General features: G+C 72.1%; 53 protein-coding genes (1 of these 53 cut by a window edge). 34 read left to right on the top strand and 19 right to left on the bottom strand.

Translation table 11 applies throughout. The features are described from left to right. Together KC207_RS06880 and KC207_RS06875 are read right to left on the bottom strand one after the other, a co-directional pair. On the bottom strand, positions 1-1,044 hold the 5' portion of the coding sequence (locus tag KC207_RS06880) for an aromatic ring-hydroxylating oxygenase subunit alpha (RefSeq protein ID WP_211602272.1). It extends 240 nt beyond the left edge of the window; 1,044 of the gene's 1,284 nt are visible here — the first part of the coding sequence; it begins with the start codon at positions 1,042-1,044; its stop codon lies beyond the left edge, outside the window. Between the two features lie 33 nt (positions 1,045-1,077). Further along, positions 1,078-3,138, bottom strand: a complete 2,061-nt coding sequence (locus KC207_RS06875) for an oxidoreductase (protein WP_211602270.1) — start codon at positions 3,136-3,138, stop codon at positions 1,078-1,080. 57 nt (positions 3,139-3,195) lie between these two features. Between KC207_RS06875 and KC207_RS06870 the strand changes: the two genes are divergently transcribed. Then, positions 3,196-4,125, top strand: a complete 930-nt coding sequence (locus tag KC207_RS06870) for a LysR family transcriptional regulator (protein WP_249138609.1) — start codon at positions 3,196-3,198, stop codon at positions 4,123-4,125. 26 nt (positions 4,126-4,151) lie between these two features. Here the strand turns inward: KC207_RS06870 and KC207_RS06865 are convergent, their stop codons facing one another. Continuing rightward, on the bottom strand, positions 4,152-4,388 hold the full coding sequence (locus tag KC207_RS06865) for an exodeoxyribonuclease VII small subunit (RefSeq protein WP_211602268.1): 237 nt from the start codon (positions 4,386-4,388) through the stop codon (positions 4,152-4,154). 10 nt (positions 4,389-4,398) lie between these two features. Continuing rightward, the gene (gene xseA / locus KC207_RS06860) at positions 4,399-5,649 is read right to left on the bottom strand and encodes an exodeoxyribonuclease VII large subunit (RefSeq protein WP_211602266.1); all 1,251 of its coding nucleotides are present in this window, start codon (positions 5,647-5,649) and stop codon (positions 4,399-4,401) included. A 68-nt stretch (positions 5,650-5,717) separates the two neighbouring features. Between xseA and KC207_RS06855 the strand changes: the two genes are divergently transcribed. After that, positions 5,718-6,731, top strand: a complete 1,014-nt coding sequence (locus tag KC207_RS06855; protein ID WP_211602261.1) for a 4-hydroxy-3-methylbut-2-enyl diphosphate reductase — start codon at positions 5,718-5,720, stop codon at positions 6,729-6,731. A 34-nt stretch (positions 6,732-6,765) separates the two neighbouring features. After that, positions 6,766-7,221 (top strand): GNAT family N-acetyltransferase, encoded by a 456-nt coding sequence (locus KC207_RS06850; protein WP_211602259.1) that lies wholly within the window; start codon positions 6,766-6,768, stop codon positions 7,219-7,221. Here KC207_RS06850 and KC207_RS06845 read toward each other — a convergent pair. After that, the gene (locus KC207_RS06845; protein ID WP_211602257.1) at positions 7,203-8,399 is read right to left on the bottom strand and encodes a DNA recombination protein RmuC; all 1,197 of its coding nucleotides are present in this window, start codon (positions 8,397-8,399) and stop codon (positions 7,203-7,205) included. The genes KC207_RS06850 and KC207_RS06845 overlap by 19 nt on opposite strands. Positions 8,400-8,523: 124 nt before the next feature. Here KC207_RS06845 and KC207_RS06840 point away from each other — a divergent pair, with 124 nt between their 5' ends. The 10 genes from KC207_RS06840 (at position 8,524) to KC207_RS06795 (ending at position 21,846) form a co-directional block, all read left to right on the top strand. Continuing rightward, positions 8,524-9,012 carry a glutathione peroxidase gene (locus KC207_RS06840; protein WP_249138608.1) on the top strand — a complete coding sequence of 163 codons (489 nt, stop codon included), beginning with the start codon at positions 8,524-8,526 and terminating at the stop codon, positions 9,010-9,012. A gap of 68 nt (positions 9,013-9,080) precedes the next feature. After that, positions 9,081-9,719, top strand: coding sequence for a hypothetical protein (locus tag KC207_RS06835; protein ID WP_211602254.1), 639 nt, complete (start codon positions 9,081-9,083; stop codon positions 9,717-9,719). 27 nt (positions 9,720-9,746) lie between these two features. After that, positions 9,747-10,256, top strand: a complete 510-nt coding sequence (locus KC207_RS06830; RefSeq protein ID WP_211602252.1) for an NUDIX domain-containing protein — start codon at positions 9,747-9,749, stop codon at positions 10,254-10,256. A gap of 114 nt (positions 10,257-10,370) precedes the next feature. Beyond that, on the top strand, positions 10,371-11,456 hold the full coding sequence (gene ychF / locus KC207_RS06825) for a redox-regulated ATPase YchF (protein WP_211602250.1): 1,086 nt from the start codon (positions 10,371-10,373) through the stop codon (positions 11,454-11,456). A gap of 322 nt (positions 11,457-11,778) precedes the next feature. Then, complete coding sequence (locus KC207_RS06820) at positions 11,779-12,540, top strand: hypothetical protein (RefSeq protein ID WP_211602248.1); 762 nt, start codon at positions 11,779-11,781, stop codon at positions 12,538-12,540. Then, positions 12,537-13,634 carry an XRE family transcriptional regulator gene (locus KC207_RS06815; RefSeq protein ID WP_211602246.1) on the top strand — a complete coding sequence of 366 codons (1,098 nt, stop codon included), beginning with the start codon at positions 12,537-12,539 and terminating at the stop codon, positions 13,632-13,634. The genes KC207_RS06820 and KC207_RS06815 overlap by 4 nt, the downstream gene beginning before the upstream one ends. 32 nt (positions 13,635-13,666) lie before the next feature. Next, positions 13,667-14,590: a hypothetical protein gene (locus tag KC207_RS06810; RefSeq protein WP_211602244.1), complete on the top strand. Its 924-nt coding sequence runs from the start codon at positions 13,667-13,669 to the stop codon at positions 14,588-14,590. Beyond that, entirely contained in the window at positions 14,575-18,081 is a 3,507-nt protein-coding gene (locus tag KC207_RS06805) for a DEAD/DEAH box helicase (protein WP_211602242.1), read from the top strand. The genes KC207_RS06810 and KC207_RS06805 overlap by 16 nt, the downstream gene beginning before the upstream one ends. 238 nt (positions 18,082-18,319) lie before the next feature. Beyond that, the gene (locus KC207_RS06800) at positions 18,320-20,653 is read left to right on the top strand and encodes a hypothetical protein (protein ID WP_211602240.1); all 2,334 of its coding nucleotides are present in this window, start codon (positions 18,320-18,322) and stop codon (positions 20,651-20,653) included. A 728-nt stretch (positions 20,654-21,381) separates the two neighbouring features. Then, positions 21,382-21,846, top strand: coding sequence for a P-loop nucleotide/nucleoside kinase family protein (locus tag KC207_RS06795; RefSeq protein WP_249138613.1), 465 nt, complete (start codon positions 21,382-21,384; stop codon positions 21,844-21,846). A 49-nt stretch (positions 21,847-21,895) separates the two neighbouring features. Here the strand turns inward: KC207_RS06795 and KC207_RS06790 are convergent, their stop codons facing one another. Beyond that, positions 21,896-22,588 carry a DnaJ domain-containing protein gene (locus tag KC207_RS06790; RefSeq protein WP_211602236.1) on the bottom strand — a complete coding sequence of 231 codons (693 nt, stop codon included), beginning with the start codon at positions 22,586-22,588 and terminating at the stop codon, positions 21,896-21,898. 138 nt (positions 22,589-22,726) lie between these two features. Between KC207_RS06790 and KC207_RS06785 the strand changes: the two genes are divergently transcribed. Next, complete coding sequence (locus tag KC207_RS06785) at positions 22,727-22,939, top strand: DUF2905 domain-containing protein (protein ID WP_211602235.1); 213 nt, start codon at positions 22,727-22,729, stop codon at positions 22,937-22,939. Positions 22,940-22,962: 23 nt separating this feature from the next. Here the strand turns inward: KC207_RS06785 and KC207_RS06780 are convergent, their stop codons facing one another. Continuing rightward, a complete protein-coding gene (locus KC207_RS06780; RefSeq protein WP_211602232.1) occupies positions 22,963-23,772 on the bottom strand; it encodes an SGNH/GDSL hydrolase family protein in 810 nt (269 codons plus the stop codon). A gap of 226 nt (positions 23,773-23,998) precedes the next feature. Between KC207_RS06780 and KC207_RS16880 the strand changes: the two genes are divergently transcribed. The 3 genes from KC207_RS16880 to KC207_RS06770 are packed head-to-tail and all read left to right on the top strand — an operon-like array spanning position 23,999 to position 25,277. Then, the gene (locus KC207_RS16880) at positions 23,999-24,235 is read left to right on the top strand and encodes a hypothetical protein (RefSeq protein WP_249138607.1); all 237 of its coding nucleotides are present in this window, start codon (positions 23,999-24,001) and stop codon (positions 24,233-24,235) included. Beyond that, positions 24,232-24,711, top strand: a complete 480-nt coding sequence (locus KC207_RS16875; protein ID WP_249138606.1) for a MarR family winged helix-turn-helix transcriptional regulator — start codon at positions 24,232-24,234, stop codon at positions 24,709-24,711. The genes KC207_RS16880 and KC207_RS16875 overlap by 4 nt, the downstream gene beginning before the upstream one ends. After that, entirely contained in the window at positions 24,708-25,277 is a 570-nt protein-coding gene (locus tag KC207_RS06770; RefSeq protein ID WP_211602229.1) for a hypothetical protein, read from the top strand. The genes KC207_RS16875 and KC207_RS06770 overlap by 4 nt, the downstream gene beginning before the upstream one ends. 46 nt (positions 25,278-25,323) lie before the next feature. Here the strand turns inward: KC207_RS06770 and KC207_RS06765 are convergent, their stop codons facing one another. Next, entirely contained in the window at positions 25,324-26,118 is a 795-nt protein-coding gene (locus KC207_RS06765) for a PIG-L family deacetylase (RefSeq protein WP_211602227.1), read from the bottom strand. A gap of 89 nt (positions 26,119-26,207) precedes the next feature. On the opposite strand from KC207_RS06765, the gene malQ reads away from it, so the two are divergent. Continuing rightward, a complete protein-coding gene (gene malQ, locus KC207_RS06760; RefSeq protein WP_211602225.1) occupies positions 26,208-28,340 on the top strand; it encodes a 4-alpha-glucanotransferase in 2,133 nt (710 codons plus the stop codon). 79 nt (positions 28,341-28,419) lie between these two features. Here the strand turns inward: malQ and KC207_RS06755 are convergent, their stop codons facing one another. The 8 genes from KC207_RS06755 to KC207_RS06720 form a co-directional block, all read right to left on the bottom strand. After that, positions 28,420-29,391: a hypothetical protein gene (locus tag KC207_RS06755; RefSeq protein ID WP_211602223.1), complete on the bottom strand. Its 972-nt coding sequence runs from the start codon at positions 29,389-29,391 to the stop codon at positions 28,420-28,422. A 199-nt stretch (positions 29,392-29,590) separates the two neighbouring features. Then, positions 29,591-30,328, bottom strand: a complete 738-nt coding sequence (locus tag KC207_RS06750) for a VIT1/CCC1 transporter family protein (protein ID WP_211602221.1) — start codon at positions 30,326-30,328, stop codon at positions 29,591-29,593. Beyond that, positions 30,321-30,629: a 4a-hydroxytetrahydrobiopterin dehydratase gene (locus KC207_RS06745; protein ID WP_211602219.1), complete on the bottom strand. Its 309-nt coding sequence runs from the start codon at positions 30,627-30,629 to the stop codon at positions 30,321-30,323. The genes KC207_RS06750 and KC207_RS06745 overlap by 8 nt, the downstream gene beginning before the upstream one ends. Positions 30,630-30,692: 63 nt before the next feature. Next, positions 30,693-31,832 carry an ABC transporter ATP-binding protein gene (locus KC207_RS06740; RefSeq protein WP_211602217.1) on the bottom strand — a complete coding sequence of 380 codons (1,140 nt, stop codon included), beginning with the start codon at positions 31,830-31,832 and terminating at the stop codon, positions 30,693-30,695. 4 nt (positions 31,833-31,836) lie between these two features. Next, the gene (locus tag KC207_RS06735) at positions 31,837-32,847 is read right to left on the bottom strand and encodes an ABC transporter ATP-binding protein (protein WP_211602215.1); all 1,011 of its coding nucleotides are present in this window, start codon (positions 32,845-32,847) and stop codon (positions 31,837-31,839) included. A gap of 7 nt (positions 32,848-32,854) precedes the next feature. Further along, the gene (locus KC207_RS06730; RefSeq protein ID WP_211602214.1) at positions 32,855-33,838 is read right to left on the bottom strand and encodes an ABC transporter permease; all 984 of its coding nucleotides are present in this window, start codon (positions 33,836-33,838) and stop codon (positions 32,855-32,857) included. Further along, positions 33,835-34,842, bottom strand: a complete 1,008-nt coding sequence (locus tag KC207_RS06725; protein ID WP_211602212.1) for an ABC transporter permease — start codon at positions 34,840-34,842, stop codon at positions 33,835-33,837. Before KC207_RS06725 ends, KC207_RS06730 begins: the two co-directional genes overlap by 4 nt. Positions 34,843-34,955: 113 nt before the next feature. Next, positions 34,956-36,629 carry an ABC transporter substrate-binding protein gene (locus KC207_RS06720; protein ID WP_211602210.1) on the bottom strand — a complete coding sequence of 558 codons (1,674 nt, stop codon included), beginning with the start codon at positions 36,627-36,629 and terminating at the stop codon, positions 34,956-34,958. Between the two features lie 242 nt (positions 36,630-36,871). Here KC207_RS06720 and typA point away from each other — a divergent pair, with 242 nt between their 5' ends. From typA to KC207_RS06695, 5 genes are read left to right on the top strand one after another with little or no spacing between them, the layout of a single operon-like run. After that, positions 36,872-38,767 carry a translational GTPase TypA gene (gene typA, locus KC207_RS06715; protein ID WP_211602208.1) on the top strand — a complete coding sequence of 632 codons (1,896 nt, stop codon included), beginning with the start codon at positions 36,872-36,874 and terminating at the stop codon, positions 38,765-38,767. A 4-nt stretch (positions 38,768-38,771) separates the two neighbouring features. Then, positions 38,772-40,616 carry an ABC transporter substrate-binding protein gene (locus tag KC207_RS06710; protein ID WP_249138605.1) on the top strand — a complete coding sequence of 615 codons (1,845 nt, stop codon included), beginning with the start codon at positions 38,772-38,774 and terminating at the stop codon, positions 40,614-40,616. After that, complete coding sequence (mshB, locus tag KC207_RS06705; protein WP_249138604.1) at positions 40,613-41,491, top strand: N-acetyl-1-D-myo-inositol-2-amino-2-deoxy-alpha-D-glucopyranoside deacetylase; 879 nt, start codon at positions 40,613-40,615, stop codon at positions 41,489-41,491. The genes KC207_RS06710 and mshB overlap by 4 nt, the downstream gene beginning before the upstream one ends. Beyond that, positions 41,488-41,979 (top strand): flavin reductase family protein, encoded by a 492-nt coding sequence (locus KC207_RS06700; RefSeq protein WP_249138603.1) that lies wholly within the window; start codon positions 41,488-41,490, stop codon positions 41,977-41,979. The genes mshB and KC207_RS06700 overlap by 4 nt, the downstream gene beginning before the upstream one ends. Then, on the top strand, positions 41,976-43,703 hold the full coding sequence (locus tag KC207_RS06695) for a VanW family protein (protein ID WP_211602206.1): 1,728 nt from the start codon (positions 41,976-41,978) through the stop codon (positions 43,701-43,703). The genes KC207_RS06700 and KC207_RS06695 overlap by 4 nt, the downstream gene beginning before the upstream one ends. Here KC207_RS06695 and KC207_RS06690 read toward each other — a convergent pair. Next, positions 43,691-44,695 carry a GNAT family N-acetyltransferase gene (locus KC207_RS06690; RefSeq protein ID WP_211602203.1) on the bottom strand — a complete coding sequence of 335 codons (1,005 nt, stop codon included), beginning with the start codon at positions 44,693-44,695 and terminating at the stop codon, positions 43,691-43,693. The two genes, KC207_RS06695 and KC207_RS06690, sit on opposite strands and share 13 nt — an antisense overlap. 21 nt (positions 44,696-44,716) lie before the next feature. On the opposite strand from KC207_RS06690, the gene fdxA reads away from it, so the two are divergent. From fdxA to KC207_RS06670, 4 genes are all read left to right on the top strand, one after another. Then, the gene (gene fdxA / locus KC207_RS06685) at positions 44,717-45,043 is read left to right on the top strand and encodes a ferredoxin (protein ID WP_211602201.1); all 327 of its coding nucleotides are present in this window, start codon (positions 44,717-44,719) and stop codon (positions 45,041-45,043) included. A 4-nt stretch (positions 45,044-45,047) separates the two neighbouring features. Beyond that, positions 45,048-46,196 (top strand): succinyldiaminopimelate transaminase, encoded by a 1,149-nt coding sequence (dapC, locus tag KC207_RS06680; RefSeq protein WP_211602200.1) that lies wholly within the window; start codon positions 45,048-45,050, stop codon positions 46,194-46,196. A 101-nt stretch (positions 46,197-46,297) separates the two neighbouring features. After that, a complete protein-coding gene (locus KC207_RS06675; protein ID WP_211602198.1) occupies positions 46,298-47,584 on the top strand; it encodes a citrate synthase in 1,287 nt (428 codons plus the stop codon). Between the two features lie 167 nt (positions 47,585-47,751). Continuing rightward, positions 47,752-48,270, top strand: a complete 519-nt coding sequence (locus KC207_RS06670) for a MarR family winged helix-turn-helix transcriptional regulator (RefSeq protein WP_211602193.1) — start codon at positions 47,752-47,754, stop codon at positions 48,268-48,270. A gap of 45 nt (positions 48,271-48,315) precedes the next feature. Here the strand turns inward: KC207_RS06670 and KC207_RS06665 are convergent, their stop codons facing one another. Together KC207_RS06665 and dapD are read right to left on the bottom strand one after the other, a co-directional pair. Next, positions 48,316-49,200, bottom strand: coding sequence for a hypothetical protein (locus KC207_RS06665; protein WP_211602191.1), 885 nt, complete (start codon positions 49,198-49,200; stop codon positions 48,316-48,318). A gap of 16 nt (positions 49,201-49,216) precedes the next feature. Continuing rightward, on the bottom strand, positions 49,217-50,146 hold the full coding sequence (gene dapD / locus KC207_RS06660; protein ID WP_211602189.1) for a 2,3,4,5-tetrahydropyridine-2,6-dicarboxylate N-succinyltransferase: 930 nt from the start codon (positions 50,144-50,146) through the stop codon (positions 49,217-49,219). A gap of 67 nt (positions 50,147-50,213) precedes the next feature. Between dapD and dapE the strand changes: the two genes are divergently transcribed. The 7 genes from dapE to KC207_RS06625 all read left to right on the top strand — a co-directional run bounded on the left by dapE (position 50,214) and on the right by KC207_RS06625 (position 56,546). Further along, positions 50,214-51,308, top strand: a complete 1,095-nt coding sequence (dapE, locus tag KC207_RS06655) for a succinyl-diaminopimelate desuccinylase (RefSeq protein ID WP_211602187.1) — start codon at positions 50,214-50,216, stop codon at positions 51,306-51,308. A gap of 89 nt (positions 51,309-51,397) precedes the next feature. Then, entirely contained in the window at positions 51,398-52,099 is a 702-nt protein-coding gene (locus tag KC207_RS06650; protein ID WP_211602347.1) for an LOG family protein, read from the top strand. 28 nt (positions 52,100-52,127) lie between these two features. Continuing rightward, positions 52,128-52,415: a DivIVA domain-containing protein gene (locus KC207_RS06645; protein WP_211602185.1), complete on the top strand. Its 288-nt coding sequence runs from the start codon at positions 52,128-52,130 to the stop codon at positions 52,413-52,415. Further along, complete coding sequence (locus tag KC207_RS06640; protein WP_211602183.1) at positions 52,415-52,846, top strand: SRPBCC family protein; 432 nt, start codon at positions 52,415-52,417, stop codon at positions 52,844-52,846. The genes KC207_RS06645 and KC207_RS06640 overlap by 1 nt, the downstream gene beginning before the upstream one ends. Further along, positions 52,843-54,939, top strand: coding sequence for a hypothetical protein (locus KC207_RS06635; RefSeq protein WP_211602182.1), 2,097 nt, complete (start codon positions 52,843-52,845; stop codon positions 54,937-54,939). The genes KC207_RS06640 and KC207_RS06635 overlap by 4 nt, the downstream gene beginning before the upstream one ends. Continuing rightward, entirely contained in the window at positions 54,926-56,245 is a 1,320-nt protein-coding gene (locus KC207_RS06630; RefSeq protein ID WP_211602180.1) for a putative hexosyltransferase, read from the top strand. Before KC207_RS06635 ends, KC207_RS06630 begins: the two co-directional genes overlap by 14 nt. A 130-nt stretch (positions 56,246-56,375) precedes the next feature. Further along, positions 56,376-56,546, top strand: coding sequence for a DUF3117 domain-containing protein (locus tag KC207_RS06625; protein WP_128366409.1), 171 nt, complete (start codon positions 56,376-56,378; stop codon positions 56,544-56,546). The last annotated feature ends 113 nt before the right edge of the window (positions 56,547-56,659 follow it).

The following is a 56,659-nucleotide window of genomic DNA, read 5'->3' as shown; positions in this document are numbered from 1 at the left end:
GGTGCGGTCGACGGCGACCGGCAGGACCGCGAAGGTCACGACGTGGTCGGCGAGGAAGTGCGCCCACACGTTGGGCTGGGCGTGGAAGGTGGCCCGGCCGAGCCGGGGCTCGTCGAGGTCGCCGAGCAGCCGCCCGACGAGGCGCGAGCCGTCCCGGCTGAAGGACTCGCCGGCGCCGTCGAGCGCCTCGCGCTGGACCCGGAAGCCGACGGGCCGGTCGACGAGGTCCTCGACGGCCCGGAACGGGATGCCCCGCTGCTCGCACGCGAGCTCGAGGTCGGTCTCGGCGAGGAGGTAGCGGTCGTGCGCCGGACGGAGCCGCGCCGGTACCTGGTGCTCCTCGAGGCCCCACGTGGGGAAGAAGGTGCACAGCAGCTCCGGGTGGCCGTCGCAGTGGTAGCACTCCCGGTTGTTCTCCATCGTGAGCTTCCAGTTGCCGTCCTCGACGAGGTCGACCTGGGCCGCGACCTTCGTCCGCTCGAGGGCGTGCGGCGCGAGGTACGGCTCGACGAGGGCGGCGACGTCGTCGATGTCGCCGGGCGGGTCGGCTGCGAGGCAGACGAAGACGAGACCGCCGACGACCCGCAGCGCGACCTTCCGCAGCCCGAGGCAGGACAGGTCCGTTCCGGGCGCGAGCTGCGGGGCGTGGAGCAGCCGGCCGTCGGTGCCGTAGGTCCAGCGGTGGTAGCCGCAGACGATGTTGCCGACCGACCCGTGGGTCTCGTCGACGAGCCGCGCGCCGCGGTGCCGGCACACGTTGCGGAAGGCCGCGACCTGCTCGTCGTCGTCGCGCAGCACCATGACCGAGACGCTGCCGATGTCGACGGTGAGGTAGTCGCCGGCCTCCGGCACCTCGGCGACGGACCCGACGAAGACCCACTGGCGAGACCACAGGAGGTCGAGGTCGAGCCGGTGCAGGGCCTCGTCGGTGTAGCACTCGCCGGGCAGCGAGCGACCCGGCTGCCGGCGGGCGAGCACGTCGAGCAGCCGCGAGCGGTCCGGGGAGCCGGTCAGTCCGGTGGGAGCCGGTCCGGTCAGGGTCATGCGCGCGACCTCCTGGGGGTCAGGGGCTGGTGGTCACAGGGCCATGCACAGACGCAGGGCGTCGTACACGGCGGCGTGGATGTTGCGGCTCGCCACGGCATCACCGACGCGGAAGAGCTGGTACCGACCGGCGGGGTCGGTGACGACGGCTTGGGGACGACCGGCGAGCAGGTCGTCGTGGTCGACCTCCCCGCGGTTGGAGGAGCCCGGGACGAGCTCGTGGTAGAGGTCGTCGTTCGGGAGGGTGCCGTGCTCGACGACGACGTGGTCGACGAGTCGCTCGAGCGGGGCGTCGGCGTAGTCGCTCGCGAGGGTCGCGACGAGGCGGGCGCCGGACCCGGCCTCGGCGCGGCGGACGTCGGTGAGCCGCCGGGCGGGGGTGAGCGTGACGTCGTGCTCCGCGAACGCCTTGAGGTAGGCGGGGCTGTTCATGCTCCCGACCGAGATGCCGACCATCCGCTCGGGCGTCGCGAGCTCGACCCGGGCACCGGACCGCGCGAGGTGCTCGGCGGCGTCGAGGGCCGGCTCGCCGCCGTGGTCGTCGACGACGAGGACGCGCTCGCCGGCCTTGAGGGTGCCGCTGCCGCCGAGGACGTCCCACGTGTCGAGGACGAGGTTCTGGGCCGCCCGGGGCAGGAAGGTGCGGTTCGGCATCCCGCCCGTCGCGACGACGACGAGGTCCGGCTCCTCCGCGAGGACGGTGTCGGCCTCGGCGAAGACGCCGTAGCGGAACTCGACCCCGCTGTGCTTGGCCTCCTGGACCCGCCAGTCGACGATGCCGACGAGGTCGCGTCGGCGGGCGGTCGAGGCCGCGAGGAGCACCTGGCCCCCGGGCCGGTCGGCCGCCTCCATGAGGACGACGTGGTGGCCGCGCTCGCCGAGGACCCGGGCTGCCTCGAGCCCGGCGGGCCCGGCGCCGACGACGACCGCGCGACGGCGGCGCCCCACGGTCGAGGCGATGACGTGGGGGACGGTCGCCTCGCGGCCGGTGGCCGGGTTGTGGATGCACTTGGCGTCGCCGGACTCGTAGATCGCGTCGAGGCAGTAGCTCGCGCCGACGCAGGGACGCACCCGGTCCTCCTCGCCCCGGGCGACCTTGGCGACGAGGTGCGGGTCGGCGAGCTGTGGGCGGGTCATCCCGACGAGGTCGAGCAGCCCCTCGCGCAGGGCGTAGCGGGCTGTCGCGACGTCGCCGATCCGGGCGGCGTGCATGACCGGGATGTCGAGGGCCCTGCGCACCTCCCCGGCGAAGGCGAGGAAGGGGGCGGACGGGGTGCCCATCGACGGGATGGCGGCGGCGAGGCGGGCGTCGCTGTCGAGCCCGCCCTTGATGACGGAGAGGAAGTCGACGCCGTGCGCCCGGTAGCGCCCGAGGACGTCGAGGGCGTCGGTGAGGCCGAGCCCGTCCGGCAGGTCCTCGTCCATCGCCATCCGAAGGCCGACGACGAAGTCGGGGCCCACGGCAGCCCGGACGGCCTCGAGGATCCGCAGCGGGACGGTGAGCCGGTTCTCGAGGCTGCCGCCGAGGTCGTCCTGGCGCCGGTTCGTGGCCGGGGACGCCCAGGCGTCGAACAGGTGGGAGTAGGACTCGATCTCGATGCCGTCGAGCCCCGCCTCCTGGCAGCGGGCCGCGGCCTCGGCGTAGTGCCGGACGATCCGGTCGACGTCCCAGGCCTCGGCGGCCTTGGGGAAGGAGCGGTGCTGCGGCTCGCGTAGCGGCGAGGGGTAGACGAGGGGCAGCCAGTCGCCGGTGAAGTTGCTCGTCCGGCGGCCGAGGTGGGTCACCTGGATCATCACGGCAGCACCCGCCTCGTGGACGTCGTCGGTGAGCCGGCGCAGCCACGGCACGACCTCGTCCTTGTAGAGCAGCATGTTGCCGAAGGCGGGCGGGCTGTCCGGGGAGACCACCGCGGAGCCGCCGATCATCGTCAGGCCGACCCCGCCGCGGGCCTTCTCCAGGTGGTAGAGGCGGTACCTGTCCTTCGGCATCCCGTCCTCGGTGTAGGCGGGCTCGTGGGACGTCGAGACGACGCGGTTGCGGAGCGCGACGTGCTTGAGCGTGAAGGGGTCGAGCAGGGGGTCGAGGTGAGCCACGCCGCCAGGGTGACAGGGCGGACCGATGAGCAAAAGCGAACGTTCTCGGATGGAACCGTGCAATCATTCCTCATGATCGACGCGCGGTTGCAGTCCCTGAGGGTCGTCGCCCGGTGTGGGACCATCACCGCCGCCGCGGAGGACCTGGGGTACACCCCGTCGGCCCTGTCGCACCAGCTGCGCTCGCTCTCGAAGGACCTCGGCGTCCCGCTCCTGGAGCCCGACGGGAGGAGGGTGCGGCTCACGTCCGCCGCGTGGACGCTGCTGGAGCGCTCGCACGCGCTCTACGCCCACTGGGAGGGGATCCGGGCCGAGCTGCACCGTGCTGCGGGGGTCGGGCTCGGCCGGCTGCGGCTCGCCGGGTTCTCGACGGCGGCGTCCGCGATGCTGCCGAGCGTCGCCGTCGCGGTGATGCGCGACTTCCCCGACTCACAGGTGCGGATCATCGAGGCCGACCCGTCGGCCTGCTTCGACATGCTGCTCGCCGAGACGGTCGACGTCGCGGTCGTCGTCGGCACGAGCGACCTGCCGCCCACCGACGACCCGCGCTTCGACCAGCGGCCCCTCTTCGCGGACCCCCTCGACCTCCTCGTGCCGGTCACCCACCCGCTGGCGAGGGTGACCTCGGTCCGTCTGACGGACGTCGCGGAGGAGCGGTGGATCATGGACCGACCGGGCTCGACCCACCACCACCTCGTCTCGACCGCCTGCGCCGCGGCCGGGTTCAACCCGCGCCAGGCGCACACCGTCGTCGAGTGGGACACCGGGGCCGCCCTCGTCGCGGCCGGGTTCGGCGTCGCGCTCGTGCCGCGGCTGGCCCGTGTCCCGGGGGCGGAGGAGACCGTGCGGGTGCCGCTCACCGGGGACCCGTCACCCGCGCGGCACGTCCGCACGAGCGTGCGGGCGGGGACGGCGGAGCAGCCCGAGATCGCGCTGGCTCTCCAGGAGCTCGGCGAGGTCGCGGCGCGGGTGGCGACGACCGTCTGAGCCTTCCCGAGGCTGCGGCCGTCCGGTCAGTCCTCGGACGCGGCGATGCGCTCCTCGGCCCGGTCGAGCCACTGCGTGCAGTGCGCGGCGAGGGCCTCGGCCCGCTGCCACAGCGTCATGGACTCCTCGAGTCCGACCTGGCCGGACTCGAGGCGCGCCACGATGTCGACGAGCTGGTCGCGCGCGTCCTCGTAGCCGAGCGAGGACACGTCGGTGTCGGCGGTGGCCGGGGCGTCGGCGGGAGCGGCGTCGTCGGTCGGCATGACGGCGACCCTACGCGCCGCCACCGACGACGCGGGCCCCGAAGTCGCCGCGGTCGACCCGCACCCGCAGCAGCTCCTGCGCGGTGAGGTCGCCGGGGTCGGTGACGACCTCGCCGTTCTGCCGGCTCACGACGGCGTACCCGCGGTCCAGCGTCGACTGGGGCGAGAGCGTGCGGGCCTGCACGCGCATATGGCCGACGTGGTCGCGTGCGCGGTGGACCTGCGCCTCGACGCGGTGCCGGGCCCGGCCGCGAAGCGCCTCGACAAGGTCCCGCTGGACCCGGACGAAGGCGCTCTTGTCGGCGAGGACGGGACGGCTGGACAGCTCGGTGAGCCGGCGCCGCTCGTGGTGCAGCCGGCCCTCGAGCGCCCGACGCATCCGGTCCCGAGCCGCGTCGACCCCTCGTTGCTCCGCCTCGGCGTCGGGGACGACGGCCTTCGCCGCGTCGGTCGGGGTCGAGGCCCGGTGGTCGGCGACGAGGTCGAGGAGGGGGGTGTCGACGTCGTGACCGATGGCGCTGACGACCGGCGTGCGGGCCTGCGCGACGGCCCGGACGAGAGCCTCGTTGCTGAACGGCAGGAGGTCCTCGACCCCGCCGCCACCGCGGGCGACCACGATGACGTCGACCTCCGGGTGGGCGTCGAGCTCGGCGAGGGCGGCGGTGACCTCCGGGACGGCGTTGACGCCCTGGACGGCGACCTGGCGGATCTCGAAGACCGTCGCGGGCCAGCGCCGGCGGGCGTTCTCGACGACGTCCTTCTCCGCCGCGCTCGCCCGGCCGCAGACGAGCCCGACCCGTCGGGGCAGGAACGGCAGCGGCTGCTTGCGGTCACGGTCGAACAGGCCCTCCTGCGCCAGGTTGCGCTTGAGGTACTCGAGCCGGGCGAGCAGCTCGCCGACGCCGACCGGGCGGATCTGCCGGGTGTCGAGGACGAGCGAGCCGCGCTGGGTCCAGAACGACGGCTTCGCCTGCACGACGACGCGCGCGCCCTCGGCGAGCGGACCGGGCATCGCGTCGAGGGCGTTGACGTGGACGCTGCACGACAGGCTCATGTCGACGTCCGGGTCGCGCAGCGTGAGGTAGGCGGTGCGCGCGCCCGGCCGGCGGTTCAGCTGGACGACCTGTCCCTCGACCCAGACGACCGACATCTTCTCGACGTACTCGGCGATCTTCATCGACAGCAGCCGGACCGGCCACGGCTCCTCGGCCGTCGTGTCCGCCGCCCGCTCGGGCAGCGCGGGGCGGGGCGTCGCGGTCATGGGAGGACTCTAGGAGGGACCCCCGACGGGGATTCGGGTGCGACGCCGACCGCACCTAGAATGGGGGCATGGCTGAGACCACGAAGCGCGTGCTCCTCGCGGCCCCCCGCGGCTACTGCGCCGGGGTGGACCGGGCCGTCGTCACCGTCGAGAAGGCCCTCGAGCTCTACGGCGCTCCGGTGTACGTCCGCAAGCAGATCGTCCACAACAAGCACGTCGTGACCACGCTCGAGAAGCGCGGCGCGATCTTCGTCGAGGAGACCGACGAGGTGCCCGAGGGCGCCACCGTCGTCCTGTCCGCCCACGGCGTCGCCCCGGTCGTCCACGACGAGGCGAAGGCGCTGAACCTCCGCACGATCGACGCGACGTGCCCGCTCGTCACCAAGGTGCACCGCGAGGCTGTCCGCTTCGCCGACAGCGACCACGACATCCTCCTCATCGGCCACGACGGGCACGAGGAGGTCATCGGCACTGCGGGCGAGGCGCCGGACCACGTGACCCTCGTCGACGGCCCCGACGACGTCGCCAACGTCGAGGTGCGCGACCCGGACAAGGTCGTGTGGCTCTCGCAGACGACGCTGTCGGTCGACGAGACGATGGAGACCGTGCGGCTGCTGCGCGAGCGGTTCCCCAAGCTGCAGGACCCGCCGAGCGACGACATCTGCTACGCGACGCAGAACCGCCAGCTCGCCGTGAAGCAGATGGCGCCGGACTGCGACCTCATGATCGTCGTCGGCTCCCGGAACTCGTCGAACTCGGTGCGCCTCGTCGAGGTCGCGCTCGAGCACGGGGCCAAGGACGGCCACCTCGTCGACTACGCCGAGGAGATCGACGACGCGTGGCTCGAGGGGGTCCGCACCGTCGGGGTCACTTCTGGGGCGTCCGTGCCCGAGATCCTCGTCCGCGGCGTGCTCGACCACCTCGCGGCGCACGGTTACGAGGACGTCTCGGCCGTCACGGCGGCGGAGGAGTCGATCGTCTTCGCCCTGCCCAGCGACATCCGCCGCGACCTCAAGGCCGCCGGGATGTCGGACACGATGAAGCACGACGCCGCGGACACCGAGGTCGGCGCGCTGCGCTGAGCGGCGACGTGACGACGACGCGGCGGGTGACCTGATGGACTCCAGCGTCTCGCCCGCGACGACCCCGGAGGCGCTGGTGGTCGCCGCCCGGCTGCTGCACGAGTTCAACACCGCGTACGACGACCCGTCGCCCGGGCCGGAGGCGCTCGCGGCCCGCTTGTCCGCACTCGTCGCGGCCGGCGACACGGACGTCCTGGTCGGGGGGACGCAGGCCGTCGCCGTCGTCCGGTACCGGTCGTCGCTGTGGAGCGAGGCCGACGAGGCGTACCTCGCCGAGCTGTGGGTCGACCCGTCGGCACGCCGACTCGGCCTCGGCCGGGCCCTGCTCCGTGCGGCCCTGGAGCGGGCTCGGGACCGGGGGTGCGACCTGTTCGACCTCGCGACGAGCGAGGACGACCACGAAGCGCGTGCCCTCTACGAGAGTGAAGGTCTGCACGCCACCGAGGGGCCGGGCGGCCCGACGGCCTACCACTACGAGATCGACCTCTGATCTCCCCGGCCCTCGCGGCCGTTCGCGTCGGGGTCGAGCAGCTCGGGCCGGTCGTCCGCCGCCGTCACCGCGTCGATGAGCTCCTGGGCGGTCAGGGGCCGTGGCCCGGTCCGTACCGGCTCGAGGACGTCGAGCCCGTCGGTGACGACCTCGAGGTCCTGCATCCGCCGCGCGGTGACGAGTACCCGGGACTCGAGCGTGCCGACCATCGCGTTGTAGGCCTCGACGCTGCTCTGCAGGCTGCGCCCGACCTTCGCCGTGTGCGCCCCGAGCGTCCCGAGCCGCGTGTAGAGCTGGCGGCCGAGGTCGAGCAGCTCCGCCGCGCTGCGGGACAGCGCGTCCTGCTGCCACGTGAAGGCGACGGTGCGGAGCAGGGCCATGAGCGCGCCCGGTCCGACGAGGACGACCCGACGCGCGAGGGCCTGCTCGTGCAGCGACGGCCTCGCCGCGAGCGCCGCCCCGAGCATGGCTTCGCTCGGCACGAAGCACACGACCATCTCGGGGGACTCCCGGAAGGCCGACCAGTACTCCTTCGCCGCGAGCGCGTCGACGTGCCGGGCGAGCCCGTCGGCGTGGCGGGCGAGGAGGGCGTCCCGTTCGTCCGCGGGCAGGTCCTCGGCTTGGGCGTCGAGGAAGTGGGCCATCGGGGCCTTGGCGTCGACGACGAGGCAGCGGCCGCCGGGCAGCCGGACGACGACGTCGGGGCGCACGGTCCGCTCGTGGGTGCTCACGGCGCTCACCTGCTCCTCGAAGTCGCAGCGCGCCAGCATCCCCGACGCCTCGAGGACCCGCCGCAGCTGCACCTCGCCCCAGGCGCCGCGCACGGACGAGGAGCGCAGCGACCCCGCGAGCGACGCCGTGGCCCGGCCGAGGTCCTGGGTCTCGGTCTCGACCCGGGCCAGCACCGAGCGGAGCGAACCGAACTGCTGCACCCGGTCGCGCTCGAGGACCCCGACGTGCTGCTCCACCCGGACGAGGGCGTCCTTGAGCGGAGCGAGCAGGGCCGCGGTCTCCATGTCCTCGGCGAGCGAGGTCTCGAGGTCGACGACGCGGTCGCGCAGCAGGTCACGCTCGGTCGCCAGTGCCGCCGTCCGCGCGGCGAGCACGAGCCGCGCCACGACCACGCTCGCGACGACACCGACGACGAGACCCACCGACGCCCACACCCATCCGTCCATGCCGCAGGATGGTGCCAGGACCCACCGACGGGCCCGTCGAGGCTGGCAATCCGCGACGGTGTGTCGGAACGAACCGGGACCGACGTCGTCGCCGCCATCGCGACGCGAACCGAAAGGATCCACCGTGACCGTGCTCCAGGACTTCTCCGCGACGACCCTCCAGGGGGCCCCGAAGAACCTCGACGACTACGCCGGCAAGGTCGTGCTCGTCGTCAACACCGCCTCCCAGTGCGGCTTCACCCCCCAGTACGAGGGTCTCGAGAAGCTCTACCAGGAGTTCAAGGACGAGGGCCTCGTCGTCCTGGGCTTCCCGTGCAACCAGTTCGGCGGTCAGGAGCCCGGCAGCGCCGAGGACATCGGCGAGTTCTGCCAGATGAACTACGGCGTGAGCTTCCCGATGTTCGAGAAGGTCGAGGTCAACGGCGACGACGCGCACCCGCTCTTCCGGTGGCTGCGCACCGAGGCCAAGGGTGCACTCGGCAGCGAGAAGATCAAGTGGAACTTCACGAAGTTCCTCGTCGGCCGCGACGGCCGGGTCATCAAGCGGTTCGGGTCGAACACGAAGCCCGAGAAGCTGCACGCGCCGGTGCAGAAGGCGCTCGCCGCCGGCTGACGGACGCCCCGCGGGGCCCCGATCCTCGGCGGGCTCCGCCTGTCGGGCCTTCGCCCTAGGCTCGCGCCATGCCGGAGCCGATCGAGGAGTACGCCGCCCGGGTCGCCGCCGCGACCGACGCCGGGGGACGCCTGCCGCTCGACCCCGACGGGGTCGTCGGCTGGGACGTCTTCCCGTTCGAGGTCGAGGGGCTGCGGCTCAAGCCCGCGCCGACGCTCGTGGACGGTCCGGAGCCGCCGCGGGAGGGTGAGAACCCGGCCGACTGCCGGTGCGCCCGACCGGCCGGTCCCGAGGACCCGGCCGGCTTCGTCACCGTCTGGCAGGACGAGGACTGGGTCCTGCGGGCGGCGCCGCCGTCGGGTGCCCCCGTCGTGCTGTCGCTCGGAACGCAGGCCCATCTCGACGTGCCGGACCTGTCCGACGCGATGGCGGCCCGGTTCGGCCTGCTCCACGTGGCGCTCGTGGCGGCCGTCGAGGCCCTCCCGAGCGTCGGGCGCTGCCACCACTTCCGGCTCGGCGACGGCGGCGCCCACGCGCACTGGTGGTTCATCGCCCGGCCGGCCCGGATGCCGCGGCTGCGCGGGTCGTTCATGGTCGACTGGGACGACTTCCTGCCGCCGGTGCCGCTCGCGGTCCGCGACGAGAACGCGGCGTTCGTCGTCGAGCACCTCACCGCTCGGGCCGGCGGGACGGCCGTCCGGTCCTGACCGGGCTCGCGGGGTAGCGTGACGGACATGGCTCGACGCGAGGAGACCGAGGCCGAGCGGCTGAGGCGGATCGCCATCCTCAACGCGCGGCTGCCGAAGAAGCGCAACATCGCCCAGGGCCTGCTGCGCAATTCCGCGGGGGAGATGCTCCTCTGCGAGCTGTCGTACAAGCAGGAGTGGGATCTGCCGGGCGGGGTCGTCGACCCGGGGGAGCCGCCGGCCGCCACCGTCGCCCGCGAGATCGAGGAGGAGCTCGGCATCGTCGTCGAGGTCGGCGGGCTCGTCGCCGTCAACTGGCTGCCGCCGTGGCGGGGCTGGGACGACGCCCACCTCTTCCTCTTCGACTGCGGCGTCTTCGGCGGCGAGCTCGACCCCTCGCGCTTCCTCGCCCGCGAGATCGCCGACGCCCACTGGGTCACGGCGACGAGCGCGGCGGACCACGTCGCGCCGTACACCGCCCGAATGCTCGATGCGGTCGAGGGCTGGACGGCCGGGTCGACGCTCTACCTCGAGAACAGCGAGCCGACCGGGCGCTGACGCCCGCCCGCGATTTCGCCGCCCGCCCGCGGGTGCGGCACGATGGGTGGTCGTCCGGGACCGCCACCAGCGCCGCCCCGTCACCCATCGAGAAGTCGCAGAGAGGACGCCGCAGTGGCGCTCACGATCGGAATCGTCGGTCTCCCCAACGTCGGGAAGTCGACGATGTTCAACGCCCTGACGAAGAACAACGTCCTCGCGGCGAACTACCCGTTCGCGACCATCGACCCCAACGTCGGCGTCGTCCCGCTGCCGGACGCGCGGCTCGACCGGCTCGCCGAGATCCACGGCTCGGCCAAGGTGCTGCCCGCGACCGTGTCCTTCGTCGACATCGCCGGCATCGTCCGCGGCGCGTCCGAGGGGGAGGGCCTCGGCAACAAGTTCCTCGCGAACATCCGCGAGGCCGACGCCATCTGCCAGGTCGTGCGCGCCTTCGAGGACAGCGACGTCACGCACGTCGACGGCAAGGTCTCGCCGTCCGACGACATCGAGACGATCCACACCGAGCTGATCCTCGCCGACCTGCAGACCCTCGAGCGCGCCGTGCCGCGGCTCGAGAAGGAGGTCAAGGGCAAGAAGACCGACAAGGCCGTCCTCGACACGGCGCTCGCCGCGCAGGCCGTCCTCGAGGAGGGCCGGACGCTGTACGCCGCGGGGGAGGCCGCCGGGGTCGACCCAGCGCACGCCCGCGAGCTCGGGCTGCTCACGACGAAGCCGTTCATCTACGTCTTCAACCTCGATGAGGACCAGCTCGCCGACGCCGACCTGCACGCCCGGCTGCGCGAGATCGTCGCGCCGGCCGACGCGGTCTTCCTCAACGCCAAGCTCGAGATGGACCTCATCGAGATGTCCGGGGAGGACGCGCTCGAGATGCTCCAGGGCTTCGGCGCCGAGGAGTCCGGCCTCGACCAGCTGGCCCGAACCGGGTTCCACACCCTCGGGCTGCAGACCTACCTCACGGCGGGCCCCAAGGAGTCGCGAGCCTGGACGATCCGGCAGGGCTGGACCGCACCGCAGGCCGCCGGGGTCATCCACACCGACTTCGAGCGCGGCTTCATCAAGGCCGAGATCGTGAGCTTCGAGGACCTCGACGAGCTCGGGACGATGGCCGCCGCCAAGGCCGCCGGCAAGGTCCGCATCGAGGGCAAGGACTACGTCATGGCCGACGGCGACGTCGTGGAGTTCCGCTTCAACGTCTGAGTCGTCGCGTTTCCGGAGGTCAGAGGGGGTCCGATCCCTCCCAGTCCGCACACAGTCCGCAAGAGAATCGCGGGATGGCCTGGATCCGGCCGTTCTGGAGTGCATCTCGCCCCCTCGAGGCGGGCGCATGAATCCGCCGATGGGGTAGGCCCTTAGCCGCGAAGTGACGCGGGTGCGGGGCTCTCGGCACCTACGGGGCGTGATCTCGCGGACCGATTGTGAGCGTAGGCGTGCACTGAGTTTCTTCAGTTTTGGGCAGAATCAACGCAGTCTCTGAGCGTGTCGTGGTTCACGAAACGCGCGCCCATGATTCACTTTGAGCATGTTCTCTTCGACAGCGGCTGCCGGGGCGGCCTTAGAGGGAGCCGTCGACGCGGTCACGGCCTGCGACCTGAACGATCGTCTGCACAGTTTGATCACCGAAACGTGGCAGGCGAACCTCGGCCGATATGAGCCCGACGAGCTGGGCGACGACGCCCAGACGCTGGGCCACACCTGCGCTCGGAACATTGCCAATCGGGCCGAGGGGCTAGTCCTAGGCAACCGGGAGCGCGATGTCGACCGGTGGGACATCTCGGGCCTGAGCGTGGCACGCCCACATGGGGCCTTGCGGCTCGACTACGCTGGCAGGCACTTCCACATAATGAAGGCACCCATGCGCCACGGGCGCCGGCCTCAGTGGGAGAAGTTCGATCCCTGGACCCAGTCGAGCGAAGTCCGGGAATACGCCGCCCGCGCCAACACCATGGCGCTGCACGGTTACCGTACGGCGGCACCCGGCCAAGAGGCACTGCCCGTCTCGATGCTGCCGTTCGCCCTCGCCGCCCAGGAGGTCCACCTGCCGCACTTCGTATTCGTGTGGGGCGCTGACATCGCCTCCCCCGGGACGTCCGGCTGGCTGGGTGTCCCTGCGCTCGGCGAGCAGTCATTCGCCGCCGTGCACCCGCTGTGGTCCGACCCGGACGACTACGTTCCCGGTGGTTCGCGTCGGCGAGGGCCGACCGGCCCGAGCTACGACGAGCGCGCCACGAATACACCCGCGCTGACGCTCAAGCCGCGCCCGGCACACGAGGGGCAAGCGTGAACCCCGCCCGCCCCCACAGCGTCAGCGCCTCCGACTTCGACGGCACCCGGCTAACTGTGGCTCGACGCCTGCAGGGCCTCACGAAGGCAGAGCTAGCTCGCTCGGTGCAGGTAACCCCGACCGCGATCGCCCAGTACGAGAAGGGGTCCCGGCCGACACAGTCGGTCTTGGCGCAGATGTGCCTCACGCTCGGGATGCCCCGCGACTTCTTTGGTGCCGGCGCGACCCCCGAGTTGCTGCCCGCCTCGTCCGCGCACTTCCGTTCGCTACGCTCTACGACATCGAAAGCGCGCGAGCAGGTTCTCGCCTACGGCGAACTGTCCCTGCAGCTCGTCGACCTCATTGCCGACTACATCGACTTTCCCCCGGTCGACCTGCCCGAACTCGGCCTGCCTGAGCAGTTGACCGCTGAGGTCATCGAAAACGCCGCCAGTCAACTCCGTACCCACTGGGGTCTCGAGCCAGGGCCCGTGCCGTCCATTGTTCAACTGCTAGAGGCACACGGGGTCATCGTCTTGCGCCTGCCGGGGCGAGCGGACCCGAGGGTCGACGCGCTGTCCACCTGGGCGGGGAAGCGTCCTCTGGTTTTCCTGAGCAGGAGCAAAGAGGACAAGGCCCGGAGCCGGTTCGACGGCGCGCACGAGCTCGGCCACCTACTTCTTCATCCCGACACCGAACCGGGGTCCAAACTGGTGGAGTCGGAGGCGAACGCTTTCGCCTCCGAATTGCTCATGCCGCGAGAGCAGATTCTCGAGCAACTGCCCAGACGCATCGACTGGCAAGCCTTCCACGACCTCAAGAAGCATTGGGGCGTTAGCCTTCGCGCCCTTGTATACCGCGCGCACCGGCTCGGACGCCTGTCCGACGCCTCCTACCGCCGCGCGAACCAGCAGCTCGCCTCATGGGGGCTGCCCGAACCGGGGTCGCTCGGTCCGGCTGAGTCTCCGCAACTGCTGGGGCGAGCCCGACAACTGCTCATCGACAACGGCGTTGACTTCGAGGCCGTCCTCGCGCAGGGACGGCTAGACGTGGAAGTGATCGACGAGGTCATTTCTGCCGGTGCCACAGACCGACCACAGCTGCAATTCGGCTGAGCTGCATTCGGGTACTTACCTCAGGAGGCGCATTGACGAACGCCAAAACACCGACCGCGAGCCAGGCGGCCTCCCCGCTTGCTGCTCTGTCCGCTTCGGAGTCTGAAGAATTCGCCGCTACTCATCATCGGACCAATATCCACGACTACCTACCCCGGACATTTCACGACGGCACGGGCGAACACGGTAAGTGCGAGTGGAGTTCGCACGACGGCGCTAGCCTCACCCCCGAGGAGGCGGGCGCGCTCGCCTGGGTTCTCATCGACACCATAGTGCAGGTCCGATTCGGCCCCGCCACCAGTCTGTACGACACGTGGCGCGAGCACACCCTGGCGGGAACCAAAATCCCGTCGCCGGACAGGGAGACCGTCGCGTCGTTCATCGAGCCTGTCTTTGGGCTACCGGACGAGCCAAAGAGCGAGGACCACCTGCACGGCCACGTCGGGGAGTGGCTCTGGCACCTGCTCACCAAGGACAACGCAGCCGTCCGCGTACAACCCGACCCGAAGGGCGACGTCACCGACGCCGGCGCTGACGGGTTCTCGATCTACGAGAACCCCGAAGGCGCGCTGCGGTTCCGGCTCTGGGAGAGCAAGAAGAACACCGGCTCCGGATCACTTTCGACCAGCCTCAACCAGGCATATACGCAAATCGCGATCTCGGGCCAGCGTTACGTCGCCAAGATCGTCGGCACCTTCACGGCGGGTTCCCAAGACGCCGCGACACTAGCCTTCATGGCCGACGTGCCGGCCGCCTGGACCCAAGGCGACGAGCCGGTCGGCGCAGGCGTGACGCTCGCAACCCACCAGCCGCTGCCCGGCAAGCCGTTCAAGAAGATGAGCAGAAAGCTGCCGCTCCTTAACAAGCCCGGGCAGCTACGCGGTCTCGCCACCAGCATCAGCTGCTACGACGAGCTGGCCAAGACGGTACGGAGGTACGCGTGGACCGCGCTCTAGCCGCCGAGCACCTCAACGCCGCCTTCGGGGAGGATCATCTCACCGAGCTCCCCACCGTCGCCGAGCTAACCGACCTCATCGCCGAGCTGGAGATCGAACTCGTCCGTGGCCTGACCGACACAGGATTCCGCACCGACCTCACATCGTTACGACGCACCGCCTGGTACCTGCACGGTATCGCGTCCACCGCCGAAGGCTTCCGGTACCCGCTCGAGCAGCGCCGCCGCGCGTTCGCCGTCAGCGCCCACGTCCTCGACCTCCTCCTCGAAGACCCAGCCGAAGCAGGCCGCGAGCGAATGGCAACTGCATTCGCCGCTCAAGTTGGCTACCACCGTGCCGACGAAAGCCCTAACGCCGGCGCCATCTACCGCAAGATGCGCGAAGTCGTGAGTGAGCCGGCCGAGTTCACCGACAGCGCAGACGTCGCGCTCCAAGCCGGGATGCTCTTCCTTGGCCTCGAGATGGCCACCCTCAACCGGTGGCTGCGCTCCTGGGCGAGCGCCGCGGCCGCGCTGACCCGCGGAACCGAGCTCGGCAGCCTGGACGGCACCATGTTCGGCCCGACGCAGCGGCTGTTGAGGGGAGTCGCCGACCTCGTTCAGTACCTACGCGAAGGTAGTCCCGACGCGCTCGAAGCCGCCCATGAACATTTGCGTCTCGTCGTCGACAACGAAGTTGGCCTGAGCGACCTCGACACCCGATGGGTAGCTGGACACCTCCTCGCCCTCGCCGATGGGCTCGCCGACAGCAGCATCTGGGCGGTGCTGCCACCCGACCTACCCGCGGCCGTGAAGCAGGCATTCACCCTCGACCAGCAGCCCATTTTGACCTTGTGGCCGCCACAGCGCAGCCTGGTCGCTGACCCGGCCCTCAGTCCCCTCGACCCGGCGACCTCCAGGCTGCTCGTCTCTGTCCCTACCAGCGCCGGCAAGACGCTACTCGCACAGCTCATCATCTGCGCGCACACCGCAAGCGACGAACGTGACGTCTGCTACGTCACCCCGCTGCGCAGTCTCGGCCGGGAAATGCGCCAGGGACTCCGACCCCGTCTCCGCTATCTGGACCGGCGCCTTGGCGCGGACCTCCCCGATGGCTTCGGCGCCCAGGACCTCTTCGGCGACCAAACTACCGACGGAGACGGCACCGGCCAGCTACCCCAGGTCGAGGTGATGACGCCGGAACGCCTCATGAACGCGCTACGGCAGGACCCGCAGGAGGTCCTGAGCCGGTTCAGCCTGTTCATCATCGACGAGGTCCACCTCATCGCCGAGTCCGGCGGCCGCGGACTGTTGCTGGAGGGGCTGTTGTCCCTCCTCGACGCCAGCGGCGCACGACTCATCCTCCTCTCCGGCGTGATGGGCAACGCCGCATCCCTCGCCGCGTGGAGCGCCAACGGCCAGGCAGAGGTGCTGTTCACCGACGAGTGGAGAGCGCCACGACGGCTACACGTCCTTCTGGGCACCGAGAAGATCGAAGAGAGCCGAACCGTCATCCCTGCTCGCCGCCGCGGGGGCAAGGACAAGATCCGGTACGAGCTGCAGGCCCATCTCGCGGTTCGCCCCACAAATGCCACTGAGCGGCACCTGGCCACAAGCAAAGAGACCCCCATCGGTCAGCTCGTCCTCGGCCCGGACAACAAGCGCCTCACCGGGAACGGCAACACCTCCACCGCCTACTCGACAACTGCCAAGACAGCCACGCTGCTGCTCCGCGCCGGCAGTCTGCTCATGGTCGTCTCCCAACGAGCCACCGCACGGGACGCCGCAAGAGTCATGGCCGACGAGCTCGAGGAAGACCCACGCTCCCAAGGCCTTGCCGACGCTCTCGCCGCGCGCCTCGGCGACGACCATCCTCTCGTCGGCACAGTCCGCAAGGGCGTGGCCTACCACCACGCCGGGTTGCCCGTCGAGGTGCAAGAAGCCGTCGAGGACGCCATCCGCAACGAGCAGATCAAGGCCGTGGTCGCAACCAGCACCCTGACCGACGGTGTGAACCTCCCGGTCCGGACCGTGGTCATCGCGACCACCGAGTACGACGGCCAGGACCCCGCGTTCCGGATGACAGCCGCCCAGCTTCTCAACGCGGTCGGGCGAGCCGGCCGAGCCGGGAAGGAGTCGGAAGGCTGGATCGTGCTGGCGTTGCAGAAGAACCTGAGCGGCAGCGACTTCGACCGGCTCACCCCCGGGCCCGACGAACTGGAGGTCCGCTCGACGGTAGCCAAGCCGGCCGCCCTCGACGCTCTCGCCGAAGCCGAGGCGTTGGTGGCGCAGACCCAAGACGCGATTTTGCAGCTAACGCCTGACCAGGAGACCGGAGGGTTCGTCAACTACGTCTGGTTCATCCTCCACGTCCTTGACCACGTGCCCGACCTCGCGATCACCCGAACCTGGCGCGACGTAGTGGAGCGGCTGTTCGCGTTCACACAATTGCGTGACGACCTGAAGGAGCGGTGGTTGGCACTCGCCGAACTCGTCGCGAGGCAGTACGACCAGACACCACCTGCGTCACGTCGACGCTGGGCGCAGGCCGGAACCAGCCTCGCGTCCGCTGCCCTGATCGAGACGATCGCTGGAGAGCTCGCCGACCATGTGCAACAACGAGGCGGTCTCGAAGAACAGACACTCGAGGAAACACTCGACGTCCTTACCAGCCAGGCCGTGTACACGCAGCTTCTGAGGCTGCCAGAATCCAAGAAGTACTGGCGCTTCCGAAAGTCACCCAGAGGCGAGGACATCGAGGTCGACACCGACTCCGTGATTCGCGACTGGATCGCAGGACGAACGCTCACCGAACTGGCCGACGACCACCTCACCGCGGTGCAGGACTCAGCGTTTCGACTCGAGCAAATGGTCGACGGGGTCAGCGAAGGAGTACAGCACTATCTGTCATGGACCGTCGGCCTCGTCATTGCACAAGCCAACGACATCCTCCTGTCGCGTCTCAGCCCCGTCCAGCTGTTCGCCAGCACTGCTGCCCACCTGCGATACGGCGTCGACACGCCCCTCGCCATCGACCTCCTCGTCCGAGACGTGAAGTCCCGGACTCTGGCGCAGCATCTGGGGCGCCTCGCAGAAGAGGCCGACTTAGACGGGGAGGGTCTGCGCGAGTATCTAAGCGAGCGGCACATCCAGGGGTGGCGCGCGGAACTCGATGCAACCCCAACAGATGTTCTCGACCTGCTCCAGTACGTCCAGGGCAGGGACCGCCACAAGCTGGCCGAGATGATGGCAACCGGCGCCGTCACTGCTCAGTCCCGACCCGAGGGCAGCGACGAGCCTGCTGACCCGATGCCGGTGACCGTGGTTATGTCCGACGCAGATGATGAGCTCAGGGTCCTGGCCGACGACCGCTCCCTCCTCGGCGTGATCGTGGCGCGTGACCACGCCGGCGTCGCAGCCGTGCTCGACAGTGGCCTGCTACTCGACTTCACTCTCCAAGGCACCACGGTGACGATCACCCGGGCGGCTAGCGGTCAGCTCAGCTTCGTGTGACCCAACCCTCGCAGCGCGATCTTGAGAGGACATTTCATTTGCGTCATTGGGGAGCCGGAAAGACGCACTTCCCGATCACGTTCCGCGAGGCATGTCCGTGATCCGCGCTGGGCTCATTCGGCCCTGAGGCGATCCGGGCCCTGCCTATGCGCCGCCCTGTTTGATCCCAGCCCGAGCCGAGGGCGCCGTCCTGGTGGCCTGGCCGTGCGCGCTCCCATATGCGTGCACAATCAGCCGCATGAGCAACCTTCGGAAGGGCCAACGCAGGGCGCCGTCGGAGGCCCAGCGACGGGCAGTACAGGACGAGCGGGCGTCCCGTGCCAAAGTGCCGCTTCTAGAGCGGACTGGCCTTGACGTCTGGGCCGACTGGTTCAGACGTCAGGAACACCCCTTCGCGCAGGCATGGGGCGAGTTCTTCCCGGGACCCGACGAAAGAGCCGTCGGTTTCGCGCCCGATGCAGAAGCGGTTGGAGTGCTCACTGAGCTCGCGCCTTCGGCTCGCGAGTTCTTCTTGGGTGAGCAATCGGCAGCTCTGGACGCCGCGACGAAGGCGCTTCGGCGCATCGACTCGTTACCGCTGCTGGCGTTAATGCTCTTCCTACAGCGCTTCAGCAAGTGGGGCGCAAGCGAAGACCCATCCGAAGTGCCCGACGACCTCGATTACGAAATCGCGTGTCAGATCGTCGCAGGTCAAGGCCCCACAGAGAATGTGGGCTTCAACCCGCGCGACGTTATCGGTGCATTGAATCTCCTCGGACAGGTCCGCTACTTGGCCTATGCAGTAAACATCGCTGACGGATTCATGCCCCGAGGCGAACCTTCAGCCGCGATTGCGATGCGTGATGAAGTGGTCCGGAACAGGTTGCTCGCCCGTCGACTCGTCTGGCGTGGCTCGGCCTACCCTTCCCACGACCGTGAACTTGTCCGCTGGCTCGGTGCGGCGCATGGGCCGGCCATGATCGAACGTCTCGGATTTGATGTTGCGGACTATGCCGCTGTGGCCGATGCGCTGGTCTCTCACTTGCGGGACTCCGTCTCCGAGGCTGTTGAGAAGGCTCTCGAGTCCGCGGACGCGGTAGCGGCTGCCGCACCTGAAAGCCGGCGTGTCGACGCTCGACGCTTCGCCTTCATCATTGCGGCCCACGAGTGGATCGTGCCTGCTGTCGCGCCCAGTGTCGCTGACGTGCGAGCGCGACTCGATGAGCCGACTCGGAGCCGCTTGGGAGCGGTACTGATGGCCACCGGTCTGCGTCCAGGCGATGGCGCGCCGCTTAGGAGTGTGCTCGACGAGCCCGCAGCTCGTGATCGGCCGTTCATGCTCTTCCCAAGCCCCACGTCTCCTTCATCGAACGGCGAGCGGCTACTCGTCGCGGACTCGGGCGCTCTCTTAACCGACATGGCCTCCACGGTGGAGTCGCTCATGTCCCGCACCTTTGGCCAACGCTGGCCGGCCGCGCGAGCGAGGGCGGTTGATGGCCTCGCGGTTGACCTCCTCGCCTCGCTGCTGCCCGGCGCTCGCGTTCACACGTCTGTTCACATCGATGCGCCCGACGGATCCGGACGGTTCGAGATGGATGGGCTGGTGCTGTTCGAAGATATGGCTCTCTTCGTGGAAGGCAAGGGGGCACCGTTCAAGCTGGCGGGACGTCGAGGCAGCGTCGACAGTTATCGTGGCCAGGTTCGAGATCTCCTCGGGCATGGAGTGGAACAGCTCGCTCGCGATGCGCGCCTGTTAGACGGTGGTCCGATTCCCCTTCTCACCGCGCAGGGGCAAACCGTAGGGCTACTTGACCCGGCGTCGGTACATCGCTCCTTTCAGGTGCTGCCTTGCTTCGACGACCTCGGCGATATCGGCACGGCGAGAACCCTTTTGGAGGCTTGGGGACTGGTAGACCCTGGACAGCACCCTTGGATCGTCGCCGTCACTGATATGGCCGTCGTGGTCGACGCGCTGCATGGGCCCGCGCAGCTCGTGGGCTATTTGGAGTGGCGCGAGCGTTGGGGCGGCGAGTCCAGGCTGATGCTCGTCGAGGAAATCGAGATGTTCGTGTTGTATCAACGTGCGGTCGACGTGCAAGCCAAGCTACGTGACGCGGGATCCGAAAACCTCGTGATGTTTGCGTCGGGCCAGCCAGCATTCGATGACTACTACTCCGGCCTCGAAGGGACCGGGCCCGTTAGCCCTGCGCCTCGCCTGCGGCTGACGCCTAGGTTCCGCCGCTTCGCAGATGAGTTGACACGGCTTCGGCCGCCAGGATGGCTGGGCGCCGCGTCCGCCGCGGTGCAGGCGCCAGAATCAGTGCAGCTCGCCTGCGACGACCGGTCAGTGCAGCGGTCAGGTGCTTCCGCCGTTGGCTCAAGAGGCGCCGTCGTCAGCGGTGACACCGAGTTCGCCGTCGTGACAGTCGGTCCGGATTTGTCATGGCAGGACGCGTACAAAGAGTACGACTTGGCGAGGCGCTACATGCAATGCCGATTTGTACTCTTCTTCCGGGCGCGGGGGTCCAGGCTCCGCATGGAATGGGCTTGTCGCGGCAGCGACTCAAGCCCGCCTCCGCGTTGGTCGAGTTGAGCCTGCTTCGGCCGAGGCCCGGACGCCTCGGTCACGCCCGACGCTGCTCTGGGAGGAGCGGCGCCAAGTACTCGACGTTCATCACCCCCTGTGGGCTGCTCGGGGAGGGGTGTCGTCCTGCAAACCCTGTGAGCACTGGAGGCACCCACTTGGCAACGGTATCTACCGATGTGGCTCCGCTCGGTGGGCTGTTCCAGTAGTTGCAGGACGTACTAGTACGGAGCGCCCACCGCGAGTGGCGAACGAGAGAGTTCGACCTCGACAAGGGGGACGTAGAGGAACTCCTCTAGGGCGCCGTGCCTGAAGGCATACACGAGCATGCGGGAATGCTGCACCGATAGTCCCGCCATCGAGCAGTCCCAGTAGTCTCTAGGGCTGCGTCGTCGGGAGTCGTGACGTGCCCGGCAGCGCTACAACACCGCCGCGAAGATTGAGCAGCGTGACGTCGTCAGGATCGAAAAGTCACTCACCTCCGGAGGGGCCTCCGGCCATCCGGCGGTCCGCAAACAGTCCGCAAGAAGCCCGGCGAGGGCCGACTCGCGCTGACGACGTTCAACGGTCTGTTGAGCACGTTTCCGCAGGTCAAAGGGTGGTTTCCGGCATCAGTCGACGATGGCCAGCCACCACCGAAGCCCCAGAGGATCGTTCCGCTTCAACGTCTAGACGCGCTCCACCCACGTGAGCGCCCCCGAAGGGAACTCGGTCGTTACGCTCCTGCGGTGACACGGATGAGCCTGATGTGCGGGGTGGCGGGCGCTGGGAAGTCCACCTACGCACGGGGTCTGGAAGCGCGGGGCTGGTCGCGCTTCTCGATCGACCGCGAGGCTTTCGCGGCCGGGCTCACCGACGCCGCCTCGGTCCCACCCGAGGTCGCCGCCGACATCCGGGGTCGTCAGCGAGCTGTGATCGCCGAGGCGATCCGCGCCGGTCGGGACGTCGTGGTGGATTACTCCTTCTGGTCACGGACGGAGCGCGACGACTATCGCGCTCTGGGCCACGCCGAGGGCGCTGATGTCGAGGTCGTCTACTTCAGGGCGCCTGAGGAGGTGTTGCGCCGACGTCTGAGCTCGCGGCGAGGAGAGCATGCCGACGACTTCGTCGTCGACGCTTCCCTGCTGGACCGCTTTCTCGCAGGCTTCGAGCCACCCGCGCGTGACGAGACCGACGTGCGCGTCATCGACGTCAGCGGGTGATCCGGAGCGGAACGTGCTGGGGCTCCGCTCCACGTAAGGGCCGGCTCGCTCATCCGAGGAACAGCAGGACGAGCAGCGCCACGAGCGCGACGACGAGACCGGCACCGACGAGGGCCGCCTGCACCGGGCCGAGGTCCCGGACCGCCCGCTGCAGCGAGAAGCCGCCGGTGTCCACGCCGTGCCCGTCGGACAGCTCGTGCCCCCGCCGGTCGACGTGGACGACCCGGACGTGCAGGTCGCCCGCGGCCCCACCGTCCTGCGACGGCAGACCACGGCCCTCGAAGACGAGGACGGCGTCGTGCTCGACCTCCGCCGGGACCGTGATGGGACGGCCGCCCTCGTTCGGGACGAGCGTGCCGCCGCGCTTCCAGCGCTCACGGGTCAGGCGGAGGACGGTGTCCTGCACGGGGAGGGTGGACGCCTCCGCGGTGACGTCCGCCGGGTGTGACGCCGGGGCCTCGGGGGTCCGCGCGGGCGGCGGCGACGCCGACCCGGAGCGCTGCGCCCGTAGCAGCTCGTCGTACTCGATGCGGTCCGGTCCGGTGAGGACCCCGTGCGCCTCCGTGAGCCGGCGGGCGTGCTCCTCGGCCTCGGCGCGCTCGGCCGCCGACCCGCTCGCGTGCTGGTCGGGATGGGCCTCCCGCATCGCGCGCATGAACGCCTTGCCGATCTCCGCCTCGCTCGCGTCCTCGGGCACGCCGAGCAGCGCGTAGTGGCTGCGGTCCTGGCGCTCGCCCGTCACACCGCTCCTCGGGATCCGCCCAGGCCAGGCGACCCGGGGAGGGTCCATCATGGCCGACGGGGGCCCCGCGGCGCACACCCCCCGACCTAGGCTGGGACGTGACGACACCCATCGCGACGACCACCCCGAGGAGCCCCGATGAACCGCGACGCCGGACTGCTCCTGCTCGTGGTCGGTGGCGGGATCGCCGTCGTCGGGCTGCTCGCGGTGACCGGCGCGCTCGGGTGGTTCGGCAACCTCCCCGGGGACATCCGGATCGAGCGGCCCGGGACGCGCGTCTACGTCCCGGTCACCTCGATGCTCCTCGTGTCCGTCGTGCTCAGCCTCCTCCTCTGGCTCGTCCGGCGCTGACCGCGGGGCGTCCGGCCCGCCGCTCAGCCCATCGCGGCGAGGACGAGCGGGGCGAAGCCGTCCCGGTGTCCCGCACGGGTCGGGTGGTAGATGTCGAGCAGCGCGGCCTTCTTGCCCCAGACGTAGGGGGTGCCGGCGCAGACGTCGTGCCCGGTGAACGACGGCGCCGGGTCGAGGTAGGTGAACCCGGCGGCCTCGGCGCGGTCGCGGATGACGGCGTCGAGGTGGCCGGCGACGTCGTTGAGCAGCACCGCCTCGCGGCTGTTGACGCCGGAGGCCTGGGCGCACGAGACCGAGGAGCCGAACGGCTTCGGGTAGCCGACGACGAACACCTCGGCCGAGGGCGCCCGGCCGGCGATGTCGGCGTACGTCGCGTCGAGCTTCGCCGGCAGCTGGGTGTCGATCCGCCCCTTGACCTTCGAGACCGTCGAGCGGCACAGCGGCTCGTCCCACGTGCTGAAGCACGACAGGATGAGGTCGACGAAGCCGACGTCGTTGCCGCCGATGCTGATCGTCACGAGGTCGGTCGACGCCGACAGCGCGTCCGTCTGGCCCCCGGTCACGTCACCGGTCTCGGCGCCCGAGCACGCCCGGAACCTCAGGTCGGTGTTCCCGCGCTGCTTCGCGACGAGCGGGGCGTAGGCGAGGCTGCTGCGGTAGCAGGACAGGCTGCGGTCCGGCCAGCCGGTGCCGTTGCCGGATGCGTAGGAGTCGCCGAGGGCGACGTACTCGTCCGGACCGGCAGCTGCGGCGGCAGGCGAGGCGGCGAGCGCGACGAGGGGCAGGACGGCAACGGCCGCGAGGGCGGACCGGAGACGGGCGCGAGCGGACAACGGGCACTCCTTCGTGCGATGTCACGGGCGACGACCGGCCGCCCCGGGCACCTCACCTTCGCCCCGGACCCGCTGTCCCGCAACCGGAGCACAGCACCGGCGGGCGCCGGGGAGGCGGCGAGGCCGGTCGCCGGCGGCAACAGTGACCGTGACGCACAGTGGCGGTGCTATGCATAGCAGGCTATGGTCTTGTGCATAGCATGCTATCCACCGAGGAGGACATGTCATGACCCGATCGACATCCCGTCCCACGCAGCGCCAGGTCCGCACGGGCCAGCGCGGCGTCCACCTCGTCGCAGGGGCACTCGTGGCGGCGTACGTCTACGCCGCGCCCGAGCTGTCGGACACGGCCCTCGCGGTCGTGCGCTGGCTCGTGCTGCCCGTGCTCGTGCTGTCCGGGCTGGCGTTGTGGCAGTGGACCCGCGTCCGCCGGGCTCTGCGACGACGAGGGGGCCGGCCGTGACGCGCCCCACCTTCCGGGCGGAGTCCCTCGGCTACCGCGTCAACGATCTCGCGCGGTTGCTCGCCCACGCCCTGCGCGACCGCATCGCACCGTTCGGTGTCGTCCCCGGGCAGTTCCCGCAGCTGCTCGCCCTGTACGAGGAGGACGGCCTGACCCAGGCCGAGCTCTGCCGCCGAGTGCGGGTCGAGCAACCGACGATGGCGAACACGCTGTCGAGGATGGAGCGCGACGGGCTCGTCACCCGCGCTCCCGACCCTGCCGACGGCCGCCGGTCCCTCGTGCACCTCACGGTCCGCGCCCGGATGATCGAGGACGATCTCGTGTCCGCCGCGTCATCGGTGAACGTCGACGCGACGCGCGGGGTCGAGCAGGAGCGCCTCTCGACCTTCATGGCCGTGCTCGCAGAGCTCGTCGACAACCTCGAGGGCCGCCCCGCCGCGTCGCCGTCGGTGGCGGACGGGGGGTCCACGCCATGACACCGCCGGCGGTCCTCCGGTCACCCCGGGGCGACGTCCCGCGCGGCGCGGTCCGGGGTCGCGGCTCCCGGGTCACCGCGGTGGTCGGGGTCGCCGCCACCTCCGCGTTCGCCACGGGTGGTCTGCTCACCCAGACGGTCGTCGTGCCGATGTGGCGGGGGATGGAGCCGGTGACCTTCCTGACCGTCTTCGGCTCCGCGGGCCCGGCGACGGGAGCGACCCTGCTGCCCGTCGAGCTGCTCTCGGTGGCAGGCCTCGCTCTGTGCGCCGGGCGCGCGATCCGACACCGGACGCCCGGGCGCGTGCTGTGGACCGTGGCCTGCGCCGCCATGGTCCTCACGCTGCTGTTGCTCCCGGCGTACTTCTCGGGAGCGAACGGCGCACTGCTCGACCCCGGCTTCCCGCCGACGGCGGTCTCGGACGAGCTGGCGCTGTGGCACCGCTGGAACTGGGTGCGCACCGGCCTCGCGCTGCTCGCGACCGCGGCGAGCGTGGCGGCCCTCGTCCGCGACGGCGGACAGCCCGGTCGGGCCACGACGGAGCCCGGAGCGGCGTCGCTCCGGTAGGACTGCGGGTCGCGCCCCCGCCGGACGACCAGGACCGGTCGACGGCTCAGGCGTCGAAAGGCCACCCGTCGACCATCCCCGGCTCACGGCCCGGCTCGACGAAGTGCTCGAACCCGAAGACGGCGGTGAAGACCTCCGGCGGCATCGCGAGCATCATCCCGACGTCGCTCGTCTGGCTCGCGTGCGCCGCGAGGGCGGCCCGCTTGCGCTCGACGAGGTCGGTCACGTCGACCCGCCAGTGGATCTCGCTCTCGGGCTCTCCCATCGGGTTCCCGTCGTCCATCGGCCGGTCCGGGTCCCAGTCGTCCTCCTGGCCGGCGGCGAGGGCGGCCTCGTGCATCCGGCGCATCGCGTCGCGGTTCATCGTCGACTCGAGCACCCGCGGACGCCGCGCGGCGAGATCGGCCCCGCGGTGCAGGACTCTGTGCACCTGGACGTGGTCGGGGTGGCCGTAGCCGCCGTGCCAGTCGTACCCGACGGCGACGTCGGCGTCCTCCTCGTCGAGGACGGCCGCGAAACGCGCACCCGCCTCGTCGAGGTCGGCCCCCGTGAAGGCGTTCTCGGCGACGTTCTGCTCCCAGCCCGTCATCCCGGAGTCGGCGTACCCGAGCCACACGACCCGGTGCAGCCCGATGGAGCGTGCCGACACCTCGAGCTCGCGACGCCGCCGGTCGACGACCGTCTCTCCGTCGGCGAGGTCGTCGGGGGCCGTGCCGTGGTCACCGTTCGTGGCCGTGACGAGGACGACCCGGTGCCCGGCGTCGACGGCGCGCGCCATCGTCCCGGACGTCTGCGAGGCCTCGTCGTCGGGGTGCGCGTGGAGGAACACGATCGTCGCCATGGGCGCCAGTCTGCCCGGGTCCGCCGACGTCCCGTCGACCGGTGCGGACGCGGGTTCGTCCCGGCCGCGGCTGTTGGCAGGATGGGGGGATGCAGCCCGACGCCCCGACCCCCAGGCTCGCCGAGCTCGCCCAGGCCCACGGTGTCGCCACCGAGTACTGGGACTGGCAGGGACGGCACGTCACCGTGCCCGCCGACTCCGTGCGTGCGGTCCTCGCGGCCCTCGGGGTCGACGCCGCCGACGAGGCGGCCGTCGAGACCGCGATCACCGACCACGAGCTGGGGCCCTGGCGCCACGTGCTCCCGCCGACGGTCGTCACCCGCGCCGGGCGCACCCACCAGGTGCCCGTCCACGTGCGGGCCGGGTCCGGGGTGCGGCTGCAGGTCGTCCTCGAGGGCGGCGGGACGCGTGACGTGCCGCAGGCCGACCGCTGGGTGCCGGACCGCGTCGTCGACGACGTCGCCGTCGGAGAGGCCACCTTCGAGCTGCCGGACGACCTGCCCCTCGGCTGGCACCGGCTCGTCGCCGACCTCGACGCCGCGGCGCCCGGGTCGGCGCCGACGGAGGCGACCCTCGTCGTCACGCCCGAGCGCCTGGAGCTGCCGGGAGAGTCCGCGCAGCGCCGGGTCGTCGGGCTCATGGCGCAGCTGTACCAGGTGCGCTCGTCGGGGTCCTGGGGCGTCGGCGACCTGCGCGACCTCGCCGACCTGGCCTCGTGGGCCGCTGCCGCGCACGACGCCGACTTCGTCCTCGTCAACCCGTTGCACGCCGCCGAGCCGGTCGTCCCGATGGAGGCCTCGCCCTACCTGCCGACGACCCGGCGGTTCGTCAACCCGCTCTACCTGCGGGTCGAGGACGTGCCCGAGACCGCACTGCTCGACGCGAGCGGGCAGCGGCACATGGCCGACCTCGACGCCCGGGGGCGGGCGCTCGACGCGGGGGAGCGCATCGACCGGGACGCCGCGTGGACCCTCAAGCGGGAGGCGCTGCAGCTCGTCTTCGACGCCGGCCGGTCCGCCGCCCGCGCGGCGGACTTCGCGGCCTACTGCGAGCGCGAGGGGGAGGGCCTGCTGCGGTTCGCGACGTGGTGCGCGCTCGCGGACGTCCACGGGCTGCCCTTCACCGACTGGCCGGCGGAGCTGCAGGACCCGGACGGTGACGGGGTGGCCGCGTTCGTCGAGAAGCACGCCGACCGGGTCGACCTGCACCGGTGGATGCAGTGGCTGCTCGAGGAGCAGCTGGCGACGGCGCAGCGGGAGGCGACGACGGCCGGGATGTCGCTCGGTGTCGTCCACGACCTCGCCGTCGGCGTGCACCCGGTGGGAGCGGACGCGTGGGGGCTCGGCGACGCGCTGGCCCGCGGGGTGACCGTCGGGGCGCCGCCCGACCCGTTCAACCAGCTGGGCCAGAACTGGTCGCAGCCGCCGTGGCGCCCGGACCGGCTCGCCGAGCAGGGGTACGCGCCCTTCCGGGACATGATCCGCACCGTGCTGCGCGACTCCGGGGGCATCCGGGTCGACCACATCCTCGGGCTGTTCCGGCTCTGGTGGATCCCGCTCGGCGCGTCGCCGGCCGACGGGACGTACGTCTACCTCGACCACGAGGCGCTCATCGGGATCCTCGTCCTCGAGGCGCAGCGGGCGGGGGCCGTCGTCATCGGCGAGGACCTCGGGGTCGTCGCGCCGAACGTGCGGGAGGTGCTCGTCGAGCGCGGGCTGCTCGGGACGTCGATCCTGTGGTTCGAGTGGGACGAGGACACCCCACGGCCGCCGGAGTCCTACCGCGACCTCTGCCTGTCGACGGTCACCGTCCACGACCTGCCGCCGACCGCCGGCTACCTCACCCTCGAGCACGTCGACGTCCGGGACGGCCTCGGGCTGCTGACGCGGCCGGTCGAGGAGGAGCGGGAGGTCGAGCAGGCGGCGATCGGTCGGGTCCTGGAGATGGTGCGCGACCAGGGGTTGCTCGCGGCGGACGCGGACGTCGACGAGCAGGTGGTCGCGCTGCACCGGTTCCTCGCCCGGACGCCCAGCCGGATGCTGGCCGTCGCGCTGCCGGACCTCGTCGGCGACCGGCGGGCCATCAACCAGCCGGGCACCCACGAGGAGTACCCCAACTGGCGCCTGCCGCTGGCCGGACCGGACGGCCGGCCGCTGGACCTCGACGACGTCCGCGAGTCCCCGCTCGCCGACGCCCTCTTCGCCGCTCTCCGAGGCGACTGATCCCGGGGCGCGGACCCGGACGTTCTCTCGCCCAGGCACGGCACCCGGGGTGCGTGCTACGGCGCGGTACTGGTCGTGATCACGACACGTGGTGCGACCTCAGCGGCGACTCCGGGTGCGACGCGACCACGGCAGGGTGCGGACGGTCAGCGGCGACCGCGTGGGCGCGCTCGATGCGACGCAGGACGGCGTCCGGTGACCGCCGGACCTGGCGCGGCGTCACACCGACCACGACCACCCCTGCTGCCACGAGGTCGGAATCGGCGGCCACCGTGTCGTCCCACTCGTCGCCCTGGCTGTGATGCCGGTGCGAGTGCACCATGACGGCCAGACCGACGTCGTCCAGCCACACGTCAGGCGTCGTGAGCCGCAGACCGCCGCGGGTCCTGAGCCTCGGGTTGGCCCATGGCTCGGGCAGCGTCGAGGACCGGGCAAGCAGGGCGAGCAGGTCGTGCTCGGGGACGGACCAGGCTCCGGAGGCGGCGGCCTCCAGGGCGAGCAGCACGGACGCGGCATCCCGGACGCGGAGGCGGTAGACCCATTCGGCGAGGTCGTCGACCGTCGTGAGACGACGCTGCACCGCCTCCACGAGGATCGCCTCCCGGGCCCGCGGGCCGCGTGCGAGGACCGCCGCGTCCACGGCGGACCGGGCGACGGAGGAGACCTGCAGACCGTCGCGGCGGGTGGTCCGGTCCTCGAGGCAGGTCCGACGGGCCGTCGCGTACCCGGCCTGTCGACTCCGCTTCGGGGCCGGAACGAGGAGACGGACCTGCGGACCGGGACCCGCCGAACGGATGCCGTGCAGCGCGGCAGCCGTCGGGCCGGAGAGGACGGCGCCGGGGCCTGCCCATAGCAGCGCCGCACGATGTCGCTGCCACTCCGTCGGCGACTCTCTCGACAGGAGGTAGACCCGCGGGAGGAGCACGCGCCAGTTCCGTCCGGCGTTCCAGCGGATCGCGGCAGCGGAGACCCCGCAGGCGGTCAGCTGGGATCGGGTCAGGACCCGGTCCTGGTGTCGGAGCAGGTCGTCGAGAGTCGTTGTAGGCAGCACCGGACTAGCGTGTGGGACCGGCGTCTCCCACGACAGGGACGGCGGCTCGCCTGTGGACGGGACGGCCCTTCCGGCGCGCCTGTGGACGACTGGAGATCCACGGTGCCGGCGCGGGCCGAAGCGCACCCCATGTCGCACGGAGTGCTGCGATCGCGACCAAGACTGCGCCGTAGCCCGCGATAGGGAGGGGCGGAGCGCGTCAGACCTGGGTGCCGACGAGGGAGCCGATGGCGTAGGTGACGGCCATCGCGAGCAGCCCTCCGATGACGACCCGCACGGTCGCCCGCCGGGCGTCGGCGTCGCCGAGCCGGGCGCTCACGAGCCCCGTCGCCGCAAGGGCCGCGACGACGGCGAGCACCGTCACCGGCACCCGCCAGGACACCGGGGGCAGGAGGATCGCGACGAGCGGCAGCAGCGCGCCGAGGGTGAAGGCGAGCATCGACGCCCACGCGGCGTGCCAGGGGTTCGTCAGGTGCTCCGGGTCGATCCCCAGCTCGGCCTCGGCGTGCGCGGCGAGCGCGTCGTGCTCGGTCAGCTCGACGGCGACCCGGTGCGCGAGGTCCGGGGAGAGGCCCTTCGCCTCGTAGATCGACGCGAGCTCGGCGAGCTCGGCCTCCGGCTCCTCCTCGAGCTCGCGGACCTCCTTGGCGATGAGCGCCCGCTCGCTGTCCCGCTGCGTCGACACCGACACGTACTCCCCGACCGCCATGCTCATCGCACCCGCGACGAGGCCGGCCAGCCCGGCGGTGAGCACCGCGCCCCGGCTCGTCGTCGCCGCCGCGACGCCGATGACGAGCCCGGCCGTCGACACGATGCCGTCGTTGGCGCCGAGCACGCCGGCGCGCAGCCAGTTGAGCCGGTCGCCGAAGGCGGGATCGTGGACCTCGTCGTGCTCGGCGAGGGCCGCCGAGGCGGCGGCCGGCTCGCGGTCAGCCATCGAGGGAGGCGCCCTCGGCCCGGGCCGCGGCGTTGATCCGGTGCGCCAGCTCGACGTCGAGCTGGGTCAACCCGCCGGCGTCGTGAGACGTGAGCAGCCACCGCGTCGTCCGCCACCGGATGTCGATGTCGGGGTGGTGGTTCATCTGCTCCGCCTCGTCGGCGGCGGTCGCGACGATCCGGATCGCCGCCGGGAAGTCCGGGGCCTCGATCGTCGCGACGATGGCCTCGCCGTCGCGCTCCCACCCGGGCAGGTCCCCGAGCTGGCGGCTGATCTCGTCGTCGGTGAGGAGTCGGCTCATGGCGTCATCATGCTCCGGCCGCCCCGGGACGTCACCCCAGGGAAGCCTCACCGAACCCCGGGGTCAGCCCTCGTCCGACCCGTCGGCCTCACCGGCGAGCAGGTCGCCGACGGTCGCGGTCGGGGCGACGACCTGCGGCTGGATCTCGCCGCTCTCGATCTGCTCGGCCCAGTGGCACGCCACCCGGTGCCCGGAGGCCACGCCGTCGATCTCGACGACGCGCAGCTGCGGGCGCTCGTCGTCGCACCGGGTCTCCTGCCGCCACGGGCAGCGGGTGTGGAACCGGCACCCGGCCGGCGGCTTCGACGGCGACGGCAGGTCCCCGGCGAGGAGGATCTGCTCGCGCCGGTCCTCGGCCTCCGGGTCCGGCACCGGCACGGCCGACAGCAGCGCCCGGGTGTAGGGGTGCAGCGGCTGCGCGTACAGGTCGTCCGCCGCCGCCTCCTCGACGAGCCCGCCGAGGTACATGACCCCGATCCGGTCGCTGATGTGCCGGACGACGGCGAGGTCGTGGGCGATGACGAGGTAGGTGAGGTCGTACTCGCCCTGCAGCTCCTCGAGCAGGTTGATGACCTGCGCCTGCACGGACACGTCGAGGGCGGACACCGGCTCGTCGGCGACGATGAGCTTCGGCTCGACCGCGAGGGCCCGGGCGATGCCGATGCGCTGGCGCTGCCCACCGGAGAACTCGTGCGGGTACTTCTTGAGCGCGGCGGCCGGCAGGCCCACGGCGGTGAGCAGCTCGCGCAGCCGGGCCGTCGTCTTCTTCCCGTCCGAGGCGAGGCCGTGCGCCCGCATCCCCTCGACGAGCAGCGACTCGACGGACTGCCGCGGGTCGAGGCTGCTCATCGGGTCCTGGAAGACCATCTGGAAGTCCTTGCGGCGCCGGCGCAGCTCGGACCCCTTGAGCGAGGCGACGTCGGTCCCGTCGATCGAGACCGTCCCCTCGGTCGGCGGCTCGAGCCCGATGATCGCCTTGCCGAGGGTCGACTTGCCGCAGCCGGACTCGCCGACGAGGCCGTAGGTCTCGCCGCGCCGGACCTGCAGGTCGACGCCGTCGACGGCGTAGACGTGGCCGATGGTCTTGTCGAAGACCACGCCCCGCTTGATGGGGAAGTGGACCTTGACCCCGCGGGCGTCGAGGAGCAGGTCGCCCTCGTCGTTCGGGGGCGAGGCCTGGGCCTGGTCGGTCGTCGTCGTCATCGCGTCACCTCACGGGGTTGTGGCAGCGCAGGGCCCGGACCCCGGACTCCTCGAGCGGCGGGGTCTGCGCCGTGCAGACGTCGACCGGCTGCGAGCAGCGCGGCGCGAAGGCGCAGGCGTGGTCCCAGGGCAGGTTGTCGGCGACCGAGCCGCGGATCGGGGTGAGCGGGGCACCGCGGGCGCCGTCGAGCCGGGGGATCGAGGCGAGCAGACCGTTCGTGTACGGGTGCCGCGGGTTGGCGAAGAGCTCGTGGCGCGTCCCCCGCTCGACGATCCGGCCGCCGTAGAGGACGTTGACCTCGTCGCAGAGACCGGCGACGACGCCGAGGTCGTGGGTGATCATCACGAGGGCGGTGCCGGTGTCCTCGACGAGCTCCTTGAGCAGGCTGAGGATCTGGGCCTGGATCGTCACGTCGAGCGCCGTCGTCGGCTCGTCCGCGATGAGCAGCCGTGGCGCGCACGCGAGCGCCATCGCGATGAGCGCGCGCTGGCGCATCCCGCCGGACAGCTGGTGCGGGTAGTCCTTGAGCCGGCGGTCCGGGTCCGGGATGCCGACCCGGTCGAGGAGCTCGCGGGCGACGGGCTGGGCGGCCTTGCGGGACATCCCGCGGTGCCGCTCGAGGACCTCGGTGACCTGGAGGCCGACGGAGACGACGGGGTTCAACGAGGACAGCGGGTCCTGGAAGATCATCGCGATGTCCCGGCCGCGCCGGTCGCGCATCTCGTCGGCCGGCAGCCGGAGCAGGTCGGTGCCCTCGAAGCTCGCGGTGCCCTCGACGGTGTTCCCGCGCGGGGGCAGCAGCCCCATGATCGCGAGCGAGGTCACCGACTTGCCGCAGCCGGACTCGCCGACGAGGCCGACGGTCTGCCCCGGGCGGACGTCGAAGCTCACGCCGTCGACGGCCGTGAACGGCTCCTCGCCCTGGCGGCGGAAGGTCACCGACAGGTCGCGGACGGACAGCAGCGGCTCGTCGCCGTGCCGGGACGGGCGGGGTGTGGTCGCCGTGTCGGTCATCGGCACGTCACCTCCGTGACTTCGGGTCGAGCGCCTCGCGCAGCGACTCGCCCATGAGGGTGAAGCCGAGGGCGACGACGATGATGCACAGCGCCGGGTAGATGGCGAGGTGCGGGTAGTCGTAGATGTACGTCTGCGCCCGGCCGAGCATCTGGCCCCACTCGGGCTGGCGGTCGTTGGGGTTGCCGAGGCCGAGGAAGGACAGCGCCGCGGCGTCGATGATCGAGACCGCGAGGACGAGCGTCGACTGGACGATGACCGGCGCGAGCGAGTTCGGGAGCATGTGCCGGAAGACGATCGCCCGCTCGGTGACGCCGAGCGCCCGCGCCGCGACGACGTGGTCGCTCGAGCGCTGGGCGAGCATCGACCCGCGCAGCAGCCGGGCGAACACCGGGACCTGGACCGCGGCGACGGCGATGATGACCGTCACCTGGCTCGGCCGGGCCGCGACCGCCGCGATGGAGAAGGCGAGGAGGAGCGAGGGGATCGAGAGCATGACGTCGACGACGCGCATGACGAGGGCGTCGACCCAGCCGCCGAACGCCCCGGCGAGGATGCCCAGGCTCAGCCCGCCCGCGAGGCCGGTGATCGTGGCGAACACCCCGACGATGAGCGTCTGCTGGCTCCCGACGAGCAGCCGGGAGAGCAGGTCGCGACCACGGGAGTCGGCCCCGAGCGGGAAGCCGTCCTGCGGGCCGGGAACCGGGTTGGACTGCGGTCGCACCTGGTCCAGCAGCAGGCCCGCGGCGGGGTCGTGCGGTGCGATGAGCGGAGAGACGAGGGCGAGGACGACGAAGACGAGCGTGATGCCCGCGCCGAGGAGGAAGACCGGGCTGCGCTTGAGCCGGCTCCACGCGCTGGCGATGAGCGAGACGCCGGGCTTCTCGTCGACGGCGCCGGCCTCGGCGATGCCGCCGGAGGGGCTCGCGGCCGTCGCGGCGAGCTCGTCGATCCGGTCCTTGCGGCGGGTGAAGGGGTTGGCCGGGCTCATCGGGTGCGCACCCTCGGGTCGATGATCGCGTACGAGATGTCCACGAGCAGGTTGATGAAGACGTAGATGCCGGCGGCCGCGAGGATGAGGACCTGGAGGACCGCGTAGTCGCGGACCTCGAACGCCCGGGCGAGGGCGTCGCCGATGCCGCCCCAGGCGAAGACCTTCTCGGTGAGGACGGCCCCGGCGAGGAGTGCGCCGGTCTGCAGGCCGATCGTCGTGACGACCGGCAGCAGGGCGTTGCGCATGACGTGGCGGGCCCGCACGACACGCGCCGTGAGGCCCTTGGACTCGGCGGTGCGGACGTAGTCCTCGCCGAGGACCTCGAGCACCGACGCCCGGGTGATCCGGAAGATGACCGCGAACGGGATCGTCGCGAGCGCGAGGGAGGGGAGGACGAGGTGCTTCAGGGCGCTCGCGGAGCAGTCGAACTCACGGGTCATGAGCCCGTCGAGGACGAAGAAGTTCGTGATCCGGGTGCAGCCGAGGCTGTCCTGGCGTCCCGAGACCGGCAGCCAGTTCCACTCGACGGCGAACTGGTACTTCAGGAGGAAGGCCAGGAAGAAGACCGGGACCGCGACCCCGACGAGGGAGAGGATGACGAGCCCGCTGTCCAGCGGGGACCCGGACCGCCGTGCGGACAGGTAGCCGAGCGGGACCGCGAGGAGGACGGCGAGGCCGAGCGCCGCGACGCTCAGCTCGATCGTCGCCGGGAGCCGGTCGACGAAGATCTGGAGGGCGTCGGTGCCGGGGAGCACCCCGGTCGAGACGCCGAAGTCGCCCGTGGCCGCCCGCTGGACGAACTTGAGGTACTGGACGTAGATCGGCTGGTCGAGCCCGAAGGCCTCGGTGAGCGCCGCCCGGGTCTCGGGCGTCGCCCGCTCGCCGAGGATCGCGGACACCGTACCGCCGGGCAGCGAGCGCAGCCAGGCGAAGAGCAGGACCGACAGGACCGCGACGACCCCCACCATCTGGAGGAGGCGTCTGATGATGAATCGCGCCAACGCAGGGCTCCTGGAGTTGTGCCGGGACGACGGAGGCCGCCTCGAACCTAGCCGGTCGAGGCGGCCTCCGACGGTATCCGCGGGACGTCAGGCGGGGCGGACCCCGCGCGACGTCACTGGGAGACGGTGACGGTGTCGAACGTCTCGGCGGTCAGCGGGCTGGGCGTGAGCCCCTCCACGTCGCCGCTGACGACGAGCGCCGGCGGGGAGTGCGAGATCGGGATACCGGGCAGGTACTCGTCCCGAAGCTGCGCGTTGATCTCCTGGTAGGCGGCCTCGCGCTCGCCCTCGTCGACGATGGCGTCGGCGGCCTGGAGGTCCTGCGACAGGGTCTCGCCCCACGGCATGACGCTCGTGTGGAAGTCGTTCTGGTTCAGGTTGCTGAAGAAGGTGCCGAGGAAGTTGTCCGCGGCGTTGTAGTCACCGGTCCAGCCGAGCAGCCACGCGTCGTACGCGCCGTTGGCCGACACGTCGTCGAGGTAGCCACCGTTCCACGGCTTGCTCACGACCTCGACGGTGATGCCGACGGCCTCGAGGTCCTGGACGAACGCGTCGTGGATCCGCTGGGGGTCCGGCATGTACGGCCGGGAGACCTCGGTCGGGAACGCGAAGGTGAGGGTGAGGTCCTCCTGGCCCGCCTCGGCGAGCAGCTCCTGGGCGCGGTCCGGGTCGTACGGGTACGGCTCGAGGTCCGGGTTGTAGCCGGAGACGGCCTCGGGGATGAACTGCGAGGCGACCTGCGCGCCCTCGGGCAGCTGCGTCTGGACGAGCTGCTCACGGTTGAGCGCGTGGGCGATGGCCTGGCGCACGCGCAGGTCCTGGAGGGCCTCGTTGCGCTCGGGGTTCAGGCCCATGTAGAGGATGTTGAAGGCGTCGCGGATCTCGACCGTGTTGCCGTCGTCCTCCAGGCCCTGCCAGTCGACGGGGTTCGGGAGGTCGTAGCCGTCGATCGAGCCGGCCTGCAGCTCCTGGCGACGGGTGCTCTCGTCGGGGATGACCCGGAAGACGATGTTCTGGGTCGCCGGGGCGTCGCCGTAGTAGCTCTCGTTCGCGGTGAGCGTGATCGTCTGGTTCGCCTGGTCGTAGCTCTCCAGGACGTATGGGCCCACGCCGACCGGGTTCGTCGAGTACTCGGGGTAGGTGAAGCCCTCGCCCTGCGCCTGGACGTTGTTCGCGTCCCCGGCCTCGAGCGCCGCGGGCGACTGCATCGAGAAGGAGTCGAGCGACAGGATCGTCGGGAAGCTCGAGGTGTTCCGCGTGATGTTGATGACCGCGGTCGACTCGTCGGTCGCCTCGCACGAGTCGTAGAGCGAGCCCTCGGGGTCGTCGCTGAACGAGCCGAAGAAGTACGTCCAGTACTCGGCGGCCTGCTGGCCGGCGCCCTCCTGGTTGTACATCCGGTCCATGTTGTAGCAGACGGCCTCGGCGTCGAACGGCTCACCGTCGGAGAAGGTGACGCCCTCGCGGAGGGAGAAGGTCCAGCTCAGGCCGTCCTCGGACGGCTCCCAGCTCTCGGCGAGCTCGGGCTGGATGTCGGCGGTCCCGGGCGTGATGCCGAGGAGGCCCTGGTGGATCTGCCGGGTGATCCGGAACGTCTCGCCGTCCGTGGCGTACAGCGGGTCGAAGACGTCGGGGGCGCCGGCGGCGCCGAAGGTGAACGTGTCCTTGAGGTCCGAGGATCCGGAGTCACCGCCCCCGGAGTCGTCCCGCTCGGACTCGGCACACGCCGAGATGCTCAGGGCCGCGACCGCCATGAGGGCGATCGGCGCCGTGCGCTTCAGTCTCATCAGAAGGAACCTCGCTCGGGTTGTGCGAACGCTCGACCCGTCCGGGTCGGACGCTCGAGTTGACCGGCCGTGGGGCACCTCGCCCCGCCGGTGATAGCGGTGGACACTAGCGCCGATCGGGGCACTTGCACCCATGGCTCCCCAGTGGTTACCAAGCCGAGACTTTTCGGATCCGGACGGCCCGGGCCGCAGGACCTGCGGCCGATTCGGTGGGGGACGCCTTCACCGGGATACTGGTGGGCATGTCTGCCTCTCGCCGCGACGACCTCCGCAACGTCGCCATCGTCGCCCACGTCGACCACGGGAAGACCACGCTGGTCGACAAGATGCTCTGGCAGTCCGGGGCCTTCGGCGAGCACGACCACGTCGACGAGCGCGCCATGGACAGCGGCGACCTCGAGCGCGAGAAGGGCATCACGATCCTCGCGAAGAACACCGCCGTCCGGTACGCCGGGCCGGCGGCGGTCGACGCCGGGCTCGGCGACGGCATGGTCATCAACATCATCGACACCCCGGGCCACGCCGACTTCGGCGGCGAGGTCGAGCGCGGCCTGTCGATGGTCGACGGCGTCGTCCTCCTGGTCGACGCGAGCGAGGGACCGCTGCCGCAGACCCGCTTCGTCCTGCGCAAGGCGCTCGTCGCGCGGCTGCCCGTCGTCCTCTGCGTCAACAAGGTCGACCGCCCCGACGCCCGCATCGGCGAGGTCGTCGACGAGGTCTACGAGCTGTTCATGGACCTGCTCGACGACGCCGGCGCCCACGAGGACCAGCTGGAGTTCCCCATCGTCTACGCCTCGGCGAAGGCCGGCCGCGCGAGCCTGACCCGCCCCGCCGACGGCGGGCTGCCGGACAGCGAGGACCTCGAGCCGCTCTTCCGGACGATCCTCGAGACCGTCCCCGCCCCGGTCTACGACGACGAGGCCCCGCTGCAGGCGCACGTGACGAACCTCGACGCCTCGAACTTCCTCGGCCGGCTCGCCCTGCTGCGGGTCAAGAACGGCACGCTCCGCAAGGGGCAGCAGGTCGCGTGGTGCCGCCGCGACGGCTCGCACCAGTCGGTGAAGATCACCGAGCTGCTCATGACCGAGGCCCTCGAGCGGCGCCCGGCCGAGTCCGCCGGCCCCGGCGACATCGTCGCGGTCGCCGGCATCCCCGACATCACGATCGGCGAGACCCTCGCCGACCTCGAGGACCCGCGCCCGCTCCCGCTCATCACCGTCGACGAGCCGGCCATCTCGATGACGATCGGCATCAACACGAGCCCGATGGCCGGCCGGGTCAAGGGCGCCAAGGTCACCGCGCGGCTCGTCAAGGACCGCCTCGACCGCGAGCTCGTCGGCAACGTGTCGATGCGCGTCCTGCCGACCGAGCGCCCGGACGCCTGGGAGGTCCAGGGCCGCGGCGAGCTCGCCCTCGCCATCCTCGTCGAGCAGATGCGTCGCGAGGGGTACGAGCTGACCGTCGGCAAGCCCGAGGTCGTGACCCGCGAGATCGACGGCAAGGTCCACGAGCCCGTCGAGCGCCTCACGATCGACACGCCGGAGGAGTACCTCGGCGCGATCACCCAGCTGCTCGCCGCCCGCAAGGGCCGGATGGAGCAGATGACGAACCACGGCACCGGCTGGGTGCGGATGGAGTTCCTCGTCCCGGCCCGCGGCCTCATCGGCTTCCGGACCCAGTTCCTCACCGACACCCGCGGCACCGGCATCGCCCACCACGTCTTCGAGGGCCACGAGCCGTGGGCCGGGGAGATCTCGACCCGGGTCAGCGGCTCGCTCGTCGCCGACCGGTCCGGCGCCGCGACCGCGTACGCGATGGCCAACCTCCAGGAGCGCGGGACGATGTTCATCGCGCCCACGACCGAGGTCTACGAGGGGATGATCGTCGGCGAGAACTCCCGCGCCGACGACATGGACGTCAACATCACGAAGGAGAAGAAGCTGACGAACGTGCGCTCCGCCGGGGCCGACGTCCTCGAGCGGCTCGCGCCGCCGCGGCTGCTCTCCCTCGAGCAGGCGCTCGAGTTCTGCCGGGAGGACGAGTGCGTCGAGGTCACCCCCGAGGGCGTGCGGATCCGCAAGGTCGAGCTCGACCAGACCCTGCGCGCGCGGGCGGCCGCGCGGGCGAGGAGGAGCTGACCCGGTGACCCCCGAGCACGTCGACCCCACCCCCACGCCGACCCGCGCCCAGCTGCACCGGAGGCGGCGGGGGAGGCGGGCCTACGTCCTCGGCGTCCTCGCGGTGCTCGTCGTCGTCGGGCTGGTCGCGGGTGGCACGTGGTTCCTGGGCCGCGAGAGCGTGCCGACCGACACGGACACGACGCCGACCTCGGCCGTCGGCGACCGCGTCGAGGAGCGCGGCGGCTCGCTCCACGCCCTCTCCCTCGGGCCGGTCGCGACGTGGGACCCGCAGCGGATCTCCTCCCGCGGGGACGCGGCGTTCGCCCAGCGGGTCTTCGCCCGGACCCTCACGACGTACGCCCCCTCGACCGAGCAGGACGGGCAGGCCGAGCTCGTCGGCGACCTCGCGACCGACACGGGCACGCCGAACGACGACCTCACGCAGTGGACGTTCACCCTCCGCGAGGACGTGATGTGGCAGGACGGCAGCCCGGTCACCTGCGAGGACGTCGCCTACGGGGTCTCGCGGACCTTCGCCACCGACGACATCACCGGGGGACCGACGGACGCGCTCGCCGTCCTCGACATCCCCCGCAACCCCGACGGCACGAGCCGCTACGCCGGCCCGTACGCGACGGGGGAGCGGGCCGAGTCCGGCCAGGAGTCCTTCGACGAGGCCGTCGCCTGCGACGGGCGCGAGCTGACCTTCACCCTGAGCCAGGGGGTCGGGGACTTCGACGAGATGGTGAGCCAGCCCGCCTTCGGGCCGGTCGAGGCGGACGCCGACGAGGGGGCCGAGGGCACGCACGCCGTGTTCTCCGCCGGTCCGTACATGCTCCAGGGCGCGTGGGAGGAGGGCCGCGGCGGTGTCTTCGTCCGCAACCCGCACTGGACCCCGGAGTCGGACCCGGTCCGCGACGCCTACCCGGACGAGATCCGCTACCAGGAGGGCCTGGAGACCCAGACCGTCGCCCAGCAGGTGATGGCCGACAACGAGAGCGGCCGGGTGTCGGTCTCGCTCGGGTCCGCGCCGCCGGCGATCCAGCAGTACATCACCGCCGTCGAGGGCCTGCGCGAGCGCTCGGTGAACCCACGCACCGGCATCGTCGACTACCTCGTGCCGAACACCCGCAGCCAGGTCTTCCGCGACCCGGAGGTGCGCCGCGCGCTCGCCGTCGCGACCAACCGCGACGCCTACGTCACCGCGATCGGCGGCTCGACCGCGGCGGAGCCCGCCGTCTCGCTCGTCCCGGAGGCGCTGCCGGCGCACCACGGCGACGACCCGCTCGGGGCGGGGACCCGGGGCGACGTCGTCGAGGCCGCGTCGATCCTCGAGGAGGCCGGGGTCGACACGCCGGTGACCTTCACCCTCGCCTACCGCTCCGACGCCACGTCCGACAAGGCGGTCTCCGCCCTCGTCGCGGGCTGGCGGGAGGCGGGATTCGACCCGCGCCTCGAGCCGGTGACCGAGGACTACTTCGCGACGATCTCCGACCCCGACGCCGCCGAGGACTACGACGCCTTCTGGTCCAACTGGGCCCCGGCGTGGGCGTCGGCCTCGACGATCCTGCCGCCGCTGTTCGACAGCTCGATCAACATCACCGACGACGGGCCAGGACGGGACTACGGGTACTTCGAGGACGAGGAGCTCGACGAGCAGATGGCCCGGACCGCCCTCATCCCGGACCGCGCCGAGCGCGAGGCCGGCTGGGCCGACGTCGACCGGAGCCTCCTCGAGGCCGGGGCCTACATCGGCCTCGCCGAGCGGCGTGCGCTGTACGTCGCCGGCGCCGACGTGCGCAACCTGTCGGCGAACGCGGTGCTCGGGGGCGTCCTCGAGTTCGCCGACATCGCGGTGACCCGGTGACCGGCCTGCTCGACGGGGTGGCGACCCCGGGCCGGGCCCCGCGCCTGCTGTTCGTCCACGCCCACCCCGACGACGAGACCCTGACGACCGGGGTCGCGCTCGCCCACCACGTCGCCCGCGGCGACGAGGTCCACGTGCTCACGTGCACGCTCGGCGAGGAGGGCGAGGTCATCCCGGCCGGACTCGCGCACCTCGAGGGCGACGGGCCGGCCCTGGCCGCCCACCGCCGGGGGGAGCTCGCGGCGGCGACGGACGTCCTCGGGGTGCACCACCACCTGCTCGGCGCCGCCGACGCCGACCACGAGCCGACCTTCCGGGACTCCGGCATGCTCGGCACGCCCGCGGCGGAGCACCCCCGTGCCTTCGCCGGCGCCCCGCTCACGGCGGCCGCGGCCGCGGTGGGGGCGGTCCTCGAGGCCGTGCGCCCCGACGTCGTCGTCACCTACGACGCGACCGGCGGGTACGGCCACCCCGACCACGTGCGGGCCCACGAGGCCACCGCCGCGGCCGTCGCGGACCGGCCGGAGACGGAGCGTCCCGTCCTCTACGGCGTGGTCCAGCGGCTCGGCTGGGCGGGCGAGGACCGGGCGTGGCTCGCCGAGCACGTCCCGGCCGACGAGGGCTGGGTCCTGCCCGGCGAGGACAACCCGTACGCTGCGAACGTCGTCCCGGACGAGGTGGTCACGCACAGCGTGGAGGACCTCGCCGCGCGAGAGGTCCAGACCGAGGCCCTGCGCGCCCACGAGACCCAGGTCGTCGTCGGCGACGGCTGGTACGCGCTGTCGAACCGCCTCGTCTTCCGCCTCGCCGGCCGGGAGGGCTACGCCCGGCTCGACCCCGTGTCGGGCCGACCGCTGCCGGAAGGAGCCGCATGAGCGACCTCGACCCCGCCCGCTTCCGCCAGGCCATGGGCCGCCTCGTCCAGGGGGTGTGCGTCGTCACCACCCGGTGCGGGGGCCACGACCACGCGATGACGGCGAACACGGTGACGTCGGTGTCGCTCGACCCCCTGCTCGTCCTCGTGAGCGTCGAGACCGAGAGCCGCTTCCACGACGCCGTCCTCGAGTGCGGCGACTGGGGGGTCAGCATGCTCGCGGCCGACCAGCGCCCCCTCTCGGACTGGTTCTCCACCCGGGGCCGTCCGCTGCACGGTCAGCTGGACCGGACGGCCTTCCGTCGCGGCGAGCGGACCGGTGTCGCCCTCCTCGACGGCGCGCTGGCCCACCTGGAGGTTCGGACGACCTCCACCCACGAGGCCGGTGACCATGTCATCGTCGTGGGGGAGGTCCTCGGCCTCTCCGTCCCCGACAGCATCGGACCGGCCCTCGTGCACTACCGCGGGCGCTACGGGAGCATCGAATGACCGACCTGCTGGACCACGTCTCCTGGGAGGAGCCCTCCTGGGAGGAGGACGTGCCGGGGCCCCGGCGCTGGCCGTACGTGCTCCTCGGGGTCCTCGCCGCGGCGGTGCTCGCCTACGGTGGCGCGGCCTGGTGGCTCGGCGACCGGGTGCCCCGCGGGACGACCGTGTCCGGCGTCGACATCGGCGGCCGCGACGAGGCCGGCGCGCGCGCCGCCCTCGAGCGCGAGCTGCTGCCCCGGACCGAGCAGCCGCTCGTCCTCACCTCCTCGGCGGGCGAGGCCGAGCTGGACCCGGCTGCGGCGGGCCTCGGCGTCGACGTCCCCGCCACCGTCGCCGACCTCGTGGGGTTCACCCTCGACCCGGTCGTCCTGTGGCACCACGTCGCGGGCGGCGGCGAGGAACCGGCCGTGCTCGCCGTCGACGTCGCGGCCTTCGAGGCCGCCCTCGAGGAGGCGCGCGGCTCGCTCGACGCCGAGCCCGTCGAGGGCTCGCTGGGGGTCGGCGGCGGCACGATCGCCTACACCGCCCCGGTCCGCGGCACCGACACCGACGTCGCGGGCACCCTCGCGGCCGTCGAGCGGTGGTGGCCGGCCCAGCGCAGTGTCGAGGTCGCCGCGGACGAGGTCCCCCCGACGGTCCCGGCCGCCGAGCTCGAGCGGGTCCGCGACGAGTTCGCGACGGTCGCGGTCTCCGGCCCGGTGACGGTCGAGGCGAACGGCCGATCCTTCGAGCTCGCCCCGGCGGACTTCGCCCCCGCGGTCGTCCTCGAGCCCGCCGAGGACGGGACGATCACCCCGCGGGCGGACGACGAGCGGCTGCGCGAGATCGTCCACGAGGCCGCGGCGGAGGCTGAGGCGGAGGTCGAACCGCAGCCGGCCGTCGTCACCTTCCGTGGTCGGACGCCCAGCGTGAAGGCGCACGTCAACGGGGTCGCGCTCGAGGACGAGAGCATCTCCGCGGCGGTGTGGCAGGCCATCGGCAGCGAGGAGCGCACCGCGACGGTGACGACCCGGGAGGTCCGTCCGGACTTCACGACGCGGGTCGCCCGGGACACCCTGCCGACCGAGGTCGTCTCGTCGTTCACGACCTACTACCAGGCGGGCCAGTCGCGGGTCGACAACATCCGCCGCGCCGCGGAGGTCATCGACGGCACGTACGTCTTGCCGGGCGAGCAGTTCAGCATGAACGGCGTCCTCGGCGAGCGCACCGAGGCCAAGGGCTACGTGAGCGCCGGCATCATCCGCTACGGCCGGCTCGCGGACAGCGTCGGCGGCGGGATCTCCCAGCTGTCGACGACGATCTTCAACGCCTCGTTCTTCGCCGGGGTGCAGCTCGACGCCTGGCAGCCCCACTCGTTCTACATCTCGCGCTACCCCGAGGGACGCGAGGCGACGATCTCCTGGCCGGACCTGCACAACATCTGGACCAACACCCTCGACGGCGGCATCCTCGTCGAGGCGAAGACGACCGACACCTCGGTCACCGTCACCTACTACGGCACGAAGAAGTACGACGTCGAGGCGACGAAGAGCGACCGCTACGACGTCGTCGAGCCGGAGCGCGTCGTCGACGACGGCGAGGAGTGCAAGCCGCAGAGCCCCGTCGAGGGGTTCACGGTCGACGTCGGCCGCATCATGCGGGCCGGTGGCGAGGTCGTCCAGCGGCAGACCTTCACGACCCGGTACGACGCCGCCGACGACATCACCTGCACCTACGACGGCTGAACGGGTCGGCGCAGCGTCACGTAGTCGTGGTGCGGCACGAAGCCGTGCCGGCGGTACGTCGCGAGGGCGCCGGGGTTGTCGGCGTCGGCCTGGAGGTGCAGCGACCGGACGCCACGCTCGGCTGCGGCGGCTGCCAGCGCGCCCAGCACCGCGGTGGCGAGCCCGCACCGCCGGTGGTCGGGCGCGGTCCACATCGCGGCGACGCCGCCCCACCCGGCGGCGACGCCGAGCCGGCCGATCGCGACGGGGCCGTCCGACGCGTCGACGGCGGCGAAGACCTGCTCGGGCGACCCGGTGAGGACGGCGCGCGCGTGCCGCGGGTCGGCGTCCCGGTAGGCGCCGTAGGCGGCGAACCACGCGTCGTCGAGCCCGGTGCCGGTCCGCACTGGCGGCGCGTCCTGCCCCGCCGTGCTCCGCAGCACCTCCCGGACCGAGGCGGTGAGGCACATAGTGGGGACCCGCCGGGCGTAGCCGCGCTGCAGCAGCAGGGCGCCCAGCGGGTCGGCCTCGACCGGTCCGCCGTGGGGGAGGGGGACGGTGACCCAGGACGGCCGTCCGCGCTCGGCGTACCAGGCCTCGACGGACTCCACGGCCCGCTCCAGGGGCACGCCGGGGTCCCCGGCGGTGAGGACGGAGTTGGCGCGCTGGGTGAAGCCGCCGGAGCTGCGCAGCACCCAGTCGCCGAGCCGCGCGGTCTCCTCCGCCGGCCAGGCCCCCACCATGACGTGCTCGAGGTCGGTGGCGGAGAGAGCGCGGTGCGGGGCGCCGCGCCGGGACGGACGCGGCGGGACCTCCTTGAGGGTCGTGACGGCCGAGCGGGGCACCGTGACGTCGCCCCGGCGGGAGCGCACGACGAGGCGGACGTCGTCGGCGGCGACGAGCTCGCCGACGACGTCGGTGAGGTGTGCGCCGGTCGCCGGGTCCCGATCCGGCAGCCGGTGTCGGACGACGACCCGCGCGCCGAGGGACGGGGTGTGCTCGGGAGGGACCACGGCGTGAATAGTATGGGCGGCATGACGTACGTGATCGCGCAGCCCTGTGTGGACCTGAAGGACAAGGCCTGCATCGAGGAGTGCCCGGTGGACTGCATCTACGAGGGCGAGCGCAGCCTCTACATCCACCCCGACGAGTGCGTCGACTGCGGCGCCTGCGAGCCGGTCTGTCCGGTCGAGGCGATCTACTACGAGGACGACGTCCCGGACCAGTGGGCCGACTACTACAAGGCGAACGTCGAGTTCTTCGACGACCTCGGCAGTCCCGGTGGGGCGGCGAAGATGGGCGTCATCGCCAAGGACCACCCGGTCATCGCCGACCTGCCGCCGCAGGAGCACGACGAGTAGGCCGGTGCGCGCCCTCCCCGATTTCCCCTGGGACTCGCTCGCCGCGCCCAAGGAACGGGCCGCCGCCTTCGCCGACCCCTCGCTGGGGGAGCAGGCCGGCACCGGGATCGTCGACCTCTCCGTCGGCACCCCGGTCGACCCGACGCCCGCCGTGGTGCGCGAGGCGCTCGCGGCCGCGAGCGACGCGCCCGGGTACCCGCAGACGTACGGCACGCCCGACCTGCGCGAGGCCGTCGCCGGCTGGTTCGCACGCCGCCGCGGGGTCCCCGACCTGGACCCCGACGGGGTCCTGCCGACCGTCGGGTCCAAGGAGCTCGTCGCGTGGCTGCCGACGCTCCTCGGCCTCGGGCCGGGCGACCTCGTCGGCTTCCCCCGCATCGCCTACCCGACCTACGACGTCGGGGCCCGACTCGCCGGGGCCGAGCCGCTCGCCCTCGACGCCCTCACCGCCCTCGGTCCGCCGACCGCCGCGACGACGCCACGACTGCTGTGGCTCAACACCCCGAGCAACCCGACGGGCTCCGTCCTCGGGGTCGAGCACCTCGCGAAGGTCGTCGCCTGGGCCCGGAAGCACGGGGTCGTCGTCGCGTCCGACGAGTGCTACGCCGAGCTCGACTGGCGGGAGCGGCCCGGGGACCTGTCCGAGCCGCCGACGACGCCGTCCCTGCTCGACCCACGCGTCACGGGCGGCTCGCACGAGGGGCTGCTCGCCGTGTACTCGCTCTCGAAGCAGTCGAACCTCGCCGGCTACCGGGCGGCGTTCGTCGCCGGGGACCCCGCGCTGGTGCGCCGGCTCCTCGAGGTGCGCAAGCACGCCGGGATGATCGTCCCGTGGCCGGTCCAGCGGGCGATGCTCGCCGCCCTCGGGGACGACGAGCACGTCGCGCGGCAGAAGGAGCGCTACGCCGGGCGGCGCGCGGTGCTGCGGCCGGCGCTCGAGGCCTTCGGGCTCCGGGTCGAGGCGTCCGAGGCCGGCCTCTACCTCTGGGCCACCGCCGGGGAGGACTGCCGCACGACCGTGGACCGGCTGGCCGAGCGCGGGATCCTCGTCGCACCCGGGGACTTCTACGGCACGGCCGGGGCGGAGTTCGTCCGGGTGGCGCTCACCGCGACCGACGAGCGCATCGCCGCCGCCGCGCGCCGCCTCGCCTGACCGCGAGTCTCACGGCGGGGAGGCCCCCGTTCCTGTGTGCGGCTACGGGCGGGTAGGGTCACGAGGACGTCCGAACCCTCGAGACCCCCAAGGATCGCGACATGACCGACGGAGCCACCCTCCACGCAGCGGGCAAGCAGCTCGACCTCTCCCTCGTCCCGGCGACGGAGGGCAACAGCGGCTACGACATCTCCAAGCTGCTCGGGGAGACCGGCAACGTCACCCTCGACGCCGGGTTCACGAACACCGCCAGCTGCACGAGCGCCATCACCTACATCGACGGCGGCGAGGGCATCCTGCGCTACCGCGGGTACCCGATCGAGCAGCTCGCCGAGTCCTCGAACTTCCTCGAGACCTCCTACCTCCTCATCTACGGCGAGCTGCCGACGCCCGCCCAGCTCACGGACTTCGAGGACCGGGTGCGCGAGCACACGATGCTCCACGAGGACCTCAAGGGGTTCTTCGGCGGCTTCCCCCGCGACGCGCACCCGATGCCGGTGCTCTCCTCGGCGGTCTCGGCGCTCTCGACCTTCTACCAGGACAGCCTCGACCCCTTCGACCAGGAGCAGGTCGAGATCTCGACCATCCGCCTCCTCGCGAAGCTGCCGACGATCGCGGCGTACGCCTACAAGAAGTCGATCGGCCAGCCGTTCCTGTACCCGGACAACGACCACTCGCTCGTCGAGAACTTCCTGCGGATGACGTTCGGCGTCCCGGCGACCGAGTACGAGATCGACCCGGAGATCGTCAAGGCCGTCGAGCTCCTCCTCATCCTCCACGCCGACCACGAGCAGAACTGCTCGACCTCGACCGTGCGTCTCGTCGGCTCCTCGCACGCCAACCTCTTCGCGTCCGTCTCGGCCGGCATCAACGCCCTCTTCGGACCCCTGCACGGCGGCGCGAACCAGGCGGTCCTCGAGATGCTCGAGCGCATCCAGAACGCCGAGTACTCGACCGACGAGTTCATGAAGAAGGTGAAGGACAAGGAGGACGGGGTCCGGCTCATGGGCTTCGGGCACCGGGTCTACAAGAACTACGACCCGCGCGCGGCGATCATCAAGGACACCGCCCACACGATCCTCCAGAAGACCGGCGGCGGCGACGAGCTGCTCGAGATCGCGATGCGGCTCGAGGAGATCGCTCTCGCCGACGACTACTTCGTCGAGCGCAAGCTGTACCCGAACGTCGACTTCTACACCGGTCTCATCTACAAGTCGATGGGCTTCCCGACGCGGATGTTCACCGTCCTGTTCGCCCTCGGCCGTCTCCCCGGCTGGATCGCCCAGTGGCGCGAGATGATCGCCGACCCGACGACGAAGATCGGCCGCCCGCGCCAGGTCTACACCGGCGAGGGCGCCCGCGACTACGTGGCCCTGAACCAGCGCTGAGCGCACCGCGGCGCCGACGGCCGCCCCGGACAGGGGTCGTCCCGAAACCCTCCGTTCGGGGAGTGAATGCTCCACGAGCGGAGGGTTTCGTCGCACCACGCCTGCTCCTCCCCGGGGCCTGTGGATGACCGCCGGCTCCGTCGTGCGCACCTCGGCATGCTGGGGCCATGGACGAGGACCAGAGCGTCGGCGACCTGATCACGTCGCTGCACCGACGGACGGGGACGCCGCACCGATTCCGGGTGTGGGGGCCCAGACTGCCACCGGACGCTTGGGACGACACCGACCTCGCGCTGCTGCTGCGGATCGCGTCCGCCCGTCTCGACGGGCGGCTCGCGGACCATGTCGCGGGGATCCGCCCGGGGACCGGGCTCGGGGACGTCGAGGTCCTCAGGATGCTCAGTCGGTACCCGCGTGGAGGTAGCGACATCGCGCCCCGGCTGGGCCGCAGCCCGCAATGGGTCTCACGGGTGCTGCGGAGGCTCGAGGAGGACGGTCTGGTCTCGCGTGAGCCGTCCTGGCGGGACGGGAGGATCGTGGAGTCCCGTGTGACCGACCGCGGTCTCGACCTGCTCGACGAGGTGGACGCCCGGCAGGACATCGCCGTGCGGTGGGCGTTCGAGGGAGCGGGTCCCCAGGCCCGGCCACTCCTCGTCGCCCTGCTCCTCGTGCTCGCGGACGACTGAGTCAGGTGCCACGGGACCAGCCGGGGGCACGGGGCGAGCAACAGCTCAGGCGAGGTCGATGACGACCTCGCCCGGGCCCGTCGACCCGTCGCCCGCCCAGGTGAGCGCGGCGTCGTCCATGGCCCGGGTCCAGGACCGGCCGTCGTGCTCGACCCGGGTCGCGCCGGTGGTGCTCGCCCGGGCCACGGCCCACTGCGCGACGGCCCAGGCGGACCGTGGGTCGGCGGCGTCGACACGCACGCGCGTCCCCTCGACCTCGGCGGCCAGGCCGAAGTCCTTGTCGAGCAGGGCCGAGAGTGCCTCGGGGTCGCCGGGCTCCGACGGGTCCCGCAGCGCACAGCCGAGCACGGCGGGGGACTGGCCGGACAGGGCCGAGGCCGTCGCCCGGGCCTGGCCCTCGTGCTGCGCGTAGGCGTACCCCGCGGCGGACCGCTGGACGGCCTGCGCGGCGTCGGCGATCTCCATCCCGTCGTAGCCGTCGACCTCGACGAGGGCGTCGTAGAAGGCGTTCGTCGCGTACTCCGGGTCGAGGATCTGCTCCGGCGAGCCCCAGCCCTGCGACGGGCGCTGCTGGAAGAGCCCGAGCGAGTCCCGGTCCCCGTACCGGACGTTGCGCACCTTCGACTCCTGCATCGCCGTCGCGATGGCGATCGACGCCGCACGCGGTGGCAGGCCCCGCTTGACGCCGATCGCGGTGATCGCCGCGGCGTTGCTCGCCTGGTCCGGGGCCCACCGGTGCGTCGTGCCGGACACCGTGACCTCGCACCGCTCGGAGGCGACGGCGTGCAGCAGGTGCTGCACGCCCTGCCAGCCGGCGACCCCGAGGACCCCGACGACCGCCACCCCGAGGGTGCCGGCCAGCCAGCGCTGCCGAGGGGAGCGCGGCTCCTCCTCGGCGAGGGTCAGGGCACCGGAGCGGCTGCGGGGCATCGGCGGGCTCCCGGCCTCAGTTCGCGTGCAGGTCGGAGTTCAGCGTGATGCCGTGCCCGTCGCGCGGGCGTGCCTCGACGGCGCCGGTCACCGAGTTGCGCAGGAAGAGCAGGCTGCTCTGCCCGGACAGCTCGCGCGCCTTGGCGACGGTGCCGTCCGGCAGGGTGACCTTCGTGCCCGCGGTGAGGTAGAGGCCCGCCTCGACGACGCAGTCGTCGCCGAGGGCGATGCCGAGCCCGGCCTCGGCTCCGAGCAGGCAGCGCTCGCCGATCGACACCCGCTCGGTGCCGCCGCCGGACAGGGTGCCCATCGTCGAGGCGCCGCCGCCGACGTCCGAGCCGTCGCCGACGACGACGCCCTGGCTGATCCGTCCCTCGACCATCGAGCTGCCGAGCGTCCCGGCGTTGAAGTTCACGAAGCCCTCGTGCATGACGGTCGTGCCGCTCGCGAGGTGGGCGCCGAGCCGCACCCGGTCGGCGTCCCCGATCCTGACCCCGCTCGGCACGACGTAGTCGACCATCCGCGGGAACTTGTCGACGGACAGCACCTGCACCGGACCCCGGGCGCGCATCCGGGCCCGGGTCAGCTCGAAGCCGTCCACGCGGCACGGCCCCTGCGTCGTCCACACGACGTTCGTCAGCACCCCGAAGAGACCGTCGAGGTTCATCGAGTTCGGCGGGCACAACCGGTGTGAGAGCAGGTGCAGCCGCAGGTAGGCGTCCGCCGCGTCGGCCGGCGGGGCGTCGAGGTCCACGGTGACGAGGCGCAGCTCGCGGGTGACCCCCCGGACGTCGTCGGCGCCCACGAGCTCCTCGAGGCCGGCCGGGGCCTCGAGCTCGCCGGCGCCGCCGGCCTCCCCGAGGGCGGGGGAGGGGTACCAGGCGTCGAGGACGGTGCCGTCCTCCGTCGTCGTGAGGAGGCCGTGGCCCCAGGCGGTGCGCGTCATGCGTCCAGCGTACGGGGCGCCCACGGTCTCCCCGTCGGCCGTCCGGACCCCTCACTAGGCTTCCGGCATGCCCGCGAGCAGCCCCTCCCTCGACCTCTCCGCCGACGTCGTCAGCCTCACCGCCGCCGTCTGCGACATCCCCTCCGTGAGCCACGAGGAGGCGCCGCTCGCGGACGCCGTCGAGGCCGCCCTGCGCACGCGCCCGGGGCTCACGGTGACCCGGATCGGCCACACCGTCGTCGCCCGGACCGAGCTCGGCCGGGCCGAGCGGGTCGTCCTCGCCGGCCACCTGGACACCGTGCCGCTCACGAGCGACCCCGCGAACCTGCCGACCCGGAGGGTGCCCGGACCGGACGGGGACGTCCTGTGGGGCCGCGGCACCGTCGACATGAAGGGTGGGGTCGCGGTGATGCTGCGCGTCGCCGAGCGGCTGCCCGAGCCCAGCCGCGACGTCACGTACGTGTTCTACGAGGCCGAGGAGGTCGACGAGCGCTTCAACGGGCTGCTCACCGTCCAGCGGGAGGCCCCCCACCTCGTCGCCGACGCCCAGTTCGCCGTCCTGCTCGAGCCGACGGGCTCGCAGGTCGAGGGCGGCTGCAAAGGCACCCTGCGGGCGCTCGTGTCGACCAAGGGGGTCGCCGCGCACTCCGCGCGGCCGTGGAACGGCCACAACGCGATCCACGACGCCTCCGAGATCCTCGCCCGGCTCGTCGGCTACGAGCCGGCCACGGTCGAGGTCGACGGCCTCGAGTACCGCGAGGCGATGAACGCCGTGAAGGTCGAGGGCGGCATCGCCGGCAACGTCATCCCGGACCGGTGCGTCGTCACCGTCAACTACCGGTACGCGCCGTCGGTCTCGCCGCAGGAGGCCGACGCCCACGTCCGGCAGGTCTTCTCCGGCTTCGACGTCGACGTCGTCGACAACGCGGGGGGCGCCCGTCCCGGGCTGGACCTGCCGGCGGCCCGGGCGTTCGTCGAGGCGCTCGGCCTGCCGGTGACGGCGAAGCAGGGCTGGACCGACGTCGCCCGCTTCTCCGCGATGGGCGTCCCGGCCGTGAACTTCGGCCCCGGCGACCCGAACCTCGCGCACATGGACGACGAGCGCTGCCCCGTGGAGGACTACGTCGCCTGCGAGGCGGCCGTCCTGCGCTGGCTAGGCTGAGCGCCGTGGACGCCTCCCCGCCGCCCGGACCCGACCCCGACCAGGCCCGGGAGCGCGACGACCGCGACTACCACCAGGGACCGGTCGTCATGCGGCGCTCGAAGGTGCCGGTCTCGACCACCGACCAGCGCCTCCTCGACACCGAGGGCTCCGCCGACTGGCTGCACACCGACCCGTGGCGGGTCATGCGGATCCAGTCCGAGTTCGTCACCGGGTTCGGCGCGCTCGCCGAGCTCGGTCCGGCCGTCAGCGTCTTCGGCTCCGCGCGCACCCGCCCGGACTCCCCGGTCTACGCCCTCGGCGAGCAGGTGGGCCGCGCGCTCGTCGAGGCCGGGTTCGCCGTCATCACCGGCGGTGGACCGGGGGCGATGGAGGCCGCGAACAAGGGCGCCCTCGAGGCCGGCGGCACGAGCGTCGGCCTCGGCATCGAGCTGCCCTTCGAGGCCGGCCTCAACGAGCACGTCGACCTCGGCGTCAACTTCCGCTACTTCTTCGCGCGCAAGACGATGTTCGTCAAGTACGCGTGCGGCTTCGTCGTCCTGCCCGGAGGGTTCGGCACCCTCGACGAGCTCTTCGAGGCCGTCACCCTCGTGCAGACGCAGAAGGTGACGCGCTTCCCGATCGTCCTGCTCGGCTCGGACTACTGGGGCGGCCTGCTCGACTGGCTGCGCGGGACCGCGGCCGCGGAGGGCACCGTCGGCGAGCGGGACCTCGCGCTGCTCACCCTCACCGACGACGTCGACGAGGCCGTCCGAACCGTCGTCGACGACGGTCGCCGCCCTCGGGGGTAGTCGCAGGTCGGGACCGTAGGATCCCCCCGTGGTCCCGCTGATCCTGCTCGCCCTCACCGCGGTCGCGCTCGTCGCCGCCGTCCTCGCGGTCGCGGGCGGGCGGCTTCGCGTCGACGGGCTCGCCGACGCGGTGACGACCACCCCCGACCACGGTCTCGCGGACCACCCCGACGCCGCGGACGTTCCCGCGGTGCGCTTCGACACGGCGGCCCGCGGGTACCGCCCCGCGGAGGTCGACGAGCACCTCGAGCACCTGCGGACCGCCCTCGCCGAGCGCGAGGCCGAGGTCGCCCGGCTGCGGGGGGAGGGGCGCTGATGGCCTTCACCGTCCGCCGCGCCTCCTCGCTCCCGCCGGCCACGACGTGGTCGACGGTCACCGACCTCTCCGAGCACACCCGGCACGTCCCCCTCACCGACGTCGAGATGCCCGCCGGTGGGCTCGCGCTCGGCGCGGAGGTCAACGCCGTGACCCGGCTCGGCCCGCTCGCGGGCTCGGACCGGATGCTCGTGACCGCCCTCGAGCCGGGCCGCCGCGTGCGGCTGGTCAAGACGGGGTGGTTCCTCCGGGGCTGGGCCGACATCACCGTCTCCGACGACCCGGGCGGCAGCGTCGTCGAGTGGACAGAGGAGCTGTGGCTCCCCGGTCTGCGCCGGCTCACCCGGCCGGTCGGGGACCGGCTCGGGCGGGTCCTCTTCGGGCGGGTCGTCGACGGTCTCGTCGACGCCGCCGAGGGGGCGCCCCGATGACGTGGTCCCTCCTCGGGGCGCTCGTCGTCGTCACGGTCCTCTCGGCCGCGGCGTGGTGGCTCGGCCGGCAGGACGAGCGCCCGGAGCCGGCCCGCGACGCGGCCGACCCGACCCTGCCGCTCGCCCCCTTCGGCTACCGGATGGCGCAGGTCGACGACGTCGTGCTCCGGCTGCGGCGCCGGATCGCGGAACGGGACGACGAGATCGCGCGGCTGCGGGCGAGTGACGACCAGGATCGGCCCGCCCGGACCCTCGCGCCACCGCCCCCGATGGCCGTGCAGGTCGTCGCCGACGCCGAGGAGCCGCCCCCTCGACCCCGTCCGGCGACCGGTCCCGCCCTGGTCGCCGGACGCCCCCCGCCCTGGCGGCGCGCCGAGCTCGCCGTGCCGCTCGCCCACCTCCTCGTCGCCCTCTACGTCCTCCAGGACCTCGTCACCGCGGTCCGCACGGGCCACCTCTCCCAGGGCGTGCAGGACCAGCAGGCCTTCGAGTGGTACCTCGGGGCGAGCGCGCACAACGTCCTCACCCTCTCCAACCCGCTGCTCAGCGACCTCCAGAACTTCCCCGACGGCGTCAACCTCATGGCGAACGCCGCCGTCGTCGGGCTCGGACTGCCGCTCACGCCGCTCACGGTCCTCGCGGGGCCGCAGGTCACCTTCGTCGTCGTCGAGCTGCTCGGGCTGTCCCTCACCGCGACCGCCTGGTACTGGCTCCTCCGGCGCCGGCTGCCGGTCCACCCCGCCGCCGCGTTCGCCGCCTCCCTCCTCGCCGGCTTCGGGCCGGGGATGGTCTCGCACGCCAACGGCCACCCCAACTTCGTCGTCCAGGCCCTCGTCCCGGTGATCCTCGACCGGCTGCTGCGGCTCGTCGCAGGACGCCGCCCGGTCCGGGACGGCGTCGTCCTCGGCCTGCTCGTCGCGTGGCAGGTGCTCGTCGGCGAGGAGGTGCTGCTCCTGGCCGCCGTCGGCTTCGCCGTCGGGGGAGCGGTCCTCCTCGCGCACCGCGGCACCTGCCGTCGACTGCGCCCGCGCCCGGCGGCGCGAGGCCTCGGCACCGGGGTCCTCGTCGCGCTGGCGGTCGTCGCGTTCCCGCTGTGGTGGCAGTTCTTCGGGCCGCAGAGCTACACCTCGCTGTGGCACCCCCCGGCCGGCAACGACCTCGCCGCGCTGTGGGGCCGGGCCACCCGCACGGTAGGGGCCGACCCGTGGGCTTCGGCGGCGCTGTCGATGAACCGCACCGAGGAGAACGCCTTCTTCGGCGTGCCCCTGTGGCTCGCCGCCGGGCTCGTCACGGTGGTGCTGTGGCGCGTCGTCCTCGTCCGGGCGCTCGCCGCCGTCGTCCTGGTGTCCTGCTGGCTCTCCCTCGGTGAGGAGCTCACGCTGCACGGCACCCCGCTCGGCATCCCCGGCCCCGGGGTCCTCCTCGAGCAGGTCCCCGTCGTCGAGAACGTCCTGCCCACCCGCTTCGCCCTCGTCGCCCTCCCGGCGTTCGCGGCGCTGCTGGCCCTCGGTGTCGAGGCCGTCCGCCGTGCCGTGGACGCCTGGCTCGGCGACGAGGGTCCCGGTGTCCTCGTCTGCGTCCTCGCCGGGGCGGTGGCCCTCGCGCCGCTCGTCCCGACACCGCTCGTCGTCGACCCCCGTGACCCGGTTCCCGCCTTCTTCGCCGACGGCACGTGGCAGGAGCACGTCGACGACGGTGCCGTCCTCGCGGCGCCCCCGCCGAACGTCGCCGACACCCGGGCCCTGGAGTGGCAGGCGGAGGCGCGCTGGGGCTTCCCCGTCGTCGCCGGGTACTTCGTCGGGCCCGACGGGACGCCCGAGCGCGGCGGCCGCTACGGCGCCGCTCCGACCGCGCTGTCCCAGTGGATGCTCGAGATCGCCCGCGACGACGTCCCCGCGACCGCCACCGAGGAGCAGCGTCGACAGTTCCGCGCCGACCTGCGCGACGGCCGGGTCGACGCCGTCGTGCTCCCGGAGGGACGGCCGGCCGAGGCCGCGCTGCTCGCCTCCCTCACGTCGGCGTTCGGCCCGCCCGAGGCCGTCGGCGGGGTCTACGTGTGGGACGCGCAGGAGGTGACCGGTGGCGCGGGCTGAGCTCGAGGCCGGTCCCCGCCGGCAGGACGCCCGGCGCACGGCCCTCCCCCTGAGGCTGCTCACCTCGAGGGGCCGGCACGAGCTCGCCCAGCACGCCCTGGCCCGCCCGTTCCTCACCGTCCTCGTCGTCTACGCCGTCTCGCGGCTCGTGGCCCTCGGCGCGATGTGGGTCGCGGCGACGTGGTTCCAGAACCCCGCGGGGGTCGGCCACAACGACCCGACCGTCGCCGACCTCGTCCCGCTGTGGGACACCGTCTGGTACCGCTCGATCGTCGAGGACGGCTACCCCGTCCCGCTCCCCGTCGACGCCGACAACGGCCGGATCACCTACAGCGCCTGGGCGTTCTACCCGCTCTACCCGTACCTCGTGAAGGCGCTCATGGTGACGGGGCTGTCCTTCAACGCCGCGGGCATCGGCCTCAACGTCGTGCTCGGCGCGGTCGCGGCCGTCCTCGTCCTCGCCCTGCTGCGCACCGACCACCACGCCGAGCGCCAGCCGCAGCGCGAACGGCTCGCGCTCGTCGCGGCCTGCCTGTGGTGCTTCTACCCGACGACGGCGATCATCCTCAAGCCGTACACGGAGGCGCTGGCCGTCGTCATCGTCGCCGGGGCGCTGCTCCTGCTCGTCCGGCGCCGCTACCTGCTCGTCGCGCTCGCCGCGGTCCCGCTCGGGCTGACCCGCGGCATCGCGCCCGCCCTCGGCGTCGCCGTCCTCATCCACCTCGTCGTGCGCTGGCGTGAGGACCGGGCGGCGGGACGCACGCCCCTCGCGGGGGAGCGGACGGCAGCCGTCGTCATGCTCGGGATGCTCGGCGTCGCGGCCGTCGCCTGGCCGGTCGTCGCGGCGCTCGCGACGGGGGTGCCCACCGCGTTCTTCGACGTCCAGGCCGCCTGGGGCCAGCAGCCGGACGAGGGCCCGTTCGTCCTGTGGTTCGTCTGGGCCTGGGAGGCCAAGGGGGCGGGTGGCGTCCTCGTCCTGGTCTGGCTCGTCGCCACCTACCTCGCGCTCGTCCTGGGTCGGCACGGCCGGTGGCTCAGCGTCGAGACCCGGGCCTGGGCGCTCGCGTACCCGCTCTACCTCTTCGCCGTCGTGCGCCCCATCACCTCGATGTGGCGCTTCCTCATGCTCGACCTGCCGCTCGCCGCGCTCGTGGCGTCGGTCGCGATGCGGACGGCGAACGGCGAGAAGGTCGTCCCGCACTGGCGACGCCGGGTCGGGGTCGTCGTCCTGCTCCTCGTCGGGGGCGTCGTGTGGTGGACCGCGAGCCTGCTCACCTACACCCCGTGGGGGTCCTTCCCGCCCTGACGTCGTCCTGCGGGGAGATTTCGCCAGTTCGGCCCGTCTGGGAGATAATGGGGCGTTGCCCCGGCGGTCCGGCGCGGGGGATGCACGTGGCCCGACCTCCGTGGCCGCGGTGAGGAAGGGAACTGACGCAATGGCGGCAATGAAGCCCAGGACGGGTGACGGCGACCTCGAGGTGGTCAAGGAAGGTCGCGGCATCGTGCTGCGCATGCCCCTCGAGGGTGGTGGCCGCCTCGTCGTCGAGATGACCCCCGACGAGGTGCGCGCCCTCGGCGCGGCCATCGACAACTGCGAGGGCCTCTGACCCCCACGGCTCGCCGTCGACGACGCCCCCACCGCACCGGTGGGGGCGTCGTCGCGTCCCGGGACCGGGAGGGGCGGCCCGGGCCCACCGACCTCAAACCAGACCCCCCCCGC

This window comes from Phycicoccus avicenniae (assembly GCF_018139485.1).
Lineage (GTDB): Bacteria > Actinomycetota > Actinomycetes > Actinomycetales > Dermatophilaceae > Phycicoccus > Phycicoccus avicenniae.
This window is presented reverse-complemented; position numbering and strand designations above follow the sequence as displayed.

Coding starts and splice junctions, on each gene's coding strand:
- KC207_RS06720 (WP_211602210.1), bottom strand. CDS start 36,629: ATGAGACTGAAGCGCACGGCGCCGATCGCCCTCATGGCGGTCGCGGCC.
- KC207_RS06800 (WP_211602240.1), top strand. CDS start 18,320: ATGAGCAACCTTCGGAAGGGCCAACGCAGGGCGCCGTCGGAGGCCCAG.
- KC207_RS06640 (WP_211602183.1), top strand. CDS start 52,415: ATGGCCTTCACCGTCCGCCGCGCCTCCTCGCTCCCGCCGGCCACGACG.
- KC207_RS06735 (WP_211602215.1), bottom strand. CDS start 32,847: ATGACCGACACGGCGACCACACCCCGCCCGTCCCGGCACGGCGACGAG.
- KC207_RS06700 (WP_249138603.1), top strand. CDS start 41,488: ATGAGCGACCTCGACCCCGCCCGCTTCCGCCAGGCCATGGGCCGCCTC.
- fdxA (WP_211602201.1), top strand. CDS start 44,717: ATGACGTACGTGATCGCGCAGCCCTGTGTGGACCTGAAGGACAAGGCC.
- KC207_RS06730 (WP_211602214.1), bottom strand. CDS start 33,838: ATGAGCCCGGCCAACCCCTTCACCCGCCGCAAGGACCGGATCGACGAG.
- typA (WP_211602208.1), top strand. CDS start 36,872: ATGTCTGCCTCTCGCCGCGACGACCTCCGCAACGTCGCCATCGTCGCC.
- malQ (WP_211602225.1), top strand. CDS start 26,208: ATGCAGCCCGACGCCCCGACCCCCAGGCTCGCCGAGCTCGCCCAGGCC.
- KC207_RS06675 (WP_211602198.1), top strand. CDS start 46,298: ATGACCGACGGAGCCACCCTCCACGCAGCGGGCAAGCAGCTCGACCTC.
- KC207_RS06740 (WP_211602217.1), bottom strand. CDS start 31,832: ATGACGACGACGACCGACCAGGCCCAGGCCTCGCCCCCGAACGACGAG.
- KC207_RS06695 (WP_211602206.1), top strand. CDS start 41,976: ATGACCGACCTGCTGGACCACGTCTCCTGGGAGGAGCCCTCCTGGGAG.
- KC207_RS06785 (WP_211602235.1), top strand. CDS start 22,727: ATGAACCGCGACGCCGGACTGCTCCTGCTCGTGGTCGGTGGCGGGATC.
- KC207_RS06665 (WP_211602191.1), bottom strand. CDS start 49,200: ATGCCCCGCAGCCGCTCCGGTGCCCTGACCCTCGCCGAGGAGGAGCCG.
- KC207_RS06750 (WP_211602221.1), bottom strand. CDS start 30,328: ATGGCTGACCGCGAGCCGGCCGCCGCCTCGGCGGCCCTCGCCGAGCAC.
- KC207_RS06845 (WP_211602257.1), bottom strand. CDS start 8,399: ATGGACGGATGGGTGTGGGCGTCGGTGGGTCTCGTCGTCGGTGTCGTC.
- KC207_RS06855 (WP_211602261.1), top strand. CDS start 5,718: ATGGCTGAGACCACGAAGCGCGTGCTCCTCGCGGCCCCCCGCGGCTAC.
- KC207_RS06765 (WP_211602227.1), bottom strand. CDS start 26,118: ATGGCGACGATCGTGTTCCTCCACGCGCACCCCGACGACGAGGCCTCG.
- KC207_RS06650 (WP_211602347.1), top strand. CDS start 51,398: ATGCGGCGCTCGAAGGTGCCGGTCTCGACCACCGACCAGCGCCTCCTC.
- KC207_RS06625 (WP_128366409.1), top strand. CDS start 56,376: ATGGCGGCAATGAAGCCCAGGACGGGTGACGGCGACCTCGAGGTGGTC.
- KC207_RS06850 (WP_211602259.1), top strand. CDS start 6,766: ATGGACTCCAGCGTCTCGCCCGCGACGACCCCGGAGGCGCTGGTGGTC.
- dapD (WP_211602189.1), bottom strand. CDS start 50,146: ATGACGCGCACCGCCTGGGGCCACGGCCTCCTCACGACGACGGAGGAC.
- KC207_RS06770 (WP_211602229.1), top strand. CDS start 24,708: ATGACACCGCCGGCGGTCCTCCGGTCACCCCGGGGCGACGTCCCGCGC.
- KC207_RS06865 (WP_211602268.1), bottom strand. CDS start 4,388: ATGCCGACCGACGACGCCGCTCCCGCCGACGCCCCGGCCACCGCCGAC.
- KC207_RS06830 (WP_211602252.1), top strand. CDS start 9,747: ATGGCTCGACGCGAGGAGACCGAGGCCGAGCGGCTGAGGCGGATCGCC.
- KC207_RS06795 (WP_249138613.1), top strand. CDS start 21,382: ATGAGCCTGATGTGCGGGGTGGCGGGCGCTGGGAAGTCCACCTACGCA.
- KC207_RS06670 (WP_211602193.1), top strand. CDS start 47,752: ATGGACGAGGACCAGAGCGTCGGCGACCTGATCACGTCGCTGCACCGA.
- dapE (WP_211602187.1), top strand. CDS start 50,214: ATGCCCGCGAGCAGCCCCTCCCTCGACCTCTCCGCCGACGTCGTCAGC.
- KC207_RS06835 (WP_211602254.1), top strand. CDS start 9,081: ATGCCGGAGCCGATCGAGGAGTACGCCGCCCGGGTCGCCGCCGCGACC.
- KC207_RS06745 (WP_211602219.1), bottom strand. CDS start 30,629: ATGAGCCGACTCCTCACCGACGACGAGATCAGCCGCCAGCTCGGGGAC.
- xseA (WP_211602266.1), bottom strand. CDS start 5,649: ATGACCGCGACGCCCCGCCCCGCGCTGCCCGAGCGGGCGGCGGACACG.
- KC207_RS06635 (WP_211602182.1), top strand. CDS start 52,843: ATGACGTGGTCCCTCCTCGGGGCGCTCGTCGTCGTCACGGTCCTCTCG.
- KC207_RS06820 (WP_211602248.1), top strand. CDS start 11,779: ATGTTCTCTTCGACAGCGGCTGCCGGGGCGGCCTTAGAGGGAGCCGTC.
- KC207_RS16880 (WP_249138607.1), top strand. CDS start 23,999: ATGACCCGATCGACATCCCGTCCCACGCAGCGCCAGGTCCGCACGGGC.